This is a genomic window from Burkholderia sp. MSMB1498 (assembly GCF_001526245.1).
Taxonomy (GTDB): Bacteria; Pseudomonadota; Gammaproteobacteria; order Burkholderiales; family Burkholderiaceae; genus Burkholderia; species Burkholderia savannae.
The window spans coordinates 56,098-113,001 of record NZ_LOYJ01000107.1; the positions used below are offsets into that span (position 1 = coordinate 56,098).

47 protein-coding genes, 4 tRNA genes and 1 riboswitch (2 of these 52 cut by a window edge) are annotated in these 56,904 nt (G+C 67.9%); of the genes, 19 read left to right on the forward strand and 32 right to left on the reverse strand.

Annotated features, from left to right (window positions below):
* Window positions 1-2,825: the 3' portion of a DUF927 domain-containing protein gene (locus WS91_RS24415; RefSeq protein ID WP_059584482.1), read on the forward strand. The gene continues 28 nt to the left of window position 1, outside the view; 2,825 of the gene's 2,853 nt are visible here — the last part of the coding sequence; its start codon lies beyond the left edge, outside the window; its stop codon occupies window positions 2,823-2,825.
* Window positions 2,826-2,957: 132 nt separating this feature from the next.
* Here WS91_RS24415 and WS91_RS24420 read toward each other — a convergent pair whose 3' ends face one another.
* The 6 genes from WS91_RS24420 to rph form a co-directional block, all read right to left on the reverse strand.
* Window positions 2,958-3,203 carry a helix-turn-helix domain-containing protein gene (locus tag WS91_RS24420; protein ID WP_059584485.1) on the reverse strand — a complete coding sequence of 82 codons (246 nt, stop codon included), beginning with the start codon at window positions 3,201-3,203 and terminating at the stop codon, window positions 2,958-2,960.
* A 709-nt stretch (window positions 3,204-3,912) separates the two neighbouring features.
* Window positions 3,913-5,142 (reverse strand): tyrosine-type recombinase/integrase, encoded by a 1,230-nt coding sequence (locus tag WS91_RS24425; RefSeq protein ID WP_059584487.1) that lies wholly within the window; start codon window positions 5,140-5,142, stop codon window positions 3,913-3,915.
* 154 nt (window positions 5,143-5,296) lie between these two features.
* A tRNA-Ser gene (locus tag WS91_RS24430) sits at window positions 5,297-5,384 on the reverse strand.
* A gap of 128 nt (window positions 5,385-5,512) precedes the next feature.
* Entirely contained in the window at window positions 5,513-6,730 is a 1,218-nt protein-coding gene (gene hemW / locus WS91_RS24435; RefSeq protein WP_038750963.1) for a radical SAM family heme chaperone HemW, read from the reverse strand.
* The gene (gene rdgB / locus WS91_RS24440) at window positions 6,727-7,353 is read right to left on the reverse strand and encodes an RdgB/HAM1 family non-canonical purine NTP pyrophosphatase (protein WP_038750962.1); all 627 of its coding nucleotides are present in this window, start codon (window positions 7,351-7,353) and stop codon (window positions 6,727-6,729) included. Before rdgB ends, hemW begins: the two co-directional genes overlap by 4 nt.
* Before the next feature lies 1 nt (window position 7,354).
* Window positions 7,355-8,086, reverse strand: coding sequence for a ribonuclease PH (gene rph, locus WS91_RS24445; RefSeq protein WP_038750960.1), 732 nt, complete (start codon window positions 8,084-8,086; stop codon window positions 7,355-7,357).
* 171 nt (window positions 8,087-8,257) lie between these two features.
* Between rph and WS91_RS24450 the strand changes: the two genes are divergently transcribed.
* From WS91_RS24450 to WS91_RS24465, 4 genes are all read left to right on the forward strand, one after another.
* Window positions 8,258-9,181 carry a YicC/YloC family endoribonuclease gene (locus WS91_RS24450; RefSeq protein ID WP_038750959.1) on the forward strand — a complete coding sequence of 308 codons (924 nt, stop codon included), beginning with the start codon at window positions 8,258-8,260 and terminating at the stop codon, window positions 9,179-9,181.
* A gap of 6 nt (window positions 9,182-9,187) precedes the next feature.
* Window positions 9,188-9,871, forward strand: a complete 684-nt coding sequence (gene gmk / locus WS91_RS24455; protein ID WP_038750958.1) for a guanylate kinase — start codon at window positions 9,188-9,190, stop codon at window positions 9,869-9,871.
* Between the two features lie 60 nt (window positions 9,872-9,931).
* Window positions 9,932-10,135: a DNA-directed RNA polymerase subunit omega gene (rpoZ, locus tag WS91_RS24460; protein ID WP_006025620.1), complete on the forward strand. Its 204-nt coding sequence runs from the start codon at window positions 9,932-9,934 to the stop codon at window positions 10,133-10,135.
* Between the two features lie 65 nt (window positions 10,136-10,200).
* Window positions 10,201-12,570 carry a RelA/SpoT family protein gene (locus WS91_RS24465; RefSeq protein ID WP_038750956.1) on the forward strand — a complete coding sequence of 790 codons (2,370 nt, stop codon included), beginning with the start codon at window positions 10,201-10,203 and terminating at the stop codon, window positions 12,568-12,570.
* Between the two features lie 207 nt (window positions 12,571-12,777).
* On the opposite strand, the gene WS91_RS24470 is transcribed toward WS91_RS24465, so the two are convergent.
* Together WS91_RS24470 and WS91_RS24475 are read right to left on the reverse strand one after the other, a co-directional pair.
* Window positions 12,778-12,854 (reverse strand) — tRNA-Arg (locus tag WS91_RS24470).
* 60 nt (window positions 12,855-12,914) lie between these two features.
* A tRNA-Arg gene (locus tag WS91_RS24475) sits at window positions 12,915-12,991 on the reverse strand.
* 115 nt (window positions 12,992-13,106) lie between these two features.
* Here WS91_RS24475 and greB point away from each other — a divergent pair.
* The gene (gene greB, locus WS91_RS24480; protein ID WP_038750955.1) at window positions 13,107-13,670 is read left to right on the forward strand and encodes a transcription elongation factor GreB; all 564 of its coding nucleotides are present in this window, start codon (window positions 13,107-13,109) and stop codon (window positions 13,668-13,670) included.
* A 186-nt stretch (window positions 13,671-13,856) separates the two neighbouring features.
* Here the strand turns inward: greB and WS91_RS24485 are convergent, their stop codons facing one another.
* Window positions 13,857-14,996, reverse strand: coding sequence for a porin (locus WS91_RS24485; protein WP_038750954.1), 1,140 nt, complete (start codon window positions 14,994-14,996; stop codon window positions 13,857-13,859).
* A 517-nt stretch (window positions 14,997-15,513) separates the two neighbouring features.
* Window positions 15,514-15,783: a hypothetical protein gene (locus WS91_RS24490; protein ID WP_038750952.1), complete on the reverse strand. Its 270-nt coding sequence runs from the start codon at window positions 15,781-15,783 to the stop codon at window positions 15,514-15,516.
* 402 nt (window positions 15,784-16,185) lie between these two features.
* Here WS91_RS24490 and WS91_RS24495 point away from each other — a divergent pair, with 402 nt between their 5' ends.
* Window positions 16,186-16,389, forward strand: a complete 204-nt coding sequence (locus WS91_RS24495) for a cold-shock protein (protein WP_004522324.1) — start codon at window positions 16,186-16,188, stop codon at window positions 16,387-16,389.
* Window positions 16,390-16,533: 144 nt separating this feature from the next.
* The gene (locus WS91_RS24500) at window positions 16,534-17,673 is read left to right on the forward strand and encodes an exonuclease domain-containing protein (RefSeq protein WP_059671196.1); all 1,140 of its coding nucleotides are present in this window, start codon (window positions 16,534-16,536) and stop codon (window positions 17,671-17,673) included.
* Here the strand turns inward: WS91_RS24500 and WS91_RS24505 are convergent.
* Window positions 17,670-18,263, reverse strand: coding sequence for a chorismate mutase (locus WS91_RS24505; protein WP_038750947.1), 594 nt, complete (start codon window positions 18,261-18,263; stop codon window positions 17,670-17,672). The two genes, WS91_RS24500 and WS91_RS24505, sit on opposite strands and share 4 nt — an antisense overlap.
* 245 nt (window positions 18,264-18,508) lie before the next feature.
* Window positions 18,509-18,655 (reverse strand): hypothetical protein, encoded by a 147-nt coding sequence (locus tag WS91_RS36975; RefSeq protein ID WP_038750945.1) that lies wholly within the window; start codon window positions 18,653-18,655, stop codon window positions 18,509-18,511.
* A gap of 206 nt (window positions 18,656-18,861) precedes the next feature.
* On the opposite strand from WS91_RS36975, the gene WS91_RS24510 reads away from it, so the two are divergent.
* From WS91_RS24510 to WS91_RS24525, 4 genes are all read left to right on the forward strand, one after another.
* Window positions 18,862-19,245 carry a DUF2946 domain-containing protein gene (locus WS91_RS24510; protein ID WP_059671197.1) on the forward strand — a complete coding sequence of 128 codons (384 nt, stop codon included), beginning with the start codon at window positions 18,862-18,864 and terminating at the stop codon, window positions 19,243-19,245.
* Window positions 19,246-19,393: 148 nt separating this feature from the next.
* Window positions 19,394-21,727: a TonB-dependent receptor gene (locus WS91_RS24515; protein ID WP_059584497.1), complete on the forward strand. Its 2,334-nt coding sequence runs from the start codon at window positions 19,394-19,396 to the stop codon at window positions 21,725-21,727.
* Window positions 21,715-22,986 (forward strand): sialidase family protein, encoded by a 1,272-nt coding sequence (locus tag WS91_RS24520; RefSeq protein WP_059671198.1) that lies wholly within the window; start codon window positions 21,715-21,717, stop codon window positions 22,984-22,986. The genes WS91_RS24515 and WS91_RS24520 overlap by 13 nt, the downstream gene beginning before the upstream one ends.
* Window positions 22,983-23,480, forward strand: a complete 498-nt coding sequence (locus tag WS91_RS24525) for a TlpA family protein disulfide reductase (RefSeq protein ID WP_059644902.1) — start codon at window positions 22,983-22,985, stop codon at window positions 23,478-23,480. Before WS91_RS24520 ends, WS91_RS24525 begins: the two co-directional genes overlap by 4 nt.
* A 252-nt stretch (window positions 23,481-23,732) precedes the next feature.
* Here the strand turns inward: WS91_RS24525 and WS91_RS24530 are convergent, their stop codons facing one another.
* Both WS91_RS24530 and WS91_RS24535 read right to left on the reverse strand, forming a co-directional pair.
* Complete coding sequence (locus WS91_RS24530) at window positions 23,733-23,984, reverse strand: GlsB/YeaQ/YmgE family stress response membrane protein (protein WP_025990481.1); 252 nt, start codon at window positions 23,982-23,984, stop codon at window positions 23,733-23,735.
* 497 nt (window positions 23,985-24,481) lie between these two features.
* The gene (locus WS91_RS24535; RefSeq protein WP_231752086.1) at window positions 24,482-24,775 is read right to left on the reverse strand and encodes a hypothetical protein; all 294 of its coding nucleotides are present in this window, start codon (window positions 24,773-24,775) and stop codon (window positions 24,482-24,484) included.
* A 4-nt stretch (window positions 24,776-24,779) separates the two neighbouring features.
* On the opposite strand from WS91_RS24535, the gene WS91_RS37600 reads away from it, so the two are divergent.
* Together WS91_RS37600 and WS91_RS24540 are read left to right on the forward strand one after the other, a co-directional pair.
* The gene (locus tag WS91_RS37600; protein ID WP_156432473.1) at window positions 24,780-25,010 is read left to right on the forward strand and encodes a hypothetical protein; all 231 of its coding nucleotides are present in this window, start codon (window positions 24,780-24,782) and stop codon (window positions 25,008-25,010) included.
* A gap of 133 nt (window positions 25,011-25,143) precedes the next feature.
* The gene (locus tag WS91_RS24540; RefSeq protein WP_231752087.1) at window positions 25,144-25,578 is read left to right on the forward strand and encodes a hypothetical protein; all 435 of its coding nucleotides are present in this window, start codon (window positions 25,144-25,146) and stop codon (window positions 25,576-25,578) included.
* On the opposite strand, the gene WS91_RS36980 is transcribed toward WS91_RS24540, so the two are convergent.
* The 4 genes from WS91_RS36980 to WS91_RS24560 form a co-directional block, all read right to left on the reverse strand.
* The gene (locus WS91_RS36980) at window positions 25,575-25,775 is read right to left on the reverse strand and encodes a LysR family transcriptional regulator (protein ID WP_197422276.1); all 201 of its coding nucleotides are present in this window, start codon (window positions 25,773-25,775) and stop codon (window positions 25,575-25,577) included. The two genes, WS91_RS24540 and WS91_RS36980, sit on opposite strands and share 4 nt — an antisense overlap.
* A gap of 311 nt (window positions 25,776-26,086) precedes the next feature.
* Window positions 26,087-26,162 (reverse strand) — tRNA-Thr (locus WS91_RS24550).
* Between the two features lie 315 nt (window positions 26,163-26,477).
* Window positions 26,478-27,494, reverse strand: coding sequence for a class 1 fructose-bisphosphatase (locus tag WS91_RS24555; RefSeq protein ID WP_038750939.1), 1,017 nt, complete (start codon window positions 27,492-27,494; stop codon window positions 26,478-26,480).
* 125 nt (window positions 27,495-27,619) lie between these two features.
* Window positions 27,620-28,552, reverse strand: coding sequence for a LysR family transcriptional regulator (locus WS91_RS24560; protein ID WP_038750938.1), 933 nt, complete (start codon window positions 28,550-28,552; stop codon window positions 27,620-27,622).
* 116 nt (window positions 28,553-28,668) lie between these two features.
* On the opposite strand from WS91_RS24560, the gene metE reads away from it, so the two are divergent.
* A complete protein-coding gene (gene metE, locus WS91_RS24565) occupies window positions 28,669-30,963 on the forward strand; it encodes a 5-methyltetrahydropteroyltriglutamate--homocysteine S-methyltransferase (protein WP_038750937.1) in 2,295 nt (764 codons plus the stop codon).
* Between the two features lie 263 nt (window positions 30,964-31,226).
* Here the strand turns inward: metE and pepN are convergent, their stop codons facing one another.
* Complete coding sequence (gene pepN / locus WS91_RS24570; protein WP_059671200.1) at window positions 31,227-33,929, reverse strand: aminopeptidase N; 2,703 nt, start codon at window positions 33,927-33,929, stop codon at window positions 31,227-31,229.
* 218 nt (window positions 33,930-34,147) lie between these two features.
* On the opposite strand from pepN, the gene WS91_RS24575 reads away from it, so the two are divergent.
* Window positions 34,148-34,852: a DUF4136 domain-containing protein gene (locus WS91_RS24575; protein ID WP_038745649.1), complete on the forward strand. Its 705-nt coding sequence runs from the start codon at window positions 34,148-34,150 to the stop codon at window positions 34,850-34,852.
* A gap of 213 nt (window positions 34,853-35,065) precedes the next feature.
* On the opposite strand, the gene WS91_RS24580 is transcribed toward WS91_RS24575, so the two are convergent.
* The 8 genes from WS91_RS24580 to WS91_RS24610 all read right to left on the reverse strand — a co-directional run bounded on the left by WS91_RS24580 (window position 35,066) and on the right by WS91_RS24610 (window position 44,042).
* On the reverse strand, window positions 35,066-35,638 hold the full coding sequence (locus tag WS91_RS24580) for a TMEM165/GDT1 family protein (RefSeq protein ID WP_038745647.1): 573 nt from the start codon (window positions 35,636-35,638) through the stop codon (window positions 35,066-35,068).
* A 76-nt stretch (window positions 35,639-35,714) separates the two neighbouring features.
* A riboswitch (yybP-ykoY riboswitch) is annotated at window positions 35,715-35,851 on the reverse strand.
* A 478-nt stretch (window positions 35,852-36,329) separates the two neighbouring features.
* The gene (guaD, locus tag WS91_RS24585) at window positions 36,330-37,640 is read right to left on the reverse strand and encodes a guanine deaminase (protein WP_059671201.1); all 1,311 of its coding nucleotides are present in this window, start codon (window positions 37,638-37,640) and stop codon (window positions 36,330-36,332) included.
* 25 nt (window positions 37,641-37,665) lie between these two features.
* Window positions 37,666-39,042, reverse strand: a complete 1,377-nt coding sequence (locus WS91_RS24590; protein ID WP_059584515.1) for an NCS2 family permease — start codon at window positions 39,040-39,042, stop codon at window positions 37,666-37,668.
* Window positions 39,043-39,138: 96 nt separating this feature from the next.
* On the reverse strand, window positions 39,139-40,164 hold the full coding sequence (locus tag WS91_RS24595; protein WP_059584517.1) for an adenosine deaminase: 1,026 nt from the start codon (window positions 40,162-40,164) through the stop codon (window positions 39,139-39,141).
* 40 nt (window positions 40,165-40,204) lie between these two features.
* Complete coding sequence (gene xdhC, locus WS91_RS24600; RefSeq protein ID WP_038745669.1) at window positions 40,205-41,236, reverse strand: xanthine dehydrogenase accessory protein XdhC; 1,032 nt, start codon at window positions 41,234-41,236, stop codon at window positions 40,205-40,207.
* A 23-nt stretch (window positions 41,237-41,259) separates the two neighbouring features.
* Window positions 41,260-41,724 (reverse strand): hypothetical protein, encoded by a 465-nt coding sequence (locus WS91_RS36295; protein ID WP_156432476.1) that lies wholly within the window; start codon window positions 41,722-41,724, stop codon window positions 41,260-41,262.
* Window positions 41,725-42,073: 349 nt separating this feature from the next.
* A complete protein-coding gene (locus tag WS91_RS24605; protein WP_038745639.1) occupies window positions 42,074-42,583 on the reverse strand; it encodes a disulfide bond formation protein B in 510 nt (169 codons plus the stop codon).
* 82 nt (window positions 42,584-42,665) lie between these two features.
* Entirely contained in the window at window positions 42,666-44,042 is a 1,377-nt protein-coding gene (locus WS91_RS24610) for an amidase (protein WP_059671212.1), read from the reverse strand.
* Window positions 44,043-44,678: 636 nt separating this feature from the next.
* Here WS91_RS24610 and WS91_RS24625 point away from each other — a divergent pair.
* Window positions 44,679-45,989, forward strand: coding sequence for a gamma-glutamyl-gamma-aminobutyrate hydrolase family protein (locus WS91_RS24625; protein ID WP_038745636.1), 1,311 nt, complete (start codon window positions 44,679-44,681; stop codon window positions 45,987-45,989).
* A 393-nt stretch (window positions 45,990-46,382) separates the two neighbouring features.
* Entirely contained in the window at window positions 46,383-47,678 is a 1,296-nt protein-coding gene (locus WS91_RS24630; RefSeq protein ID WP_038745634.1) for an MFS transporter, read from the forward strand.
* A 416-nt stretch (window positions 47,679-48,094) separates the two neighbouring features.
* On the opposite strand, the gene WS91_RS24635 is transcribed toward WS91_RS24630, so the two are convergent.
* Window positions 48,095-49,939, reverse strand: a complete 1,845-nt coding sequence (locus WS91_RS24635; RefSeq protein WP_059671203.1) for a tetratricopeptide repeat protein — start codon at window positions 49,937-49,939, stop codon at window positions 48,095-48,097.
* Between the two features lie 134 nt (window positions 49,940-50,073).
* On the opposite strand from WS91_RS24635, the gene WS91_RS24640 reads away from it, so the two are divergent.
* Window positions 50,074-51,720, forward strand: a complete 1,647-nt coding sequence (locus WS91_RS24640; protein WP_059584528.1) for an FAD-dependent monooxygenase — start codon at window positions 50,074-50,076, stop codon at window positions 51,718-51,720.
* A gap of 287 nt (window positions 51,721-52,007) precedes the next feature.
* On the opposite strand, the gene WS91_RS24645 is transcribed toward WS91_RS24640, so the two are convergent.
* The 4 genes in view from WS91_RS24645 to WS91_RS24660 are tightly spaced (at most 14 nt apart) and all read right to left on the reverse strand, a layout consistent with a single transcriptional unit that may run on beyond the window.
* On the reverse strand, window positions 52,008-52,274 hold the full coding sequence (locus tag WS91_RS24645) for a formate dehydrogenase subunit delta (RefSeq protein ID WP_038745628.1): 267 nt from the start codon (window positions 52,272-52,274) through the stop codon (window positions 52,008-52,010).
* A 7-nt stretch (window positions 52,275-52,281) separates the two neighbouring features.
* Window positions 52,282-55,254, reverse strand: a complete 2,973-nt coding sequence (gene fdhF, locus WS91_RS24650; RefSeq protein ID WP_038745626.1) for a formate dehydrogenase subunit alpha — start codon at window positions 55,252-55,254, stop codon at window positions 52,282-52,284.
* A gap of 14 nt (window positions 55,255-55,268) precedes the next feature.
* On the reverse strand, window positions 55,269-56,837 hold the full coding sequence (locus WS91_RS24655; RefSeq protein WP_059671204.1) for a formate dehydrogenase beta subunit: 1,569 nt from the start codon (window positions 56,835-56,837) through the stop codon (window positions 55,269-55,271).
* A protein-coding gene (locus tag WS91_RS24660; RefSeq protein ID WP_038745622.1) for an NAD(P)H-dependent oxidoreductase subunit E crosses the window boundary here: on the reverse strand, window positions 56,834-56,904 show its final stretch. It continues 403 nt past the right edge of the window; the window shows 71 of its 474 coding nt (coding positions 404-474); the start codon falls outside the window, past its right edge; the stop codon is at window positions 56,834-56,836. Before WS91_RS24660 ends, WS91_RS24655 begins: the two co-directional genes overlap by 4 nt.

Below are 56,904 nucleotides of genomic sequence, written 5' to 3' on the forward strand. Positions count from 1 at the left end.
CGCTCGGCTATGTTCCGGCCGACGATCGCGACACGTGGCGTCAGGCCGGCATGGCGCTCAAGGCCGAATTTGGCGAAGAGGGTTTCGCCCTCTGGAACGAATGGAGCCAAGGCGCGCAGAACTACCACGCAAGAGACGCCCGCGATGTGTGGAAGTCGTTCAAGGGCGGCAAGATTACCATCAACACGCTGTTCCACCTCGCAAAGCTTGGCGGCTTCGATCCGCGCGCGCATCGCGCCAAGCCGGTCGATCCAGAACAGCGCGAACGGCAGCACGCTGAGCGCGCCGCCCGCGAGGCGGCCGAGCTGGCTGCGTTGACCGAGAAGCAGCAAGCCGCGTCGGCGCTCGCCGAATCGATCTGGTCGGCGGCCGAGCCCGCGCCGACCGATCACCCCTACCTCGTTCGCAAACGCATCCCCGCCGACGCGCTGCGCGTCTATCGCGGCAACCTGAGCATCGGCACGGCCGCATGCGACGGCGCACTCGTCATTCCGGCGCGTGATGCGGACGGCAAGCTGTGGACGCTCGAATTCATCCTGACCGATGGTCAGAAACGCTATCTGCCGAACGGCCGTAAGGCAGGCTGTTTCTCGCTGATCGGCGGCGCGGTATCTTCGGTCTTGCTGATCGGCGAGGGTAACGCCACGTGCGCGACGCTCGCGGCCGCGACGGGCTACCCGGCCGCCGTCGCGTTCGACGCCGGCAACCTGCACGCCGTCGCGACGGCACTGCATGGTCGGTATCCGGACGCGCGCATCGTCGTGTGCGCCGACGACGACCACACGACGAACGGCAATCCGGGAATAGCCAAGGCCCGCGCAACCGCCGAAGCCGTGGGCGGCACGGTGGCCGTTCCCGACTTCGGCCCGAACCGTCCGGCGGCCGGTACGGACTTCAACGATCTGGCTGTACACCTCGGCCCGGATGCGGTAGCCGCTGCCGTGCGCGCAGCGCTCGCCGTAGACGGCTCGCCGGGTTCCAATAAGGGCAAGGCTAGGCCGCCAGCCACGAAGCCCGCCAAGCGCCCGAAAACGGCTCGCGCGCAGGATGGCTCGTGGCGGTTCGAGGTCGACGACGAAGGCGTCTGGTATCACGGCTTTAACAATCAGGGCGATCCGCTGCCGCCGCATTGGATCAGCACGCGCATCGACGTGATCGCGGAGACCCGCAACGAGATGAGCAGCGAATGGGGCTATCTGCTGGAATTCACCGACCGCGACGGCATCCTCAAGCGATGGGCGGTGCCGGCCGGCCTGTTCGCGGGCGACGGCACCGAGCTGCGGCGCATGCTGCTCGATATGGGCGTCAAGCTCGGCGTCACGCAGACCGCCCGCATGCAGATCGCGAACTACATCCAGATGGCGCGGCCCGACGAGCGCGTGCGCTGCGTGCCGCGCGTCGGCTGGCATCACGGCGCGTTCGTGCTGCCCGATCGCGTGATCGGCACGGGCAAGGAGGCGCTGATCTATCAGGCCGATACGCCGATCCAGAGCCAGTTCAAGGAGCGCGGCACGCTCGACGACTGGCGGCGCGAGGTCGCGGCCTACTGCGTCGGCAACAGCCGGCTGCTGTTCTGCATCGCGACCGCCTTTGCGGGTCCGCTGCTGCACTTCTCGGGGCTCCAGTCGGGCGGCTTTCACCTGCTCGGCACGACCTCCAAGGGCAAGTCGACGGGCGGCGTGATCGCTGCGTCCGTGTTCGGCTCGCCGGACTACGTGCGGAGCTGGAAAGCGACCGACAACGCGCTCGAAGCGGTCGCCACGCAGCACAGCGACGCACTGTTGATCCTCGATGAAATCGGGCAGGTCGAGCCGCGCTTGGTCGGCGACGTGATTTACATGCTCGCGAACGAGTCGGGTAAGGCGCGCGCGTCGCGCAACGGGTCGGCCAAGCCAGTCCTGACGTGGCGGCTGCTGTTCCTGTCGAACGGCGAGAAGAGCGTATCCGCGCTGATGGCCGAGGCGAACAAGCCGATGAAGGGCGGCATTGAAGTGCGCTTGCCGGCGATCCCTGCCGAAGTGGGCGACATGGGCGTGGTGGAGGAACTGCACGGCTTCCCGACGCCGGCCGCGTTGATCGAGCATCTAGAGCGGCACGCAGGCAAACACTACGGCACGGCCGGGCCGGCGTTCATCGAGTTCGCATCCGCGCAGGCGGACGAGCTGGCGGAACATCTGCGCAAGCGCGTTGATGAGCTGGTGACGGAATGGGTGCCGGACGGCGCGCATTCGCAGGTCGCGCGTGTCGCGAAACGATTCTGCCTTGTTGCTGTGGCGGGCGAGCTGGCGACCGCGCAAGGCCTGACCGGTTGGCCGGAAGGCGCGTCGGTCGATGCGGCGCGTCGTTGCTTCGAGGGCTGGATGGAGTTGCGCGGCGGCGCGGGCAATTCGGACGAAGCGGAAGCCGTGCGTCAGGTGCTGCACTTCCTCGTCGCGCACGGCGACAATCGTTTCGTGCGGATGAACCGCGCGCAGGACGACCATCGGCCGAACGTGCCGCACCGGGCGGGCTTCAAGCAGCACGTAAAGCGCGACGAGCGCCGCACGGCGATCGCGTCCGATCGCGAGTATTACGCCGAGTTCGGCGACAAGATGAGCATCGACGATGCCGAAAGCGTCGAGACGGAATATCTGATCGAGGCGGCCGTGTTTCGCAAGGACGTGTGCGCCGGCTTCGATCACAAGATGGTCGCCAAGGCGTTGATGAAGCGCGGCGTGCTGATGCCGCGCAGCGACGGCTATCCGTATCGACAGGAGTACATCCCCGGCCACGGGAAATTCATGGTGTACCGCGTTCGTCCGTCGATCTTCACGCTCGAACTGTGAACCGCGCCGCCGCCGTGCGGGAGGGCGGCGGCGGGAATTCCTTTGCGCGCGATTCCACACCCGCGAATCAAAGTTGCTTTGGCAATGCGCACCAGATGGAACCGGGCGGCGCACGCTATGTGTTGCCTGCGCCTACAGGCCGGCGTTACGCAGTAACTCGGAGGGAAGAAGTTGCAATGCGTGCGCAATGCGGACGATATTCATGAAGGTAACGTTTCGTTCACCGCGTTCAATCTTGCCCATGTGCGAGCGGTCGATCTCTGCAAAATCAGCCAACGCCTCTTGCGACATCACCAATTCCTTGCGGCGAGCGCGAATCGCCGCGCCGAGCGACACAAGGTTCCCGTCCTTATCAAGTTTTCCCGAGATTCTTGCCATGCCTTGAATCGTCGCGCTATGGTGCATTCAAGGACACGGTATTTACGGACCATTTTCAGTTCGTCATGTCGCCTAGCTGTCATGTTGAGCTATAGATTGTCCTAAATTTCGATTGGAGCAGCCCCGTAAATCACTGGGCACGAGCCGGGAAAGCCGGTCTCGAATCTTGCTGAATTCGTAACGATCCGGGTTCGTTTATCTCCAGTATCTCCAGCGTTCTCCAAGTCTGTTTGGAGACAATCAAAGCCTTACGCCACAAGGCTTTGCGGCCGATTCTGGCGTTTATCTCCAAATCTCCAGCGTGTTTTGCGCTGAGCGGCTTTGCGGCGGACACCCGAGACAAGCGCAAGCGTAGGCCGGGCGCGGCTCTCCGCGAGTTGGAAACCATCGAAAACGCGTTTCCGCAGGGGGAAGTCGGCGACGCGCTCCCACCCACATTGTTGCGTCCATCGCAAGGGTTCAGCGGCCGGAGTCGCGGGGGGCCCCCATGCCGTCGCCGGCATGCGGGGGCTCACACCCGCGTCCTTTCTCTACTGGTGACGGATATAGGGGGGCCACATAATCATAGCGGGCTAAATCAATTGATCGCGTCACGTCCAGGTCACGCCCGTTTTATCGGTGAGAAACTCACGGAAGGGGGACATATTCATAGCGGCAATGGCGCTCACGACCAACAGGCGCACCGTCGAACGCCCGAGCGGCCAAGCGGTCAGGCTGCGGCCTTGGTTAATGTGGTCGCCACTTCTTGCTCGATGTAGTCGGCCCATGCCTGCATCAGCGTGCGGCGCTTTTCGAACAGGTCGCCGCGCCTGTACGCCGCCTCGGTTTTGTCGCGGATCGCATGCGCAAGCGCCATCTCGACTACCTCGTTCGAAAACGATGTGCTCTCTGCCGCCCAATCCCGGAACGTCGAGCGGAAGCCGTGGACAGTCAGCGTGCCACGCTTCATGCGTTCCAACACTTGCAGCATCGCCATGTTGGACATCGGCCGTCGAGCCCTCATGCCCTCGAACACGACGGGCGAATCCTCCGACGTAGGCAGCGCTTTCAGCAGTGCCAACGCCGCCGCCGACAACGGAACGCGATGCGCTCGCTTGGCCTTCATCCGCTCGGCTGGAACGGTCCAAAGCTGCGCATCCGCGTCGAATTCATCGTGGCGCGCACCGATCACCTCGCCGGTACGCATCGCCGTCAGGATCGTGAATTCCAGCGCACGCGCCGCCGTGCCGACCATGCCGCGCAGTTCTGCGACGAACGCGCCAATTTCCGTGAAGGGAAGGGCGGTGTGATGCTTGGGCTTTTGCACCTTGGTCGGCGCGGCTAGCAGTTGATCGAGATGTCCACTCCAGCGAGCCGGGTTCTCGCCGTCACGCAGGCCACGCACCTTCGCCCAATCCAGCACGTTCTCAATTCGGCCGCGCAGGCGCGATGCGGTCTCATTTTTCGTTAGCCAGATCGGCTCAAGCACTCGACGCACGAGGTCCGTGTCGATGTCGGCCGGGCGCAATGCGCCGATGATGGGATAGGCATAGGTCGCGAGGGTGTTCGTCCACTGTTGCGTGTGCTTCGGATTCACCCATTCCGCACTGCGTGCCTCGATAAACGCCGTGGCGCACTGCTTGAAGTTCAGCGCGCGGGCTGCGTCGATCTTGCGGCGGGCCTTCTCCTGCTTGCGCAGCATCGCAGGATCGTTGCCGCCCTGCACGGCCGCGCGATGCTCGTTCCGTGCCGCTCTTGCGGCCTCTAGCGTGACGCGTGGGTACGGGCCGATCTGTATCAAGCCTTCGCGGCCGTCCGGCTTCATGTACCGGAACTGCCAGTACTTCAATCCGTTGGGCTTGACGAGCAATGCGAGACCGCCGCCATCGCTAAGGCGATAGGCGCGTTCGCGCGGCTTGGCCGCGCGGCATTGCAGATGACGTAGGAGGCTCTCAGGCATTGTCGTTATAGGTCCAAAAAGTACCCGGAAAAGTACCCGGCAAAATTTGGAATTTTACGACTTTTCTTGGATGCTTACGAAAGCTCAGATTGCCCGCAAACCTTTGTCCGGCTTGGCTTTGCGGCATTTATTGAGAGGCGGGGAAAGCGTGTCCTGGCGGAAGCGGTGAGATTCGAACTCACGGACGGTTGCCCGTCGCTGGTTTTCAAGACCAGTGCCTTAAACCACTCGGCCACGCTTCCAAGGCCGTGCATTGTAACCGAAATGGCGCGCGAATCGTCGGCGTCGCCGCGTTCGATTCGCGCGTTTGCGCATCGGCCGCTCGTTCTTCGGCCGAGCGTCGCCTGGGTGCAGATCGAGCGTCAGCCGGTCATTCGTCGCGCAGGAAAAGCGCCTGCAGATCGTTGAGGAAGCGCTGGCCGAGCGGCGTCGGCGCGATGCGCACGTGATCGCGGACGATGAGGCCGCGTCGCTCGGCTTGCGCGAGTGCGGGCTCGATCGCGGCGAGCGACATGCCGGTGCGTTCGGCGAAGCTGTGCACGGGCACGCCTTCGACGAGCCGCAGCGCGTTCAGCATGAACTCGAACGGCAGATCGCGCGGCCCGACTTCGCGTTCCTCCTGCACCGCCGCGCCCGCTTTCGCCTGCTCGATGAATGTCGCCGGATGCTTGTAGCGCGCCTGACGCAGGATTCGGTTCGGAAACGACAGCTTCGTGTGCGCGCCCGCGCCGATGCCGAGATAGTCGCCGAAGCGCCAGTAGTTGAGGTTGTGCTTGCACTGCCGATGCGGCTTCGCGTAAGCGGACACCTCATAGCGCGCGTAGCCCGCCTGCGCGGTGCGCTCGTGCAGCCAGTCCTGCATGTCGGCCGACATGTCGTCGTCCGGCACGGCGGGCGGGAACTTCGCGAAATACGTGTTCGGCTCGAGCGTCAGGTGATAGAGCGACAGATGCGGCGGCGCGAACGACAGCGCGGTTTCGAGATCGGCGCGGCATTCGTCGAGCGTCTGGCTCGGCAACGCGAACATCAGGTCGAGATTGAAATTGTCGAACGTGCGCGCGGCGATCTCGACCGCGGCGCGCGCCTGCGCGGCGTCGTGGATTCGGCCGAGCGCCTTCAGGTGCGCCTCGTCGAAGCTCTGGATGCCGATCGACAGGCGATTCACGCCGCTCGCGCGGAATTGCGCGAACTTCGCCGCCTCGAACGTGCCGGGGTTCGCTTCGAGCGTGATTTCGGCGTCCGCGTCGAGCGGCAGCAGCGCGCGCACGTCGGAAAGCAGCCGGTCGAGGCCCGCCGCCGACAGCAGGCTCGGCGTGCCGCCGCCGATGAACACCGTATGCACCTGGCGTCCCCAGACGAGCGGCAGCGCGTGCTCGAGATCGGCGCGCAGCGCGTCGAGATAGTCGCGCTCGGGCAGCGCGCCGCCGTCCTTCCATTCGTGTGAATTGAAGTCGCAATACGGGCACTTGCGCACGCACCACGGGAAATGCACGTACAGCGCGAGCGGCGGCAGCGACGCGAGCCGGATCTTGCCGGGCGCGGCGAACGTCGCGACGACGCGCGCGCCGTTGGCGGCGGCGTCGCTCATCGAATCTCTCCGAGCCGCGCGACGAGCGCTTTCAGCGCGAGCGCGCGATGACTGACCGCGTTCTTCGCGGCCGGCTCGAGCTCGGCCGCCGTCGCGCCGAGCGCCGGCACGAAGAAGTGCGGATCGTAGCCGAAGCCGTGCGCGCCGCGCGGCGCATCGACGATCTCGCCCGCCCAGCGGCCTTCGGCAACGATCGGCTCCGGATCGTCCGCGTGGCGCACGAGCGCGAGCACGCAGCAGTAGTACGCACGCCGGTCGGCGACGTCGCGCAGTTGCTCGACGAGATACGCGTTGTTCGCCGCGTCGCTCCTCTCGCGGCCGGCGCGCTGCGCGTAGCGCGCCGAGTAGACGCCCGGCGCGCCGAGCAGCGCGGGCACGCACAGGCCGGAATCGTCGGCGACGGCGGGCAGGCCCGTCGCGCGCGACGCATGGCGCGCCTTCGCGAGCGCGTTCTCGACGAACGTCACGTGCGGCTCGTCGGCTTCCGATACGCCGAGCTCACCCTGCGGCACGACAGCGATGCCGGCCGTCGAGAAGAGGGCGGCGAACTCGCGCAGCTTGCCGGGGTTGTTCGACGCGAGGACGATGCGCGAGAGCGCGGCGTCGTTCGATGCGTGCGACATCTCAGGCCTCCAGCGCGGCGCGCTGCAGGCGCACGAGCTCGCCGATGCCGGCTTGCGCGAGGTCGAGGAGCGCGTTCATCTCGGCGCGCGAGAACGGCGCGCCTTCCGCGGTGCCTTGCACCTCGACGAAGCCGCCCGCGCCCGTCATCACCACGTTCATGTCGGTGTCGCACGCGGAATCTTCGTCGTAATCGAGATCGAGCACGGGCTCGCCGCCGAACACGCCGACCGAGATCGCGGCGACGTAGTCGGTGATCGGCGAGCGCGCGATCTTGCCCGCCGCGACGAGCTTCGTCACCGCGTCGTGCGCGGCGACGAACGCGCCCGTGATGCTTGCCGTGCGCGTGCCGCCGTCGGCCTGGATCACGTCGCAGTCGAGGTGCAGCGTGCGCGGGCCGAGTGCGTTCAGATCGAACACCGCGCGCAGCGCGCGGCCGATCAGACGCTGAATTTCCTGCGTGCGGCCCGTCTGCTTGCCGCGCGCGGCTTCGCGGTCGCTGCGCGTGTGCGTCGCGCGCGGCAGCATGCCGTATTCGGCCGTGAGCCAGCCCTGGCCGCGATCGCGCAGGAATTCGGGCACCCGCTCGGCGACGCTCGCCGTGCAGATCACTTTCGTATCGCCGAACTCGACGAGCACCGAGCCTTCCGCGTGCTTCGTGTAGTGGCGCGTGATGCGCACGTCGCGCAGTTGGTCGGCGCGGCGGCCGCTCGGGCGTGGGGAGGAATTCGTCATCGGGGCAATGTGCAGAGGAGAAAGCTGAATTTTACCGCGCGCACGGCGCGTCGGCCCGGCGGGTCCGGCCCGCAAAAATGGGATAATGGCTGTTTCGCGCCCCGCGCCTCGCAAGCGCCGGGCGTCTCGAATCCTCCTGGCCCGCTGGGCCATCAAACGACGGGACGAACGATGATCTACAGCATGACGGGCTACGCGAGCGCGACGCGCGATCTCACGACGGCCTCCGGCAACGGCGGCACGAGCGTATCGGTCGAACTGCGGACTGTGAATTCGCGGTTCCTCGACCTCAATTTCCGGATGCCGGACGATGTGCGCGCGTGCGAGCCGGCGCTGCGCGAGATGCTGATGAACAAGCTGTCGCGCGGCAAGGTCGACGTTCGCATCAATTTGCAGCGCGGCGACCAGAACGTGAACGCGGGCGCGCTGAACCACGCGGCGCTCAGCCAGCTCGCCGAGCTCGAGCGCGCGGTGCTCGACGCGTTTCCGGGCGTCGGCCGCCTGCGCTCGGGCGAGATCCTGCGCTGGCCCGGCGTGCTTGCCGAGAGCGGCGTGTCCGCCGAGGCGCTGCGCGAGGCGGTGCTCGCATGCGGCAAGGAAGCGATCGGCGAGCTCGTCGTCGTGCGCTCGCGCGAGGGCGCGCAGCTCGCGGCGATGCTGCTCGCGAACGTCGCGGAGATGGAGGCGATCGTCGCGCGCATCGCGCCGCTCGTGCCGGAGCTGATCGCGAAGCACCAGCAGAAGATCGTCGAGCGGCTGCAGGAGGCGCTCGGCATCGCGGCGCCGGTAGGCAGCGCGCCCATCGCTTCGCGCGAGGAGGCGGCCGAGCGCATTCGTCAGGAAGTGACGATGTACGGCATCCGCATCGACATCGCCGAGGAGCTGTCGCGCCTCACCGCGCATCTGAACGAGACGCGCCACGTGATCGAGAAGGGCGGCCGCGTCGGCAAGCGTCTCGATTTCATGATGCAGGAGCTGAACCGCGAGGCGAACACGCTTGGCTCGAAGGCGGCGGCGAAGGAGCTCGCCGATGCGTCGATGGCGCTCAAGCTGCTGATCGAGCAGATGCGCGAGCAAGTGCAAAACCTGGAGTAACGCAACATGACCGATTCGAACCGCGACGGCGCGGCAGCGCATTCACTGCACGTCGGCGTCTATCCCGGCAATCTCTTCATGGTCGTCGCGCCGTCGGGCGCGGGCAAGTCGACACTCGTCAACGCGCTCTTGTCGAAGGATTCGGAGATTTGCCTGTCGATTTCGTACACGACGCGCAAGGCGCGCCCCGGCGAGCAGGACGGCCAGCATTACCACTTCACGACGGTCGAGGATTTCCGCGAGCGTCACGCGCGCCACGAGTTTCTCGAGAGCGCCGAAGTGCACGGCAACTACTACGGCACGTCCCGCGTCTGGATTGAAGAGCAGATGAAGAACGGCCACGACGTGCTGCTCGAAATCGACTGGCAGGGCGCGCAGCAGGTGAAGAAACAGTTCCGCAACGCGGTCGGCATCTTCATTCTGCCGCCGTCGCTCGCCGCGCTCGAGGAGCGCCTGAAAAAGCGCGGGCAGGACGAGCCGAACGTGATCACGCGGCGCCTGCTCGCGGCGGGCAGTGAGATCGCGCACGCCGCGGAAGCGGAGTACGTCGTCATCAACGAAACCTTCGAGCACGCGCTTGCCGAGCTCGAGTGCATCGTCGCCGCGACGCGCCTGCGCTTCACGTCGCAATATGCGCGGCACACCGAACTTTTCGTCGAGCTCGGCATTCATCTGCCGCACGCGGAGTGACGGCGGCGAACGAGGCACATAAGGTAGAATAAGGAACATATTCAGAAGGAACGACCCAACATGGCTCGCATAACCGTTGAAGACTGCCTGAAGCAGATTCCGAACCGCTTCGAACTGGCACTCGCCGCCACTTATCGCGCGCGGCAGCTCGCGCAAGGCCATACGCCGAAGATCGAAAGCCGCGACAAGCCGACGGTCGTCGCGCTGCGCGAGATCGCGGCCGGTCAGGTCGGTGTCGAAATGCTGAAGAAAGTGCCCGTTTAAGGCACACTCGGTTTCTTCAGCCATGTAGTCCACGCGCAACCGACGAGCGAACCCAGGAGGCGAAAATGAGCACCACACCATCGTCCGCCTCCTCGGGGGCCGGGCACGCCGAGGCCACCGCACCGTCCCCCGCGCGTCAATATATCGACGCGGTCCTCGAACAGTCGTTTCGCCATCTGTTCGGGCCGACCGCGACGCCGGAGCAGCCGCGCAAGCACGGCGTCGTTTCCATCGCGAAGCTGACGGCCGCGCTTGCCGATTACCTCAGTCCTGAGGAAATCAAAGAGGTCAAGGCGGCGTTCCACTTCAGCGACGAAGCCCACCTCGGCCAGTATCGCCAGAGCGGCGAACCCTACATCACCCATCCCGTCGCCGTCGCGGAAATCTGCGCCGGCTGGAAGCTCGACGCCCAGGCGATCATGGCGGCGCTCTTGCACGACGTGATGGAAGACCAGGGCGTGACGAAGAGCGAGCTCGCCGAGCGCTTCGGCCCCAAGGTCGCGGAGCTGGTCGACGGGCTGTCGAAGCTCGACAAGATGGAGTTCAGGAGCCGCGAGGAAGCGCAGGCGGAAAACTTCCGCAAGATGCTGCTCGCGATGGCGCGCGACGTGCGCGTGATCCTCGTGAAGCTTGCCGACCGCCTGCACAACATGCGCACGCTCGGCGCGGTGCCGATGGAAAAGCGCCGCCGCGTCGCGCGCGAGACGCTCGACATCTACGCACCGATCGCGCACCGCCTCGGCCTGAACAACACGTATCGCGAGCTGCAGGACATGAGCTTCGCGAACTTCAATCCGCATCGCTACGCGACGCTCGAAAAGGCGGTGAAGGCCGCGCGCGGCAATCGCCGCGAAGTGATCAGCAAGATCCTCGAGTCGGTGCAGCGCGCGATGGCGGACGCGAAGATCGACGCCGAGATCACCGGCCGCGAAAAGACGATCTTCAGCATCTACAAGAAGATGCGCGACAAGCAGCTGTCGTTCTCGCAGGTGCTCGACGTGTACGGCTTCCGGATCGTCGTCGAGCATCCGCTCGACTGCTACACGTGCATCGGCGTGCTGCACGCGCTCTACAAGCCGGTGCCGGGCAAGTTCAAGGATTACATCGCGATTCCGAAGGTCAACGGCTATCAGTCGCTGCACACGACGCTCGTCGGCCCGTTCGGCGCGCCGATCGAGTTCCAGGTGCGCACGCGCAAGATGCACGAGATCGCGGAGGCGGGCGTGGCCGCGCACTGGCTGTACAAGAACGGCGGCGCGGATCTGAACGACGTGCAAAAGCGCGCGCATCAATGGCTCAAGTCGCTTCTCGACATCCAGAGCGAGGCGGGCGATTCGAGCGAATTTCTCGAGCACGTGAAGATCGACCTGTTCCCGGACGCGGTCTACGTGTTCACGCCGAAGTCGAAGATCATGGCGCTGCCGCGCGGCGCGACCGCGCTCGATTTCGCATACTCGATCCACAGCGATCTCGGCAACCAGTGCGTCGCCGTGAAGATCAACAACGAACTGCTGCCGCTGCGCACCGAGCTCAAGAGCGGCGACATCGTCGAGGTGATCACCGCGCCGTACTCGAAGCCGAACCCTGCGTGGCTCGGCTTCGTGCGCACCGGCAAGGCGCGCTCGGCGATCCGGCATTATCTGAAGACGATGCGCCTGAACGAGTCGGTGCAACTCGGTGAGCGCCTCGTCGACCAGAGCCTGAAGGGCTACGGGCTCGCGCTCGCGGACGTCGCGCCCGAGGTGTGGGAAAAGCTCGTGCAGTGGACGGGCAACAAGAGCCGTCAGGAGATCTTCGCGGACATCGGTCTCGGCCGCCGAGTGGCCGCCGTGATGGCGAAGCGAATCGAAGTGCTGATGAGCGGGCGCGATGCGGACGACGATCTGCCGCGCGCCGAGCGTCACGCGGCCAACCACGCGCCGCCCGTCGTGATCACCGGCACGGAGGGGATGTCGGTGCAGCTGTCCGCGTGCTGCCGGCCGATTCCGGGCGACGACATCATGGGCTACATCGGCATCGGGCTCGGGATGGCGATTCATACGACGGCCTGCCGCGTCGCGCAGCGCATTCACCGGCGCGATCCGGGCCGCTGGATCGACGTCGCATGGGCGCCGCAGCCGGGCCGCCTGTTCGACGTCGCGGTGAAGGCGCTCGTGAAGAACACGAAGGGTATTTTCGCGCGCGTCGCGGCGGACATCACGTCGGCCGACGCGAACATCGTCCATATCGCGATGGACGAGGATCTGACGCACGAATCGACGGTGTTGCGCTTCGTGATCCAGGTGAGCGATCGCGTGCATCTCGCGAACGTGATGCGCCGCGTTCGCACGAATCCGGACGTGATGCGGATCATGCGCGAGCGCTCGAACGACGACGTCGTGCATGCGCGCCACGACGGCGGGATGCGGATCGATCGCGAGCGGCAGGATTACTAGCGTGCGGATGGCGCCCGGCGCGGGCGCAGGCAAGCGCGGCATCGGCGGCCTTCGGGCCGCCGTTTTCGTTTGGAGCGCGGCGCGGCGACGAGAGGCGCAGGAAAGGGCGGTGGGCGCGGGCTTTCAGTGCCGGCCGTGCGGAGCGGCGGGGCGCATCCATCCGCGCGCAAAAACAAAGGGCCTTCCCGGAGGAAGGCCCTTCAAAAATGGCGCGGCTGGCAGGATTCGAACCCACGACCCCTTGGTTCGTAGCCAAGTACTCTATCCAACTGAGCTACAGCCGCACGCAAAGCGGTACAACTTTGAACTGAGAGGGCCTTCTCGCGAGAAGGCCCTTGAAAAAATGGCGCGGCTGGCAGGATTCGAACCCACGACCCCTTGGTTCGTAGCCAAGTACTCTATCCAACTGAGCTACAGCCGCACGCAGAAGTGGGATTATAGCAAACAAATTTAAAAAGGGAAGCCTTTCTCCACGATTTATCAGATAAGGCTGTTCGTGTAACCTTACAGCATCCGATAGTCGCTTAAATTGCATCATGAACAAGGCGTTTGTGAAGGAGTCGGACGGAGACGACGACGACCTCGACCACGCGCAGGCCGCGATTCCGCCCGGCGCGAAGAACTACATCACGCCGGCGGGCCACAAGCGCCTGCGCGACGAGTTGCTGCATCTGATCGACGAAGCGCGCCCCGAGGTGGTGAAGCTCGTGTCGTGGGCGGCATCGAACGGCGATCGCTCGGAGAACGGCGACTACATCTATGGCAAGCGGCGTCTACGCGAAATCGACCGCCGCATCCGCTTTCTGACGAAGCGTCTCGATCTTGCCGAAGTCGTCGACGCGAGCCGCCAGGAGAACGCGGATCAGGTGTTCTTCGGCGCGACCGTCGATTACGCGACGCAGGACGGCGCCGAGCATACGGTGACGATCGTCGGCGTCGACGAGGTCGATCTGGATCGCGGGCACGTGAGCTGGATCTCGCCCGTCGCGCGTGCGCTGCTGAAGGCGCGCGTCGGCGACACGGTCACGCTGGTGACGCCCGTGGGGCCGGAGCCGATCGACGTGCTCGACGTTCGCTACCCGGCGCCGGGCGCGGCGTGAGTCATGAGGGGAGAGCGCGTTGCTCTTCTCGCACGCCGGCCGCGAGCAATGCATCCGCGGCTCGCGAGCCGCGCAGACATGCCGCCGACATCGCGCGCACTCGGGCGAAGCAGCTCCGTGCCCATCCGATCGATCATAAAAAAAGTGCCCCGAAAGGGGCGCTTTTGATCGGGCCCGAAGGACCGGTTAGAAGCGGTGACGCAGGCCGGCCGTGACGGCGACCTGTTTTTCGCTCGACGACATGCCGCCGATGCCGTTGATGTATGCGCCGAGGCCCGTGCCGTCGCTGTTGACCTTCTGATACACGCCTTGCAGGTACACGTCCGTGCGCTTCGACAACGCGTAGGCCGTCTGCAGGTTGAACTGGTTCCAGCCCGGGTGATGGTTCTCGATGAAGCCCGCGGTGTACGTGTACGAGCCCGAGACCGTCCAGGCCGGCGTGAACGCGTAGCGCGCGTTCACTTCATAGTTGTTGAAGCGCATGAACGTGCCGTCGAGCGCGATGCCGCTCGAGAGGCCCGATGCGCTCGCGCCGATCGCCGTTGCGCGATTGACGCGCGATTGCGTGAACACGAAGCCAGCCGTCGCAGGACCGTACGTGTAGTTCAAGCCGCCGCCGAACACGCGCTGGCGCTTGCCGACGAACGTGTTGTCGAGTGCGACCGCGCCCGATGCGTTCGACACCGTCGGGCCGAAGTCGTTGTTCAGTTGCAGGTAGCCGGCGCCGACGTTGAAGCCCGCGTAGCTGTACGACACGCCCGCGCTATAGGCGCGGTTGTTCGTGAACTCGTTGCTGTTCGAGAAGCCGTACAACGCGCCGAACTTCAGGCCGGCCCAGTTCACGCTCGTGTACTTGACGGCGTTGTTGATCCGGAACGAATTGTTCAGGTTGTCGTTGTCGAACGGGTGCGCGAACTGCGTGCCGCCGAATTGCGTGCCCGTCAGCGACAGCGGCCCGAGGTAGTCGACGACGCTGTCGTATTGACGGCCGAGCGTCAGCGTGCCGTATTGCTCGTGCGACAGGCCGACGAACGCCTGGCGGCCGAACTCGCGACCGTTCTGCTTCAGCGTGCCGTTATTGATGCCGAAGCCGTTTTCCAACACGAAAATCGCTTTGAGGCCGCCGCCGAGATCTTCGGCACCGCGCAGGCCCCAGCGGCTGCCGTTGACCGAGCCGGTGGATTGCGACCACGCGCTGTGGCCGCCTTGGTTATTCGTGTAGGTGATGCCGGCGTCGATCAGGCCGTACAGCGTCACGCTGCTTTGCGCATGGGCGGCCGTCGCGAAGACGCCAGAGAGAGCGGCAACGATGAGGGTCTTTTTCATTGGGTTTATCTCCGTCCGAAACAGGGTGGATAACGATATCTGACCTGTTCTTCGATGTTCCCGGCGGCTGCTGCGAGAAACCGAGCCGGGGCATGTCTCGGGCGCATACCGCCGCCCGTCATCACAAGCTATCCGCAGTGTAAAAGAGCGTTGCCGAAAGCCGATGAATCCGGATTAAGAAATAATGTATTTGCTTTTCAGCAATAATTGGCGTGGCGGCGGAAACCCTTGCGGGGCAAGGCTTTGGGCTGGATTGGGCAAATATTTTTCCGCTCCCGAACCTTCGGCGGCGTTGCGCGACAGCGACAATCGGTGGAGAGCCGGCCGAGGTGCATCCCGCATGCGCGCGATTATTGACACTTCGGCAATAGAGGTTTGTGGGGAGTACGATTAATGAAAGGGAGTCAACTCGTTATACTGAGGTTTCTGCTTACCAAAGCAGTCTTTTTCGTTGACGGAAAAGATCTCCAAACCTTTGTCAGCGCGACTCTCCGGTCGCGCTTTTTTTTGCCCGCTCCTATTGTTCATACCAGCGCCTGCGGCGCCTGGGCGGAGGCGACGCGTCGGTCGGCTCTTCCTGCGCGGGCAGGACGGGCTGCGCCCAGTCTTCCATCACGTAGTGACGCGCATCGAGCGGCGATGCAAGCAGGTTCTGCCAATGATCGCCATGCCACGTCGCATCGAATTCGCTCGCGAACATCGTGGGCGCCGCCGGCGCGCGGCCCGTCGAATTGTTGCGGCGCGCAATGCCGAGCCGGTGTGCGAAGCGTTTGATGCCGTTCAGCATGACAGTCTCCCGCGCCCTACGGGGCGACGCTCAGCATTGCAAAGGTTCTTGCGCACCGCAACCCGGACAAATACTAAGCCTCGTCAATTCGCTCGATCGCGGTAGATTTTTCTTTTGCGGATTTTAATAGTCAGCTACCCCGGTAATAATGACAGGTGTTGTTGCGGTTAATTAATTTCTCGCTCCTAGTGTACCGATTCCAGTTGTATTCTTATCAAATCGTATAAGCGGTCATCAAAAATTTTCTTGACTGAATTGGATTCTCCCATTTATAAAAGCACCACCAAGCTTGCAGTGCTTCCCGCACGTCGAAAGAAGGGGGTAGAGGAAGCGTCGGAGCTTTGTGTGACGGTATAAGGGCGTAGCCCGTGTTTTATTTTTATTTAGTGGGGAACTAGGAATATGGATACCGGTATCGTGAAATGGTTTAACGATGCTAAGGGCTTCGGCTTTATTACGTCGGACAATGGCGGCGAAGATTTGTTTGCCCATTTCTCCGAAATCAGGATGGAGGGCTTCAAGACCCTTAAGGAGAATCAGCGTGTGTCGTTCGAAGTGAAAACCGGCCCGAAGGGCAAGCAGGCCGCGAATATTCAGGCGCTTTGAACGCCTGAAACGCGCCGAGGGCCGTGCAAACCCCCGCCTAGGCGGGGGTTTTGATTTCTTGGGCGAGTAGAATAGGGACTGCTAGCGCCGGGGCCGCCCCCGCGTCCGTCCGACAACACACGAAGTGCCGTTCGTCCGCCATCCATGTCCGTCTCGCCGCTGCTCCACCCTGCGATCGACACGCCGCTCGCGTTCGTCGATCTCGAAACCACCGGCGGTTCGGCCGTCGAGCATCGCATCACCGAAATCGGCGTCGTCGCCGTGCATGCGAATCACGTGTCGACCTGGACGACGCTCGTCGATCCGCGGCAGCCGATTCCAGCGTTCATCCAGCAACTCACGGGCATCACCGACGCCATGGTGCGCGGCGCGCCCACGTTCGCCGACATCGCATCCGCATTGTTCGAGCGGCTCGACGGCAAGCTCTTCATTGCACACAACGCCAGCTTCGACCGCGGGTTCCTGCGCGCGGAATTCGAGCGCGCGGGCTTCGCGTTTAATCCCGACGTGCTTTGCACGGTGCGGTTGTCGCGCGCGCTTTTCCCGCGCGAGTCGCGTCACGGGCTCGACGCGCTGATCGAGCGGCACGCGCTCACGCCTTCGGCGCGCCACCGGGCGCTCGCCGACGCGGATCTCATCTGGCAGTTCTGGCAAACATTGCACGACGCGATTCCGGCCGATCAGTTGCGCGAGCAAATCGCGCGCACGACGCGCCGTTTCCGGCTCGCGGGCACGTTGACGGAGGCGCATCTGGAGCGCGCGCCGGCCGGCTGCGGCGTGTATGCGCTCTTCGGCGACGACGATGTGCCGCTCTACGTCGGCCGCAGCGTTCGGGTCCGGCAGAGGCTGCGCGCGCTGTTGACGGGGGAGCGGCGCTCGTCGAAGGAAATGCGGCTTGCGCAGCTGGTTAGGCGGGTCGAGTGGCGCGAGACAGGCGGCGAGCTCGGCGCGCTGCTGGCCGAGGCGGACTGGATTGCGTCGCTCGCGCCTTCGTTCAACCGGCGGCCGGACCGAAGCGCCGCGGGCGACGCGGGCTGGCCGTTCGACGGGCCGGTCGCGTTCGAGGAGCGCGGCGAGTCGAGCGTCTTTCATGTGGTTGACGGTTGGCGCTACGTCGGTGCCGTGGCGTCGATCGAGCAGGCCGCGGCGCTCGCGGCCGAAGCGCGCGAGGCGGGCGGACGCGACGCGGAGGCGGCGCCCGCGGTGCGCCGCATTCTGCGAACGCATCTTGCGCGCGGGCTGCAACCGATCCCGCTCGCGGGCGCCGCGTCCGCTGCCGCCTAGCCGACGGCGCTTGCGCCGCCCGCCGTGCAGACGTGAGACAGCGCGGTGCCGAGCGCGTCCTTCTGGCCCGAATCGTAGCGCGTCAGCGTTTTCCAGTTCGCGATGCTGCGTGCGAGACGCGACGGGCAATCCTGCGCGTCCCGCAGTGGCGCGACGCGCGCGAGCGCAGCGATCAGCGACTGAGTCAGCCGGTCGAGCTGCGGCCGCGTGCTCGTCGCGAGATCGGGCGCGGGGCCTTCGGGGCCATGCGTCGCGCGCCACGTCGCGAAGAGCGCGTTCTGCACCTGCTTGCTCGCGGTGATCTGGTCGTCGAAAAAAGTGCGGGCGTAAGCGGGATCGACGCCGCTCGCCGTCGCGCGCTTTTCGACGTCGGCCAGCAGCGCCGCTTCGCGCGGCGGGTCCGAAATCGGCTTCTTGTTGATCCACTTCCATTGAGCGACGGGCTCGGCGAGCGCGAGGCGCTGCGACGCGAGCGCGACGAGGTTCGTGAGCGCGGTGTCGTCGCCGTCGGCGGCGGCGACGCGAGGCGCGGTCAGCACGGCGAGGCCGAGCGCGGCGGCAGCCAGGCTTGCACAAAGAGATGGTTTCATGGCGAAAAACGACAATGCCGGCTTGCGGGAGCCGAGTGGTGGAAAAAACAGAAGAATAAGCGAAGACGTTGCGCAGCGACGCGGCGCAAGCGAGGGATCAGCGGACGCAGCAGCCTCGACCCGGCTGGCCGTTGCGGCCCGGGTTCGGTATGGGTTGCCGAGACGAGAAGGCGGCGGTGCGCAAGGAAGCGTTCGCGAGCACGCGACGATTCACCGGCACGGATGCGCCGTCGGGCCGTGCACGGTTACTTCGGCGTGCACAGCTTGTGCTGCTCGTCGAAAAACGCGCGCACATGTTCGGGCAGCTCGGCGAGAAACTCGACGGCCACGGGCTCGGGGTCCGGGCTCATCACCTTCTCGGGAGGCGGAATGCGGGTTGGCCTTTCGTCCATGTTCTCTCTCCTTGGGTAAGGGAATTATCGAACGCCAGCTTTGCTTTGTGCCAGTGTTCAATCGTTAGATTTTGTCTCTGTTGCTTAAACGGTACATGCATTTGCGTTGATTTGCGGCAATGCGCGTTTCCGAACGGATGCGCATCGTTCGAAGCGCAGCCGCAAACTGACTTGTTATACTGCGCGCCTCTTTTTCCCGAGCTGCGATGAAACGTTCGACGCGATGGATGAGCCTCGTCTGGCTGGCGCTGGTACTCAACGTACTGTCGCCCGTCATCGGCTACGCGCGCGCCGCCTCGAATGCGGCCGACGCGCCGTTCGCGCTCGAGTTGTGCAGCGCAGCGGGCGCGAAGCGCATCGTCGGCGCGGGCGAGACGCGCAAGGACGACGGCGCGCTCGCGCACGTCGCTCATTGCGTCTACTGTCCCGGCTTCGCCGCGAACGTCGCGCTCGGTTCGAGCGCGCCCGCGTTGCCGCACTTCGTTCGTGCGTTCGCGTATGCGAGCCGCGTCGAGCGGCCCGCCGTCTTCTTCCGCCGCGGCGTGCGCATCGCGCAGCCGCGCGCCCCGCCTGAAACCGTTCCGGTCTGATCTCAGCAGCCCGCTCGCGCGTCGCCACGCGTGAGCGCCGTCGCGCGCGCGACGTCGGGCGTCACGTCCGTTCTTCTGCGAAGGCGGGCGCGGCGTGCGTTCGCATGCGCGGCGATCCGCCGACCACGTTTTCAGGATTTGCTTCTCCATGTCTCATGCTCTTGCCGCGCTCGCCGCGCGCAGGCGGCTCGCGGCCGCCTGCGCCGCGGCGCTCGCCTGGCCGGCCGCTCATGCGGCGCCGACGGGCGCCGCCCCTGCCGATTCAACGTCCGACGCCGCCGCCGCGACGACGGCATCCGGGAAAACCTTGAATGTCGTCACCGTGACCGCGCAGCGCCCCGCATTCGCGCCCGACACGCCCGGCGTCGTCGAGTCGCTCACGCGCGATCAGATCGATTCGCACGTCAACGTGACGACCGAAGACGCGCTCAAGTACGCGCCGAATCTGATGGTGCGCCGCCGCTACATCGGCGATCGCAACTCCGTGTTCGCCGGCCGCGATTTCAACGAGCTGCAGAGCGCGCGCGGGCTCGTCTATGCCGACGGCCTTCTGCTGTCCAATCTGCTCGGTTCGAGCTATTCGTATCCGCCGCGCTGGTCGCTGATCCAGCCCGACGACATCGCGCGCGTCGACGTGCTGTACGGCCCGTTTTCCGCGCTCTATCCGGGCAACGCGATCGGCTCGACCGTGCAGATCACGACGCGCAAGCCGGAGCGGCTCGAGGCGTCGGTGTCGACGCAGTTCTTCACGCAGCGTTACCGTGACGGCTACGGCTTCGCCGACAGCTTCGGCGGCAATCACCAGACCGCGCGGCTCGCCGACCGGATCGGACGTTTCTGGTATGCGCTGTCGCTCGACCGGCTCGAGAACGACAGTCAGCCGATGCAGTACGCGAGCCCGAACGCCGCGTACGATCCGAAGCTCGGCGCGCCGGTGCCGGTGACGGGCGCGGCCTCCGACGTCGGCCCGAACGGCCGGCCGCGGACGATCGTCGGCGCGCAGACGATCGAGCGCACCGAGCAGCTCAACGAGACGCTGCGCTTCGGCTACGCGTTCACCGACCACGTCGACGCGACGGTCACGCTCGGGCATTGGGAGAACCACTACCGCCAGCACGGCGACACGTTCCTGCGCGATGCGGCGGGCAACCCGGTGTACGGCGGCAACGTGTCGTTCGGCGGGCGCAGCTACACGGTGTCGCCGACCGCATTCGCGCCGCAGAACGGCGACCAGGAGAATTGGCTGTACGGGCTCGGGCTCGACGCGCGGCTTGCGTCCGGCTGGAAGCTGTCGGCGAGCGCTTCCGCATACGACGTGTCGCGCGACGTGTTGCGCAGCGCGTCGAGCGCACCGCCCGGCGCGTGGGACGGCGGGCCCGGCACGGTGTTCCATGGCGACGGCACGGGCTGGCGCACCGTCGATCTGCGCGCGGAATCGCCCGATGTGCGCGGGCATCGCTTCTCGTTCGGCTATCACTTCGACACGTATTTCCTGCGCAACGCGACCTACAACACGGCCGACTGGCGGAACGCGGCGCCGACGACGCTCGCGAACAGCTATCGCGGCAACACGCGCACGCAGGCGCTGTACGCGCAGGACGCGTGGCGTTTCGCGCCCGGCTGGCTCGCGACGCTCGGCCTGCGCTACGAGCGCTGGGACGCGTACGGCGGCGAGCTCGGCAATGCGGGCGCGACGCTCGGTTATGCGGATCGCGGCGCGACCGCGCTGTCGCCGAAGCTCGCGCTCGAATGGCAGCCCGCGGACGCGTGGCGCTTGCGGCTGTCGTTCGCGACGGGCACGCGCTTTCCGACCGTCGCCGAGCTGTTTCAAGGAACGATCTCGAACAACGCGATCGTCAACAACAACCCGAACCTGCAGCCGGAAAAGGCGATCGACTGGGATTTCACGGCCGAGCGCGACGTCGGCTTCGGCGTCGTGCGCGCGAGCGTGTTCCAGAGCGACCTGCGCAATTCGATCTACAGCCAGACGACGGTCGCAGGCGCTTCGACGTACACGAACATCTCGAACGTCGGGCGCGTGCGCGTGCGCGGCGTCGAACTCGCGTTCTCGGGGCAGGACGTCGGGATCAAGGGGCTCGACGTCGACGCGAACGTCTCCGCGACGAACGCGCAGACGCTCGCCGACGCGGCGAATCCGAGCTACGTCGGCGCGCGCTGGCCGAGAGTTCCGCGCATGCGCGCGAACCTGCTCGCGTCGTACCGCTTCGACGAGCACTGGATGACGAGCGTCGGCGTGCGCTATTCGGGGCGCCAATTCAGCACGCTCGACAACAGCGACGTGAACCCGAACGTGTACGGCGGCACCAGCTCGTATACGGTCGTCGATCTCAAGGCGCGCTACCGTTTCGATCGCCACTGGCTTGCGTCGTTCGGCATCGACAACGTGACCGATCGCCGCTACTACGTGTTCCACCCGTATCCGGGCCGCACCTTCTATGGAGAGTTGAAATGGTCGCTTTGAAGCATGGGCCGGCAGGCGTCGCGCTGCTCGCGCTCGCCTGCGGTGCGCTCGCGCACGACGCGCGGCCGGCTGCGGTGGCGTCCGCGCCGCATGCCGCTCACATGGCAATGGACTCGGCAACTGCCGGCGCCGCGCAGAAAGCGCCGCTCGCGACGGGCGCCGCGTTCGATGCGCGTCATCGGCTGTGGGTCGCGTGGGTCGAGGGACAGCACGTCGTCGTCGCGCATTCGGACGACGCGGGGCGCACGCTGTCCGCGCCCGCGACGGTCAATGCGCTGCCCGAGCCGGTCTACACGAGCGCCGAGAACCGGCCGAAGCTTGCCGCGAGCCCGGACGGGCGTGCGGTCTACGTCACGTGGTCGATGCCGCTCGATGCGCCGTACACCGGAATGGTGCGCTTCTCGCGCTCGCTCGACGGCGGCGCGACGTGGTCCGTGCCCGTCACCGTGCATCGCGACCGGCAGGCGATCACGCATCGCTTCGACATGCTGACGGTCGATCCGCAAGGCCGCGTCTTCGTCGCGTGGATCGACAAGCGCGACCTTCTCGCCGCGCAGCGCTCAGGGCGAGCGTATGACGGGGCGGCGATCTACTACGCGGTGTCGGCCGACGGCGGCGCGACCTTCGCGCCGGAGCGCAAGGTGACGGACCACACGTGCGAATGCTGCCGGATCGCGATGGCGACCGATCCCGACGGGCGCGTGCAGGCCGCGTGGCGCAACGTGTTTCCCGGCCAGATTCGTGACCACGCGATCGCGGTGCTGCCGGTGTCGGCGGATCGCGCGGTCGAGCCCGTGCGCGCGACGTTCTCGAACTGGCATGTCGAAGCGTGTCCGGATCACGGACCGGCGCTCGCGATCACGAACGATGGCGTGCGGCATCTCGCGTGGTTCGGCGTCGTCGACGGCAGGGCCGATGTGTTCTATTCGCGGCTCGATGCGGGCGGCGCGCCGCTCGGCACGCCGTTCGCGTTCGGCGACGATCCGGCGACACCGAACGAGCAGGCGTCGCATGCGGTGATCGTCGCGCCGCGCGACGCGATTTGGCTCGCATGGAAGGCGTTCGACGGCGACACGATGCGCATCAAGTTGCGCCGCTCCGACGACGGCGGCGCGCACTGGAGCGCGCCGCGCACGATCGCGCAGACGTCCGGCGCGAGCGACAATCCGCAATTGCTGACTGATCGCGGGCGCGTCTATCTGTCATGGCGCACGCGCAACGACGGCTACCGGCTGATCGACGTGGAGGGGCAACGATGAAGCGCAGGATGCTCATGCTCGCTGCGCTCGCGATCGCGGCGTCGAGCATCGCGGGCGAATTGCAACCGCCGCAATCGCCGCAGCCGCTGCGCGCGGCGGATGTCGCGTCGCTCTATGCGAGCGGGCGCGGCGCGCCGCTCGTCGTCGAAGTCTGGTCGCTCGACTGTGGCTACTGCCGCGAGAACGCCGCGCATCTCGTCGAATGGCAGCGGCGCCATCCGCAGGTGCGGATCGCGCTCGTCGCGCTCGATTCGCTCGACGAGCACGCGCCGCAGCTCGCCGGCGCGTTCGCGCAGATGAAGCTGCCCCCGAACGTCATGCAATATGCGAACGCCGAGCCGATGCCGGAAAGGTTGCGCGTGGCGCTCGATTCGGGCTGGCGCGGGGAGCTGCCGCGCACGCTGTGGATCGACGCGGACGGCATGCGCCGCGCGAAGAGCGGTCTGCTCGCGCCGGCCGTGCTCGATGCGTGGCTGCAACGTCGGGAGCCCTGACGATCGGCGCGCGGCGCATGCCGTCGCCGGCAAGCGGGCGCTGCGTCCGCTTTGCCGGCGGCGCGCATCGCGCAACATCGCGCCGCGTGTCGTGTTCGAGCGTGCATGTGCGGTGCGATGGCGAGCGAATGCCTTTCGCGCGAAACGAGGGGATTGGACGATCGGGAATGCGAAGAAGCGGCGGGTGGCCGCGAGACGGGAAATGCGGCGCAAGCGCCCGGCGGCCGCGCGGCGTGCCGGGCGAAGCAGGCGTCAGGCTCGTTTGAATAGCCGGATCACGAACAGCAGAATGACGGCGCCGATGACGGCGACGATGATCGAACTGATGAAGCCGCCGCCGATGTGAATACCGAGAATGCCGGCGAGCCAGCCGCCGATGACGGCACCGACGATGCCGACGATGATGTCCACGAGCAGCCCGAAGCCGCCGCCCTTCACGAGCAGGCCGGCGAGCCAGCCCGCGATTGCGCCGATGATGAGCCACATAATCAAGCCATGAGCCATGGTGGTTCTCTCCTTTGTTAATTCCCACGAATGAACCGACGTCGGGCGCTGCCTGTGACGTGACGCGGATCGCACGCCGATCCCGGAGCGTCGCCCCCCGCAATTTACTTCAATAGACGGGTCAGGATCGTTAAGTAATGTTACGCATCTCGTCCGAATTGACCAAATATTTTTTGTCGGACGGGCGCCGGTACGTGCATTGAAATAAAAGCGTAAGAAAAATCCGCGCGCGATTCTTTTGCGGTGATTCGGCCGCGGCGGCGAACGTCGCGCATGCGGCGCCGCAGCGAATGCCGAGTCGTTCGCGATGCGAAAGTTTCCACGGTAGGCGGCGACGAACCGGCGCACCGTGCGGTGCGCCACCGTTCACGGCGGCAGAACGCACGCGTGCGCGTTTCGTTCGGTTGAAACGGGTTCGGCGCCGCAACGCCGACGCGATACGCTTCGTTGCGCGACGCCTCGGCCGGCGCGTCGGATTCAGTCGGTTTCAGCCGGTCTCAAGCGAGCGGAAAGGCGGCGAAGAGCGGCGTGTCCTCCGCGGACGCGGAGAATGCCGTCAGATGCGGATGAGCGGTTTCGTCGACGATGGCCGGCAACATCATGCGCGTGAACCGCCATGCGATCGCGACCGTCGCGCCCGCTTGCGCGAGCCGGTTGTCGCGCTCGGTGATAGGCGTCCACGGCAACGACGCATCGAGTGCATCTGCGGCCGGCAACTGGTTGCGGACGTGCGCGAGCCGCGCCTGCACGGCGGCCGCGACTCGCGGATGCCGATGCCCGGTGTCGAGCACGGCGATGCCGCTCGTGAAGTCGAAATATGCGTTGCCGTCGACGTCTTATAAGCGTTCGCTGCGCGCGCTCGACGTGGATCGGGTGGACCTGGCCAACGCCGCGGGCAACGGCGGCGGCGCGGCGGCCATTCCACGCTTCGTTCGGGGAACTTATCGTCACGCTCCTGAATGGCTGAGCGAAAGAGGGCGGGCGGCGCGCGTTTCTCGGCGAGCTCGGGTGCCGCCGCCCGCGTGAGATCCGTATCCGCGCGCGCCAAGTGCGCGACGAGTGTCGACCCGCGCGGGCGATGATCAGTTCTCCTGACACGATCGCCGCCGGCCGCTCGATCGGCGCGTGCTACGGCGACGCGAGCGCGCACGCGAAGGCGTTGTTCGAGCGCATCGGAACGCGAGTCGTCGAGCTGGGCGGCGAAGCGCCATTCGACGCGCTCACGGCCCTTGGCCCGTGTCTGCCTATTGCGCTCGCGTATTGCGATGCGGCCGGGTATCGCGGTGTGCGTCGACGATGTGTTCGAATGCGCGGCCGCGTGCGGGCTCGGCGACTGGCGCGGCGTTCTCGATTGGGCGCAGCATGTGGCCGGGTGCTGAGCGTGAGCGAGACGCAGACTTGCCTGAGCCGCGCGGCGACGCCGGCCGGCATCACCGAGGCGATTCTCCGCGCGCCGTCGTTGCGCAAGCGTCTGCCGGACGCACTGCGCGAAGGCGTTCGCCACGGCGCCGCGATGGCGCGGCACTGGCGGGTTGGATCACGAGGAGGCGCATGCACGCAGGACTTGAAGAAAAACCGGATCGTCACCCGTTAGAGGCTGCTCGCCTCGCGGTCGAACGGCTTCACGCCGAGCTCGTCCTCGAGCATCTTGATCTGTCGACTCACGGCGCCCACCGTGACGTGCGGATGATGCGCGGCTTCGGTGAGGCTGTAGCCGCGCGCGGACACGTCGAACGTGCGCAACGCCGACAGCGACGGGAGCTTCGACGTGTCTTGCGGATCGGGGCGCACGGGCCGGCTCAATCTGATTGACGCGGAAACGGGACAGCGTATTTCGCAACGAGTTCGAAATGACTTCATCACGGTTTCGGGCGCGGCCTGGACGCGGGGCAGTGGGCGATTCGCTCGACGTGCGCATTCGATGGCGGCGCGGCGCGACGAAAAGGGCTTCTCGATGCACGCGCGCGCCGACATGTGCCGCATGCGTCTCGCAAGCGACGCTGCGGCGAATGTCGCGATGCGCGCCGTCACGCAAGACGCGAGCGCGACGCCGGAAAGCGAAAAGGGCCGCGACGCTTTCGCATCGCAGCCCTTGAATCTGTTGGTGCCGGAGATAGGAGTCGAACCTACGACCTTCGCATTACGAATGCGCTGCTCTACCAACTGAGCTACACCGGCAACAGAGAAACGAAATTATATGGAGCTACCGGCACGCTGGCAAGAGGATTTGGCAAAAAATTGTGGAGAATGCTTATTGGTGCCGGTAACTGCTTGATTCATCGGGATTCCCGTCGATCGATTCACCGCTTTGCGCAGGCATTCGATGGCCTCGCATCGATCGAAACGCGAGCTCGCACCATGACGGCTCCATGCGAGCTCGCGTTTCTCGTGCTCCGGTCGACCGGAGCACGCCCGCAACGGGCGGGCATCGCGTTCGCCGCGTCGAATGCGAACGAGCGGGGCGCGCTCGGCCGGCGCTCGCGCGACGTCGCGTTACGACTGGGCTTCCTGGTGGTAGCGCGAGACGCGCTCGACCTCGTTCTTCGAGCCGAGAATCACCGGCACGCGCTGGTGCAAGCCGGTCGGCTGCACGTCGAGGATGCGCTGCAGGCCCGTCGTCGCCGCGCCGCCCGCCTGCTCGACGATGAACGACATCGGGTTCGCCTCGTACATCAGGCGCAGCTTGCCCGGGCGATCCGGCGTGCGCTTGTCGGCCGGGTACATGAAGATGCCGCCGCGATTCAGAATCCGGTGCACGTCGGCGACCATCGACGCGATCCAGCGCATGTTGAAATTCTCGCCGCGCGGGCCCTCGGCGCCGGCGTTCAGCTCGTCGACGTAGCGCTTCACCGGGTCGTACCAGTGGCGCGCGTTCGACGCGTTGATCGCGTATTCGCGCGTGTCTTCCGGAATCCGCAGGTTGCTTTGCGTGAGCACCCACGAGCCGACTTCGCGGTCGAGCGTGAAGCAGTTCACGCCGTTGCCCGTCGTCAGCACGAACACGGTCTGCGGGCCGTACACCGCATAGCCCGCCGCGACCTGCTCGGTGCCCGGCTGCAGGAACGACTGCTCGGTTGCCAGCTGGCCGTCCGGGCAGCGCAGCACCGAGAAGATCGTGCCGATCGACACGTTCACGTCGATATTCGACGAGCCGTCGAGCGGATCGAACACGAGCAGGTACTCGCCGCGCGGATAGTTCGCGGGGATCGGAAAGAATGTTTCCATTTCCTCCGACGCCATCGCCGCGAGATTGCCGCCCCATTCGTTCGCGTCGAGCAGGATCTCGTTCGACAGGATGTCGAGCTTCTTCTGCACCTCGCCCTGCACGTTCTCGCTGCCGGCCGTGCCGAGCGCATCGCCCAACGCGCCCTTGCTGACGTTGTAGCTGATCGCCTTGCACGCGCGCGCGACCACTTCGATCAACAGGCGCAGGTCGGCGGGGAGGTTGTTGGTCTCACGCTGCTGCTCGATCAGATACTTGGAAAGCGTGGTGCGTCGGGAAATGGACATGGGGAACTCCGAGAGGCTGACGAATGCGTTGGATGTTGGGATAGGAATAGGCTCGATTTTACCCGTGGCGACCTGCCGCAGACGGTTTTTCGGCGAAAGCGGGTCGGAACGGCGCGCCGCGCCGCTTACAGCAGCTCGATCTCGGGCAGCGACGTTGCGCTCGTCTCGCGCATCGTCGCGACGAAGTCGGCCGCGTACGGGCGCGTCGAGAACGCGGGCAGCGTCGCCGCGTAGAGCTCGCCCGACAGCGTCGAGCCGTCGGCGCGCAGCACCGCTCGCGCGCTCACGTAGCGCTTGTCGAGGTAAGTCGCGACCGCCCACAGCGGCAGCGCCGCGACGCCGCGGCGGCTCGCGACGAGCTGCAGGATCGCGACCGTCAGCTCCGACGTGCGCCGCTTCGGCTCGATGCCGGCGGGCTTGAGCACTTGCCGGACGATGTCGAGCATTTCGTCGGGCACCGGATACGTGATGAGCGTCTCGTCGCGGAAATCGTCCGCGCACAGCGACGGCTTCTGCGCGAGCGCGTGGTCGTTGCCGACGAGCCCGACGATCTGGAAGCGAAAGAGCGGGTGATGGTCGACGGCTTCGTCGGCGTCGGCCTCGGCGACGATCGCGAGATCCGCGCGGTCCTGATGCAGGAGGCCGATCGGGTCCGCGTGAAAGCCCGACACGATGTCGAGCTCGACTTCCGGCCAGCGCTGCCGGAACGCATCCATCGCGGGCATCAGCCAGTCGAAGCAGGTGTGGCACTCGACCGCGATCCGCAGCGTGCCGCCCGTGCCGAGCGCGAGACGCGCGATGTCGCGCTCGGCTTCCTCGATCGCGGGCACGACCTCGCCGGCGAGCGCGAGCAGGCGCTTGCCGGCCGCGGTGAACGTGAGCGGCGCGGATTTGCGCACGAACAGCGGCAGCCCGAAGTGCGTCTCGAGCGCCTTCAACTGGTGCGACAGCGCCGATTGCGTGAGGCACAGAACCTGCGCGGCGCGCGACAGGTTGCCGGTGTCGCGCAGCGCCGCGAGCGTCTGCAGATGCCGGAATTCGAGCGGTGAGCGGATCATCGAGAAGCGCCTGGCTGGTTACTATGTTGAAAAGAATTCATGATATTCGGCAAAAACTTTCGTTTGAGTAATGATAGGGCAAATCCGATACTGCCGGTCACTTCTGGAGGATCGAGATGACCACCGCACACATCCTGGGTTTTCCGCGCATCGGCGCGCAACGCGAGCTGAAGTTCGCCCTCGAACGCTATTGGCGCGAAGGCGCGTCGGCCGACGCCGAGCACGCGCTCGTCGAGACCGGCCGTGCGCTGCGCGCCGCGCACTGGCAGGCGCAGCGCGCGGCCGGGCTCGACTGCGTGACGGCCGGCGACTTCGCGTGGTACGACCACGTGTTGACGACGCTCGCGCACGTCGGCGGCCTGCCGTTGCGGTTCGGCTTCGACGCGCGCGCGCTCACGCTCGCCGACTACTTCGCGGCGGCGCGCGGCAACGCCGCGCAGCCGGCGATGGAAATGACGAAGTGGTTCGACACGAACTATCACTATCTCGTGCCCGAGTACTCGCCCGCGACGACGTTCGGGCCGGGCGTCGAGTGGCTTTTCGACGAAGTGCGCGAAGCGCGCGCGCTCGGCCATCGCGCGAAGGCGGCGCTCGTCGGCCCGCTCACGCTGCTGTGGCTCGGCAAAGCGCGCGACGGGCTCGCCGATCGCCTCGAGCTGTTGCCGCGCCTCGTGCCCGCGTATCGGTCGCTGCTCGCGCGATTGAAGCAAGCGGGCGTGGACTGGGTGCAGATCGACGAGCCGATCTTCGCGCTCGATCTGCCCGCCGCGTGGCGCGACGCCGCGCAGCCTGTCTACGAAGCGCTCGCGCCCGACGCGCCGAAGCTGCTCGTCGCGACTTACTTCGACGACGCGAGCGAGCACGCGGCGCTCCTGAAGGCGTTGCCCGTCGCGGGGCTGCACATCGACCTCGTGCGCGGCGACGCGCAGCTCGACGCGTTCGTCGCGGGCTATCCGGCCGACAAGGTGCTGTCGTGCGGGATCGTCGACGGCCGCAACGTGTGGCGCAATGATCTCGATCGCTCGCTAGCGCGGCTCGCGCCGGTGCGCGATGCGCTCGGCGAACGGCTGTGGGTCGCGACGAGCTGCTCGCTGCTGCACGCGCCCGTCGACCTCGCGCACGAGCCGAAGCTCGACGACGAGCTGAAGGCGTGGCTCGCGTTCGCGGTGCAGAAGACGCGCGAGGTCGCGGCGCTGCGCGACGCGCTCGTGAAGGGACGCGCGGCGGTCGCGGCGGAGTTCGACGATGCGGCGGCGGCCGCGAACGCGCGACGTACGTCGGCGCGCATTCACAACCCGCTCGTCAAGCGTCGCGTCGCGGCGCTGACCGATGCCGACGCACGCCGCGCGGGCGCCTACCCGGCGCGCGCGGCCACGCAGCACGCGCGTTTCGATCTGCCGCCGCTGCCGACGACGACGATCGGCTCGTTCCCGCAGACGCCGGAAATCCGCCGCGCGCGTGCGGCGCTCAAGCAGGGCGTGCTCGATCATCTCGGCTACCTGGAGGCGATGCGCGAGCAGGTGCGCATCGCGATCGACAAGCAGCTCGCGTACGGGCTCGACGTGCTCGTGCACGGCGAGGCGGAGCGCAACGACATGGTCGAGTACTTCGGCGAGCTGCTGTGGGGCTTCGCGATCACGAGCAACGGCTGGGTGCAGAGCTACGGCTCGCGGTGCGTGAAGCCGCCGCTCATCTATGGCGACGTCTATTTGCCGGAGCCGATGACGGTGGGCTGGGCGTCGTACGCGCAGAGCCTGACGGCGAAGCCGGTGAAGGGCATGCTGACGGGGCCCGTCACGATGCTGCAATGGTCGTTCGTGCGCGACGACCAGCCGCGCGCGACGACCGCGCTGCAGATCGCGCTCGCGCTGCGCCAGGAGACGCTCGATCTCGAGAAGGCCGGCATCGGAATGATCCAGATCGACGAGCCGGCGCTGCGCGAAGGGCTGCCGCTGAAGGCGCGCGATCGCGCCGCGTATCTCGCCTGGGCGGTGCGCGCGTTCAAGGTCGCGTCGTCGGGCGTCGCGGACGCGACGCAGATCCACACGCACATGTGCTATTCGGAATTCGGCGACATCCTGCCGTCGATCGCCGCGCTCGACGCCGACGTGATCTCGATCGAGACGACCCGCTCGAACATGGAGCTGCTCGACGCGTTCGAGACGTTCGCGTATCCGAACGAGATCGGGCCGGGCGTCTACGACATCCATTCGCCGCGCGTGCCCGACGCGGACGAGATCGAGCGGCTCATCCTGCTCGCGCTCGAGCGGATTCCAGCGGAGCGCCTGTGGGTGAATCCGGACTGCGGGCTGAAGACGCGGGAGTGGCGGCAGGTCGACGCGGCGCTCGCCGCGATGGTCGAGGCGGCGAAGCGCGTGCGGGAGACGGTCGCGCAGGCGGCGCTCGCGTGATGTGACGCGGCGGCGCGTGACGGCCGGGCGCGGCATGCGGCGCGCGCGTGTGTTTTGCGTCGGCGGGTGCGCGCATCGCTCGCGCGGGCCGCGCGACTCGACTCGATTCGATTCGACTCGATTCGATTGACTTCGGCTTCGGCTTCGATTCGCGCAGCCGATCGGGCGGTCGTCCGCTCGCTCGATAAAAAAGCCGGCATCGCAACACGCGATGCCGGCTTTTTCGTCCGCGGCCGCCGGGAAACGGGCGGCCGCAACCGCCGTCAGGCGAGCGCCTTCTCGACGATCTCCCGCACGTCGCGCGACTGCGCGTTCGCGGCGACACGCTCGAGCGCGTCGCGCATCTTGTCGCGCAGCGCCGGCGTGAAGCGGCGCCAGAGCTCGAGCGCGCGCGCGAGCCGCGCGGCGACCTGCGGATTGAGCGCGTCGAGCGCGAGCACCTGGTCGGCCCAGAACGCGTAGCCCGAACCGTCGGCCGCGTGGAACTGCGCCGGATTCGCCGAACAGAAGCCGAAGATCAGCGAGCGCGCGCGGTTCGGATTCTTCAGGTTGAACGCCGGATGCGCGAGCAGCTTGCGCACGACGTCGAGCGTCGGATGCTCGGGCGCGCCGCGCCGCGTCGCCTGCATCGAGAACCACTTGTCGATCACGAGCGCTTCCTTCTCGAAGCGGCGGTAGAAATCGTCGAGCGCGCGATCGGCGGCGCGCGCGGCGTCGGCCGAGCCGGCGGCCGCCGACAGCAGCGCGACGAGCGCGGCCGAGCGGTCGGTCATGTTGTTCGCGGCGTCGTATTGCGCGTTCGCGAGACGGACCGCGTCGGCCGGCTCGTCGAGCTCGGCGAGGTACGCGAGCGCGAGGTTCTTCAGCGCGCGGCGGCCGGAGTCGTCGGGCGTCGGCGCATACGCGCCCGGCGTCTGGTGGCGCTCGTGCACCGCGAGCCACTCGTCGCGCAGCGCGGTCGCGAGCTGGCGCCGCACGAACTGGCGCGCGCGATGGACGGCGGCCGGATCGGCTTGCGTCATCTGGTCGGCGAGATAGGCCTCCGACGGCAGCGTGAGCGCGAGCTCGCGGAACGCGGGCGACAGCGTGTCGTCCGTCAGCACGCGCTTGAACGCGGCGACGAACGCGTCGTCGAGCGCGAGCGGCTGCTGCGCGGCCGCGCGCGCGGCAAGCGTGAGCAGCGCGCGCGTCGCGAGGCGCTGGCCCGCTTCCCAGCGGTTGAACGGATCGCTGTCGTGCGCGAGCAGGAACGCGAGCTCCTCGTCGCGGTAGTCGTATTCGACGATCACGGGCGCCGAGAAATTGCGCAGCAGCGACGGCAGCGGCGCTTCGTCGACGTCGACGAACGTGAACGTCGTTTCCGTGTCGGTCAGTTCGAGCACGCGCGTCGTGCCCGACGCGGCCGTCTCGCCTTCGAGCCGCAGCGGCAGGTCGCGGCCGTCGGCGCCGATCAGGCCGATCGCGAACGGAATCAGCAGCGGCCCGTTCTGCGTGTCGCGCGCGGCGGGCGCGGCTTCGCCGTAGCCTTGCCGCAGCGTCACCGAATAGCGCTTCGCGGCGGCGTCGTACGCGGTGCGGACCGTCACGCGCGGCGTGCCCGCCTGGCTATACCAGCGCTCGAACTGCGCGAGGTCGCGGCCGTTCGCGTCGGCCAGCGCGTGCCGGAAGTCGTCGCAGGTGACCGCCTGGCCGTCGTGGCGCTGGAAGTACAGATCCATTCCCTTGCGAAAACCGTCGCGGCCGAACAGCGTCTGATACATCCGCACGACTTCCGCGCCTTTCTCGTAGACGGTCATCGTGTAGAAGTTGTTGATCTCGACGTAGCTCTCGGGCCGCACCGGGTGCGCCATCGGGCCCGCATCCTCGGCGAACTGGAGCTGGCGCAGCACGCGCACGTCCTCGATCCGCTTGACCGCGCGCGCCGCGGCATGCTCGCCGTCGCCCGCCGACATGTCGGCCGAGAACTCCTGGTCGCGGAACACGGTGAGGCCTTCCTTCAGGCTCAACTGGAACCAGTCGCGGCAGGTCACGCGGTTGCCGGTCCAGTTGTGGAAATACTCGTGGCCGACGACCGATTCGATGTTCGCGAAGTCGACGTCGGTCGCCGTTTCCGGATTCGCGAGCACGTACTTCGTGTTGAAGATGTTGAGCCCCTTGTTTTCCATCGCGCCCATGTTGAAGTCGCCGACGGCGACGATCATGAAACGGTCGAGATCGAGCTCGAGGCCGAAGCGCTTTTCGTCCCAGCGGATCGAATGGATCAGCGAATCCATCGCGTGGCGGGTCTTGTCGAGATCGTGCGGCTCGACCCACACCTGCAGCAGCTTTTCCTTGCCGCTGCCCGAGGTGATCTTTTCCTCGAGCTTGACGAGCTTGCCCGCGACGAGCGCGAACAGATAGCTCGGCTTCTTGAACGGGTCTTCCCATTTCGCGAAGTGGCGGCCGCCCGGCAGCCCGCCGGAATCGACGAGGTTGCCGTTCGACAGCAGCACCGGGTACGCGGCCTCGTCCGCGCGCAGCGTGACCGTGTACGACGCCATCACGTCGGGACGGTCGACGAAGTAGGTGATGCGGCGAAAGCCTTCCGCCTCGCACTGCGTGAAGAAATTGCCGCTCGACACGTACAGGCCGGACAGCGTCGTGTTCGATTCGGGCGCGCACGCGTTCTCGATCGTGAGCTCGAACGCGTCGGGCACGTTCTCGACGGTGAGGCCGTGCTCGTGCGCGCGCACGGCGTCGTACGGCCTGCCGTCGAGCCGCGCGCCGACGAACTCGAGCGCTTCGCCTATCAGCTCGAAGTGCGGCGCGGGCGCGGCGTCCGGGTTGCGACGCACGCGCATCGTGTTCTTGACGATCGTGCGCGCTGGCTCGAGATCGAATTCGAGCGCGACGGCGTCGATCAGGAACGCAGGCGGCGTGTAGTCGCTGCGGCGGATCACGGCGGATGGAGCGGCGGTATCGGACATGTCGATCGTGGGCTTAAGAAAGTAGGGGGCGCGCCGATCGGGCGGCGCGGCGGCAGGAGCCCATTGTACAAAGCCTTTGCGCGCGGTGCGCGGGGCGAACTTTTCGGCGCGCCGAACGGTCTTCGTATTATCGGCGCGGTGCCCGCGCGGGCGGCGTATGATCCGGTCATCGCGACGCCCGGCCGGCCCGCGCGACGCCATCGATCAAGAGGACGAACATGAAACGCAATCCCATCATCCGCGGCGCGGCATGGCTCGCGGGTGCCCTGATCGTGCTGCTGTCCGGCTGCACGTCCTACGTCACGACGCAGGTCACGGCGTTCTCGAACTGGAGCGGCAGCGACGCGACGCGCACCTACGCGTTCGCCCGGACCGCCGAGCAGCAGAATAGCCTCGAGCAGTCGACTTACGAGCAGATCGTCGGCAACGAGCTGTCGGCCTACGCATTCACCCGCGCGCCGGAGAAGGCCGCGCGCTATCTCGTCGGGCTCGCGTACGGCATCAAGAGCGATTGGGTGTCGGTGCCGCAGCCCGTCTACTACGACCCGTGGTTCGGCCCCGGCCCGTACTGGCGCGGCGGCCCGTGGGGGCCGTTCGGTCCGTGGGGACCGTTTCCGGCGGGCTACGTGAATCAGAGCTACCAGATCTTCCAGCGTTCGCTCGAAATCCGGATCACCGAGCGCGCGACGGGCAAGGAGGTCTATAACGTCGCCGCGCGCAACGCGGGCGAAGGCTCGTCGCTGCTGCAGGCGATGCCGTATCTCGCCCGCGCGGCGCTCGCCGATTTCCCGCTCGGCAACGGCACCGTGCGCACGGTGCGGCTGCCCGTCGACAAGAACGGCGCGCCCGCGCCGATGCCGTCGAACGAGCGCGCGGTGCCGGCCGCGCCCGCATCCGGCGCCGCCGCGGCGCCGGCGCGTTGAGAGGCGGCCTGGCGTCGAGGCAGGTCGGCGGAGCGGGAAGCCGGTGGTCTGGGCGGCCGGTGAAGCGGCCGGGCCGGTCGAAGAAGCGGCATATCGGCGAAGCGGGCGCCGGGCCGGCGGACAACGGGCCGCTGCCTTCGCCGCGAGCCGCGGCCGTGCGCGGTGGGGCTGCGCCCACGAATGGTCCGTCTGCCTGATGCGGTTTTCGCGCCGTCAGGCGCCGCCGCGAACGAACGCGAGCGCGCCGAGCACGACGAACAGCACGGCCGCGATGGCATGGACGAGCTTCGTCGGCAGCCGGTGCGCGAAGCGGTCGCCGAGCAGGATCGCCGGCACGTTCGCGAGCATCATCCCGAACGTCGTGCCGGCGACGACGCCGACGTAATCCTGGAAGCGCGCGGCGAGCGCGACGGTCGCGATCTGCGTCTTGTCGCCCATTTCGGCAAGGAAGAACGCGACGAACGTCGCGCCGAACACGCCGAGACGCGAGCGGTTCGCGTTCGCCTCGGCGGCGTCGAGCTTGTCCGGCACGAGAATCCACAAGCCCATCCCGATGAACGAAATCGCGAGCGCCCAGCGCATCACCGACGGCGTCAGATACACGCCGAGCCACTCGCCGAGCGCGCCGGCGAACGCGTGATTGATCAGGGTCGCGGCGAGGACGCCGGCGATGATCGGCAGCGGCTTGCGGTAGCGGGCGGCGAGGACGAGAGAGAGCAACTGGGTCTTGTCGCCGATTTCGGCGAGGGCGACGGCGCCCGTCGAGATTAGGAAGGCTTGAGTCACGGAATGAATATCCCAGGGCCTGGTTGAACGCGAGCGACGATTCGCCGCGCGCCGGGCCCATCTGCGGCGTGCGGTGAACCATCGGTCTCGCCAGGCCTTGCGGGCTGCGTCCGCCATGGCCGCGACGGCCAAGTCTGTTGACGGACGCCTCCGTCACGAGCGCGCCGGGCGGCGTCGGCTCGAGCGGAGCGGCTACTCCCCAATGAGGAGCGGATTCTAGCACGCCTTTTTTGCACGAAGGGAAGGATTGTTGCGTCGCGTTGCGTCGCGTCGCGTCGCGTCGCGTCGCGTGGAGCGAAGCGATGCGGGCAATCGATGTGGCGGGGATGCCGCCCGCACCGGCGCAGGCGGGCACGGCGGGCGGGGGCGGGCGCTGCGGGTTGCGGAGGACGGGCGGGGAAGCGTCGGGTTTCGGTCGAGTCCAATTTGAATCGGGTCGAATCGGGTCGAATGGGGGAATCGGCGCGCCAGGGCGCGCGAGCGCGGTGCAGGCGCGGGCGCGGCAGCGAGCACGCGCCGCGTGTGTCGGCGATTCGACTCGTGCCGGCGTCTTTGCCGTCGCGACTGCTGCACCGCAGCGTCGCGCGCGGTCGTCGGTCGTGATTCGCACGTCAGTCGATGCGTGTCGCTTCAGCGGGGGGGCGCGGCGTGTTCCGCCGCCGAACGGTCGCCTGCCTGCGTGCTCGGCCGCTCAGCTCGCGTCGGCGCCGTCGCGCCGATGCACGCAGCGCCCTGCCGCGTACGTGCGATAGACGGCGCGATCGTCGCCGAGCAGCGCGAGCGCGAACAGCAGCTCTTCGAGCGATTCCGCGCGCGCGGTGCGGCGCGCGAGCAGCGGCGTCGCGGCCGGATCGAGCACGACGAAGTCGGCCTCCGTGCGCGGCGCGAGCGTGCCGATCGTGTCCGCCAGCTCGAGCGCGTGCGCCGCGCCCGCCGTCGCGAGCCAGAACATGCGCGTCGCGCTCAGGTGATGGCCGGTCATTCGTGCGATCTTGTGCGCCTCGTTCATCGTCTGCAGCATCGAGAACGACGTGCCGCCGCCGACGTCGGTCGCGAGCGTGACGGCCATCCGCTGCGCATTCGCGCGATCGAAATCGAACAGGCCGCTGCCGAGGAACAGGTTCGACGTCGGGCAGTGCGCGGCGATCGCGCCCGTTTCCGCGAAGCGCCGGCGATCGTCGTCGTCGAGATGAATGCAGTGGCCGTAGACCGCGCGGCGGCGCAGCAGGCCGTAGTGATCGTAGACGTCGAGATAGCTGCGCCGCTCGGGGAACAGCTCGGCCGCCCAGCGGATTTCGTCGAGGTTCTCGGCGACGTGGCTCTGGATGAACACGTCCGGATGAAGCTTCGCGAGCGCGCCGCACGCTTCGAGCTGCTCGTGCGTCGACGTCGGCGCGAAGCGCGGCGTGAGCGCGTACAGCTGCCGGCCGCGGCCGTGCCAGCGCGCGATCAGCTCGGCGCTGTCGTCGTAGCCCGATTGCGCGGTGTCGCGCAGGAACTCGGGGCAGTGGCGGTCCATCAGCACCTTGCCCGCGACCATCCGCAAACCGCGCGCGTCGCTTGCGTCGAAGAACGCATCGGCCGACTGCTTGTGCACGGTGCAGTAGACGAGCGCCGTCGTCGTGCCGCACGCGAGCAGCGTGTCGAGGAAGAAGTCCGAGACGTCGCGCGCGTGCGCGGGATCGGCGAAACGCCGCTCGGTCGGGAACGTGTAGCGGTCGAGCCATGGCAGCAGGCCCGGCGCCGGCGACGCGATCATTTCGGTCTGCGGATAATGAACGTGCGTGTCGATGAAGCCGGGCACGATCAGCTTGTCGCGCATCTCGACGAGCGTCGCGCCGGGCGCGAGCCGCGGCGCGAGCGCCGCATGCGCGCCGGCCGCGACGACGCGCCCGTCGTCGACGATCACGAGGCCGTCTTCGTCGTACGCGGCCGCATCGTCCGATTGCGCGGGATCGCCGTCGAATCGCAGGAGGCGCGCGCGGAAAGCGGTTTGAGTCATCGTTGGGAATCCGTATCGATTGAAGTCAGAGCTGTGCGACGAGAAGCACCGACAGCGCGGCGACCACCCACATCGCCGGCTTTACTTCGTGGCGGCGGCCCGTGAAGAGCTTCAGCACGACGAACGCGAGGAAGCCGTACGCGATGCCTTCGGTGATCGAGTACGTGAGCGGGATCAGAATCATCGCGAGGAACGCGGGGATCGCCTCGTCGAAGCGATGCCATTCGATCTTCGTGATCGATTCCATCATGAACACGCCGACGAGCACGAGCGCGGGCGCCGTCGCGATCGCGGGCACGAGCGAGAGCAGCGGCGACAGGAACAGGAACGGCACGAAGCACAGGCCCGCGACCACCGCGACGAGCCCCGTGCGGCCGCCCGCCGAGATGCCCGCCGCAGATTCGATGTACGCGTTCGCGGGGCTCGTGCCGAGCGGCGCGGATACGACGGCCGAGAACGCGTCGACGATCATCGACTGGCGAATGTTGCGCGGATTGCCGTCGCGGTCGCGCAGGTTGCCCGCTTCCGAAATCGCCATGAACGTGGACAGCGCGTCGAAGAACGCGGTGAACAGCATCACGAAGATGAACGGCCAGTAAGCGAATTTCAGCGAGCCGAGCAGATCGAGCTGGCCGATCGCCGAGAAGTCCGGCGCAGCGACGAAGCCGTTCCAGTTGACGAGCGTCTTCACCGCGATCGCGGCGGGCCAGTACGCGCTGCCGTCGCCCCACACGCGGCCGATCGGGATCGCGAGCAGCGTGGTCGCGACGATGCCGAGCATGAGCGCGCCCGTCACGCGGCGCACGACGAGCACGGTCGTGATCGCGAGGCCGGCGAGGAACGTGACGATCACCGGATTGAGCGACGTCGCATGGACGATCGTCACCGGATCGCCGACGATGAACTTCGCGTTCACGAGCCCGATCAGGCTGATGAACAGGCCGATTCCGCACGACACCGCGTGCCGCAGGTTGGCCGGAATCGCGTCGACGACGAGCTTGCGCGCGTTGAACGCGGCGAGCGTCGCGAACAGCACGCCCGCCCAGAACACGCAGCCGAGCGCGGTTTGCCACGGCATTTTGCCGCCGTGGACCATCACGAACGTGAAGAGCGCGTTCATGCCCATGCCGGGCGCGACGAGCACCGGGTTGCGCGCGTAGAGTCCCATCGCGCAGCTGCCGAGGAAGCTGACGATCACGGTTGCCGTGAGCGCGGCCGAAAACGGCACGCCCGCCTGCGACAGGATGCCGGGATTCACGACGATGATGTACATCGCCGTCAGGAACGTCGTCACGCCGGCGACGATCTCGGTGCGCAGCCGCGAGCCGGACTCGCGAATGCCGAAGCGGCGCTCAAGCGCCGAGCGCTTCGCGGGCGCGGCGGTGCCTTGATAGAGGTCCATCGTTAAGCTCTCCTCAGAGTCTCGTGTCGAGCGCATCGCGTCACGACGCGCGCGCTTTCGCGCGCCCCGCATGCAGCGCGCGCGTCGTTTCGGCCGTCAGGCCGCGTGCCAGTGCGCGTCGAGCTTCGCGATCAGCGCCGCGCGTTCGTCGGCGCTCACGAACGACGCGTCGAAGCCGTTCTTGATCACCGTGTAGACGTCGGCATCGCCAAGCTGCAGCGCGTCGACGGTCGCGAAGTAGTTTGCGTTGACGTAGCCGCCGAAATACGCGGGATCGTCGGAGTTGATCGTCACCGCGACGCCGCGGTCGAGCAGATCCTTCAGCGTGTGCTTCGTCAGGTCGTCGAACACGCAGAGCTTCAGGTTCGACAGCGGGCAGACGGTGAGCGCGATCTTCTCGTTCGCGAGACGTGCGACGAGCGCCGCGTCTTCCGCGCTGCGCACGCCGTGATCGACGCGATCCACCTTCAGCACGTCGAGCGCTTGCGTCACGTAGTCGGGCGGGCCTTCCTCGCCCGCGTGCGCGACGAGCTTCAGGCCCCGCTCACGCGCCTTCTCGAACACGCGCGCGAACTTCGACGGCGGATTGCCGCGCTCGGACGAATCGAGGCCGACGCCCACGAGGCGCTGCGCGTAGCGATCGAAGAGGGGCAGCGCCGCTTCGAATGTCGCGAGCGCGTCCTCCTCGGACAGATGACGCAGGAAACACAGGATCAGCTTGCTCGAGAAGCCGCGCTTTTGCGCATCGGCGAGCGCGCGCTCGATGCCCGCGACGACGGTCTCGATCGGCACGCCGCGCTCGGTGTGCGTCTGCGGATCGAAGAAGATCTCCGCGTGCGCGACGTGATCGGCGAGCGCGCGCTCGACGTACGCGGCCGTCATGTCGTAGAAATCCTGCTCGGTGAGGAGCACGCTCGCGCCCGCGTAGTAGATGTCGAGGAACGACTGCAGATCGCTGAACGCGTAGGCGGCGCGCAGCGCGTCGATCGAGTCGTATGCGAGCTTCACGCCGTTGCGTTGCGCGAGCTTGAAGATCAGCTCGGGCTCGAGCGAGCCTTCGATGTGGATGTGCAGCTCCGCTTTCGGCGCGCGGGCGATCTTGTCTTGGAATGTCGGGGTCATCGTGGTGTCTGTATCGTAACCTGGTTTGAATGACGGCGGCTCAGCATGCGCGCGCGCCGGGCGGCGAAGGCGATGCGGCCGGATGCTCGTTCGCGCGGCGCGCGTCGACGGTCTGCAGGATCTGCGCGGCGACGGCGATCGCGATCGCCTCGGGCGCCTTGTCGACGATGCCGGGCACGCCGATCGGGCACTGCATCCGCGCGATCTGCAACGGGTCGATGCCGCGCGCGGCGAGCCGGTGCTCGAACTGCATCCGCTTCGTGCGCGAGCCGATCATGCCGAAGTACGCGTAGTCGCCGCGCGCGAGGATGCGGTGCGCGAGCTCGAGATCGCGGGCGTGATTGTGCGTCATCACGACGAAGTACGCACCGGGCTCGGCTTCGTCGATCGCTTCGTCGGGCGCGTCGTTCGCGTCAAGCGACAGGTTGCGGATGCCCGCGAGCGCATCGGGCGGCGGGAACTGCGCGTCGCGCTCGTCGACCCAGCGGACGTGGCAGGGCAGCGTGCCGAGCACGCGCACGAGCGCCGCGCCGACGTGCCCGGCGCCGAACAGCACGACCGAAAACGCGCGCGGCGCGATCGTCTCGGTCAATAGCGGCGCGCCGCTCATTTCCCACAGCAGGCAGTCGGGGCGCGCGGCGCCCGGCTCGGGCTCGCTCAGCATCACCGCGTCGGGGTCGGGGCCGAACGACACGCTGCGCACGGTCGGCGCGCCCGCCGCCGTGCGCTTGGCGAGCGACGTGACCCAGCCGAGATCGGCGATGTCGAGCCGCTCGAATGCGAGCACGACCGCGCCGCCGCAGCATTGGCCGAGGCTCGGGCCGAGCGCGAGCCGTTCGAGCCGTCGCGCATGCGGCGTGTGCGCGCCTTCCTTCAGCAGCTGTCGGGCGATCTCGATCGCCTTCCACTCGAGATGGCCGCCGCCGATCGTGTGGCGTGCGGCTTCGCGCGTGACGAGCATCTTCGTGCCCGCGTCGCGCGGCGCGGAGCCGTCGACGCGCGCCACCGTCACGAGGACGGCCGCGTCGCCGCGGGCGAGCAGGTGCTGCAGGTCGGTGAGCCAGGTTTCCATCCGGCGCTTCTCCTGATCCTGAGTCAGACCGCGACGGCCGGCCGGGCGGCTGCTGCCGTGCGATTCGCGCGGCGCGTGCGGGCGAGAGCGGTCGCGTCGGGATGCGTCGTGCGCGGCGCTCGCCGGGGCGCGGTGGCAGCCGCGGCGCGCGCGCGCTTGGCGTCTCGGCGCGACGAACGCGTGATCGCGGCGCTCGTCCGCGACGTGCTGCACGTGAAGCTCGCGCAGCCGGCTCGATCGCCGTGGCCGGAGGCAATGCGGCCGAAGACGACGAGGGACACGCCGCGGACGCGGCAACGGCGAGCGGCGGCGCGCATCGGCTGCGCGTCGCGACGGCGCGCGGCGGACGGGCGGACTCGCGGCGAACCGGCGCGGCGCGCGCCGTCGTCAGGCCGGGCGCCTCGCGCCTTGATGCGCGGGGCGGCGCGGACAGGGCCGCGGCGGGAAATGCGGATGGTTTGCGTTGTCATGGCGAATCCACGGGACATTGCGGATCAGGCGCGCGTTACGCAGGGTCGAGAGGCTCCCGCCTCGCGCACGTAGATCGCCATCCGGAAACGAAGATAGCACCGCAAAAAAATGGCGGCATGGCCTGGCAATGATGCGGGCTATTCGGCGGCGATCATGATGCACGTAGGATTCGCGCGCCCGTCCGAAGTTGCCGGGCGGCGGGAAACCATTGCCCCGCGCGGGTCGCGGCGGGGCGGGACGCGGATGCGGCGCCGCCGGCGCGCGTCGGCTCCCGGGCCGCCGCGCTCGGGAAAACGAGCAGCGGCCGAGCAGCGGCGGCGCGGAGCGATCTATCGCGATCCCCATGCGCCGCCGCGCCGACGCAGGTCAGCGCAGCCGGCCGCGGTGGCGCAGCAGGCTCACGGCGACGGGCACGACGATCAGCACGAATGCGATCAGCGCCCAGCCGGGCAGCAGGATGCCGAAGATCGGCGGATAGACGGTCTCGCACAGCCCGGCGACCTTGAACACGCCCGGCAGCCAGTGCGCAGGCGGCAGGCTGTCGACGATCGGCTGCAGCGCGTCGAAGCCGCAACTGAAGCCTGGGTTCAGTTGCACGTACAAATGGCGTGCGGCGGTGCCGACGCCCGCGGCGGCCGACAGCACGATGAGCGCCTCGGTCACCACGATGCCCGCGCCGCTCGTCATGCCCGCGCCGATGAACGCGAACAACGCGATCAGCACGAAGAAATAGCGCTGGATGATGCAAAGCGGGCACGGATCTTCGTTTTTCACGTACTGCAGATAAAGCGCGCCGGCCAGAAGCGCGAGGCACACGAGGCCGAGCAGCACGAGCAGGCGCCGTTCGCGGCGCAGCGAGAGCATCAGGTTGTTCATCGAAACGGGATTCCTTCGAGCGGTCAGGAAAATGAATCGTCGGATTTTAACGCGAACGCCGCGCCGTCTTCGGGCGGCGGCGTCAGCGGATCGTCGCGAGCACCGCTTCGACCGCCTGGCCGATCGCGAGCAGCGCGTCGTCGCGATGCGGCGCGGCGGCGAGCATCAGGCCGACGGGCGCCGTGTCGCGCGGATGGCACGGCAGCGACAGCGCGCAGGCGTCGAGAAAGTTGAACGCGCTCGGGTTGCGCAGCACGAGTGCGTTCGTGCGCGCGAACGCGTCGTCGTCACGCTCGAGCTCGTCGATGCGCGGCGGCGCGACGGGCACCGTCGGCGCGACGAGCGCGTCGAAACGCTGCCACACGGTGCGCGCCGCTTCGCCGATGAGCGCCGCGCGCGCGGCGACGAGATCGAGATAATCGGTGGCGCTCGCCGGCTCGCCCTTCAGGATGCGCGCGAGCACGCGCGGATCGTACGCGTCGCGGTGGCGGGCGATGAGCGGGCGATGCCACGCGTACGCCTCGATCGACGAAAAGCCGATGCGATTGATGTCGGGCAGCGTGTCGAGCGGCGCGAAGCGCGCTTCCGACACGATCGCGCCCGCGGCTTCCAGGTGCTTGAGCGCCGTGTCGAGCGACGCCGCGACGTGCGCGTCGACGCCGTCCGTCACGTAGTTCGTCAGCACGCCGAGCCGCACGCCTTCGAGCGGCCGCGCGGCGCTCACGTGCGGCTCGAGGCCCGCGAGGACCCGGTCGACGAGCGCGCAGCACGCAACCGACACGCCGATCGGGCCGAACGAATCGAGCGTCGCCGACAGCGGCACGCCGCCTTGCCTCGGAATCCGGCTCGCGGTCGGCTTGAAGCCCGTCAGTCCGCAGAGCGCGGCGGGTATCCGGATCGAGCCGCCCGTGTCAGTCGCGAGCGCGACGGCGGCCATGCCGTCCGCAACCGACGCGGCCGCGCCCGACGACGAGCCGCCCGCGATCCGCTCGTCGCCGGGCACGCCGCGCCGGTACGGCGAGCGCGGCGTGCCGTAGTGCGGATTCAGGCCCAGGCCGGAGAACGCGAACTCGCTCATGTTCGTGCGGCCGACGAGCACGGCGCCCGCGCGCTTCAGGCGGGCGACGGCGATCGCGTCGGCGGTCGCGGGGGGCGCATCGGCGAGCACGCGCGATCCCGCGCGCGTGACCTGCCCCGCGATGTCGAACAGATCCTTCACCGACACCGGAATGCCCGCGAGCGGCGACAGCACGGTGCCCGCGGCGCGCAGGCGATCGTGCGCGTCGGCGGTCGCGCGCGCGCCTTGCGCATCGACCTCGGTGAACGCGACCGCGCCCTGTCCCGCCGGATCGGCGATCCGTTCGAGCGCGGCTTCGACGAGCGCGCGGCTGGTCGTCGTGCCGGCGGCGAGATCGGCGGCGAGCCGGGCGAGCGGCGGGAAGGGGGCGAAAGTGGTCATGGCGGTATCGGGCTCGATCGGGTTGGCGACGCGCCGCGCGAAGCGCGCTCGGCACGACACGTCACGCCACGGCACGTCGCGTCGCGAAGCCGCGCGTGCGGCGTGCGACGCTCGGGTTCGCGCATTGTAGAACAGCGTTGCGGCGCGGGGTTGTGTCCGGCGGCTCGCCGCTTCGCGTGCGCGGCTCGCGTCGGCCGACGCACAGGATGCCGATTCGCCGCGCGGCGGCGAATCGGATCGCAGCGGTGGCGTTCGGGCGTGCGGACATGCGGCCGTTGCGATATCCGAACGACGTTTGCGGTCGACTGCAGGTTCGTGTGAGGTTTATTCGCGTGCGCTGTCAGCCGATGCGAGATTGCATGCGAGCCGCGCATGAAGTCAGGGGGGCGAAGCGCCTGGGCGGCGCATCGCGATGCAGTTTGCCGACGCGCGCTCTATGCGCGCTCGACGCGCACGCGCGCCGTTTCGCACGCCGAATCATGCGCGTCGTCGCGCGATTGCAACGTGCGTCGGCGTGAATTCGACACAACATTGCAACAATATTGACGAAACGCTGTCGGTTTGCCGCCGATCGTGTACTGAAGCATAATGAATTCTCGTTGATTCTCCGCGTGACCGACGCGCCAGACCTTCGTCATGAGCGAAAACACGTCCGCAAGAGCCGAGCAGTCCGGTTCTGCCTCTTCTTCCGTTGCGACGTCTTCCGGCCACGCCGGCGCGGCATCGTCTTCCGTTTCCGACAATCCGTCCGTGGGCGCGACCGTTCACGTCGGCGCGTTCGCCGCGCAGATCGCGGCCGCGCAGGACGTCGGCGACCCCGGCTCGGCGCCGACCGATACGATTGCCGAGCCCGGTGCGCCCGGCGTCGGCCCGGGCGGCCCGGGCGCGCGCCCAGCCGCCGCGTCGGCCGGTTCATCGGCCGGTTCATCCGCCGCCGCGCCGCCGGGCGCGACGGCCGCCGGCGCGGCTTCCGCCGCGAGGGCAGGCTCGCCGCCGCCCGGCTTCGGCGCGCCGCCCGATTTCGAGGCGTCGCGCCCGCCGCCCGCGAGCGCCGCGCCGCCTGCGCCGCCCGCGTACCTGAAACAGAGCGATACGCCGTGGTCGGTGTTCGGCCGGATCATCGCCGCGCGGGCGCGCCGGCTGTTCGACCGCGCCGGCCAGCGGATCACGCAACGCACGCTGCGCATCGGCGTGTCGGCGCGGATCTTCCATCCGGAGCCGGGCGCGCCGGGGCTGCGCGGCAAGACGCTGCAATATCTGGAGGAATCGATCGCGCACTGGGTGATGTCGCGCGACGTGCTCGTGTTTATGATTCCGACCGTCGGCCATCAGGGGATGCTGCACCCGAGCAACATCCGGCTGCGCGACTACGCGAAGCATCTCGACGGGCTGCTGCTGCAAGGCGGCGCCGACGTGTCGCCGCAGACGTACGCGGCTTCCGACGCGTATTCCGAGTGGCCCGGCGACCGCGTGCGCGACATGTACGAGCTCGAGCTGCTGCACGAGTTCATCGAGTCGGGCAAGCCGGTGCTCGGCGTGTGCCGCGGCTGCCAGCTGATCAACGTCGCGTTCGGCGGCTCGCTCTATCAGGACATCGCGACCGACGTGCCGACGGCGGGCGCGCACGTGAGCGAGCACTACGACCAGCACCGGCACGCGATCCGCTTCCCGGACGGCTCGACGCTCGCGAACATGTTCCCCGGCCGCCGCGAGGCGATCGTCAACTCGATCCACCATCAGGCGATTCGCGATATCGGCCGCGATCTGAACATCGAGGCGGTGTCGGCGGAAGACGGGATCATCGAGGGAATTCGTTATCGCCGCGCGCCGTTCGTCGTCGGCGTTCAGTGGCACCCGGAGTTTCATCGCGCGGGCGGCCCGGAGCTGCTCGACTGCACGCCGCTTCTCGACACGTTCCTGCGCGCGGCGCGCGAGACGCGGCTGTAGCCGATCGGCGCGCGACATCCTCGGCGCGAGACGACATGACGGGCCGCACGCGGGTGCGGCCCGTCGTTCGTTCGGCATCCGGAGCGTCGAAGCGTCGGAGTGTCGGAGTGTCGGAGAGCGGCGGTGCGGCCGCGTGATTCTCGCGGCGCGACGCCGCATCGCTCACACGATAATCGCGGGAAATCCCGGAGTATTCGTCAGTTTTCAAAGTCCTTTCGAACGACTTCGCAAGTGACGCATCGACGCATCCCGCCGCCGTTCGCAGTAAGATGGCAGGCGCCGTGCAGCGCATCATCGATCTGCACCGCCCCCGGCGCGCCGGGGCAAGAAACACGATGTGATACGCGCCGCGCGCCGCTCGATCGGCCGCGGCGCAGCCTTATCGAGAGAGACATGTCTACAGCGTCCCCCGCAATACAGCAGGAATCCAAGGCCAGGACCGTGTTCCGCGTCGTCAGCGGCAACTTCTTGGAGATGTACGACTTCATGGTCTACGGCTACTACGCGTCAGCGATCGCCAAGACCTACTTCCCGAACGGCAACGCGTTCGCGTCGCTGATGCTGTCGCTGTCGGTGTTCGGCGCGGGCTTTCTGATGCGCCCCGTCGGCGCGATCGTGCTCGGTGCCTACATCGACCATCACGGCCGCCGCAAGGGCCTCATCCTGACGCTCGCGCTGATGGCGCTCGGCACGCTGACCGTCGCGACGATTCCGGGCTACGCGACGATCGGCGTGCTCGCGCCGATTCTCGTGCTGCTCGGGCGGCTGTTGCAGGGCTTTTCGGCGGGCGTCGAGCTGGGCGGCGTGTCGGTGTACCTGTCCGAGATCGCGACGAAGGGCAACAAGGGCTTCTACACGTCGTGGCAGTCCGGCAGCCAGCAGGTGGCCGTCGTGTTCGCCGCGTTCGTCGGCGTGCTGCTGAACCGCGCGCTGCCCGTCGAGCAGATGACGGCGTGGGGCTGGCGCATCCCGTTCCTGATCGGCTGCCTGATCGTGCCGTTCCTGTTCCTGATCCGCCGTTCGCTGAAGGAGACCGACGAGTTTCTCGCGAAGCGCCGCCGCCCGAGCATGGGCGAGATCATGAAGTCGATGCTCGAGAACTGGGGCGTCGTGCTCGCGGGCATGGGGATGGTCATCATGACGACGGTGTCGTTCTACATGATCACCGCGTATACGCCGACGTTCGGCAAGGAAGTGCTGCATCTGTCGGCGATCGACGCGCTTGTCGTGACCGTTTGCGTCGGGCTGTCGAACCTCGTCTGGCTGCCGCTGTCGGGCGCGCTGTCCGACCGGATCGGCCGTCGTCCGGTGCTGATCGCGTTCACCGCGCTCACGATCCTCACCGCGTATCCGGTGATGCAGTGGCTCGTCGGTTCGCCGTCGTTCCTGCGGCTGCTGACGGCCGAACTGTGGCTGTCGTTCCTGTACGGTTCGTACAACGGCGCGATGGTCGTCGCGCTGACCGAAGTGATGCCGGCCGACGTGCGCACCGCGGGCTTCTCGCTCGCGTATAGCCTCGCGACGACGATCGGCGGCTTCACGCCGGCGATCTCGACGCTGCTGATCCACGAGACCGGCAACAAGGCGGCGCCGGGCCTCTGGCTAGGCCTCGCGGCGATCTGCGGGCTGATCGCGACGCTCGTGCTGTACCGGTCGCCGGAAGCGCGCAATCAGTACAAGACGGCTTGAGCGAACGTGCGGCCCGGCGCGAGCGGGCCGCGATGGACGAAGCGGAAAACGGAGCGCCTAGCGCTCCGTTTTTTTGTTTGGGCGAAGCGATTTGCGGCGGCGGAGCGTGGCGGCGGCGAGGATCGTTGTCGCGAGCCGTGGCGGTATGCGGGCGCGGCATCGACAATATTGCGGCACGAAGGCACGAAGGCACGAAGGCACGAAGGCACGAAGGCACGAAGGCACGAAGGCACGAAGGCACGAAGGCACGAAGGCTCAAAGGCTCAAAGGCGAGAAGGCGAGAAGGCGAGAAGGCGAGAAGGCGAGAAGGGCGCGAATTCCACCCATAACGGCGCGGCGCGCCCTGCACGAGCGACGATTCGCGGATACGACGCTCGAACGGCCGAAGGCGGTCCCGCACGAATGCGCGCGAGCCGTCACCCGCGCGCGATCTCGGCCGCGACCGTCGCGACCACATCGTCCCAGCGTCCCGGCTGCGATTGCCGGACGAGCCGCGCATGCGGATACCACGGACTATCGTCGCCCGTGCTCCAGCGCCAGTCGGCGGCGACGGGCAGCATCAGCCACAGCGGCTTGCCGAGCGCGCCCGCCAGGTGCGCGAGCGCGGTGTCGATCGACACGACGCCGTCGAGCCGATCGACGAGTGCAGCCGTCGCCGCGAAATCGGTCAAGCCATCGAGGCGGTGGATGCGCGCCGCATGCGGATGCACGTCGAGCGCCGCGCGCTCGGCGTCCGACAGCGCCGGCTGCAGCACGATCCAGTCGACGCCGGCGAGCGCGAAGAGCGGCGCGAGCGTGTCGAGCGGTACCGCGCGGTTTTCCTGCACCTGAGCGCTGCCGGACCACGCGAGCCCGAGCTTGCGCTTCGCGTGTCCGCCGAGCGAGCCGCGGAAGCGGCGGCGCGCGGCATCCGGCACGTCGAGATACGGCGTGCGGGACGGGATCGCGTCGTATTCGAGGCCGAGCGCGAACGGCAGGCTGAGGAGCGGACAGACGAGATCGGCCACGGGCATGCGCGCCGTATCGGTCGGCACGACGCTCACGCGCCAGCGCGCGGCCATTGTCTCGACGAGCGGCAGCAGCGCCGGCTGGACCTGCAGGATCAGCCGCGCGCAGCGCTCGCGCGCGAGCGGAACGAGCCGCACGAACTGCAGCGTGTCGCCGAAACCCTGTTCGGCGCGCACGAGCAGCGTGCGGCCTTCGATCGGCTCGCCTTGCCAGCGCGGCAGCGGCCCGAGGGGCGCCGCGCCCGGCAGCGCATGCCGCGCTTCATACGCGGGCAGGCCGCGCGCGAAGTCGCGCAGCGTGAGCAGCGTGACCGCGCGATGCATTTGCGCGAGCGCATGCGCGGGATCGAGCCGCAGCGCCTGGTCGAATGCGCGCAGCGCCATCTCGTGCGCGCCGAGCGCGTGGTGCGCGGTGCCGAGATTGAGCCACGCGAGCACGAACGACGGATCGAGTCCGACCGCGCGCTCGTAATGCGGCAGCGCGTCGCGATGGCGGCCGAGCGCCGCGAGCGCGTTCGCGAGCCCGAACAGCGCGAGCGGAAAGCGCGGCTGCAGCGCGAGCGCGGATTCGAACGCGGGCAGCGCCTGCGCATGCCGGCCGATCGCATCGAGCGCGTTGCCGAGATTGAAATGCGCGGCGACGAAGCGCGGCTCGGCGGCGAGCGCCGCGCGAAAATGCGAGATCGCTTCGTCGGTGTTTCCGAGCGCGGCGAGCGCCATCCCGAGGTTGTTGTGCGCGCCCGCGTGGCCGGGACGCAACTCGAGCGCGCGGCGAAACGCCGCGAGCGCGTCGTCGTGCCGGCCGAGCGCGTTGAGCGCGTTGCCGAGGTTGTTGTGGATCGATGCGTCGCCGGGCGTGAGCGCGAGCGCGCGCTCGAACGCGTCGACCGCGTCATCGTGACGCTCCTGCGCCGCATACGCGTTGCCGAGGTTGTAGTGCGCGAGCGGGAACGTCGGCGCGAGCGTGAGCGCGTTGCGAAAGCGCTCGATCGCGTCGTCGAGGCGACCGAGCGCCTTGAACGCATTGCCGAGGTTCAGTTGCAGCGCGGCGTCGTCCGGACGCAACTCGACCGCGCGGCCGACGAGATCGGCCGCTTCTTCGTGCCGGCCCTGCTGATGGCGCAGCACGCCGAACAGGTGCAGCGCATCGGCGTCGGCGGGGTTGGCCGCGAGCGCCGCCCGATAGCCGTGTTCGGCGACGTCGAGCCGGCCTGCGCGGTGTGCGGCGAATGCGCGGTCGAAAGCGGATTCCATGACGCGAGACAAACGGGAAACCTCGCATTTTCCCACACCTCGGACGGCGCCCGCCGATTCGGGGGCGCGCCGCGCTATGGATGCGGCGAGGCGGCGGGCGTAGACTGCGGATGTTGCGTATCGACGAGGTCTTTATGGCAGTCGTTCCGCTCGCCACTCCTCCCGTCCTGATCGTCGGCGCCGGGCCGACCGGGCTTGCCGCCGCGCTCTGCCTCGCCCGCGCCCGCGTGCCGGTGCGGATCGTCGACAAGGCGGCGCAGCCCGCGCGCTTTTCACGCGCGATCGGCATCCAGGCCAGAACGCTCGAGCTCCTCGAGCAGCAGCGCGTCGTCGAACGGTTCGTCGAGCTCGGGCATCGCGCGCGTGTCGCGATCCTGTACTCGGGCGGGCAGCGTATCGCCGAGCTCGATTTCGATCCGTTGCAAACGCGCTATCCGTACCTGCTGTTTCTCGACCAGACCGTCACCGAGCGGCTCTTGGCCGAGCATCTCGCGACGTTCGGCGTCGAAGTCGAGCGCGGCGTGACGCTCACGCACTGCACCGATCCGGACGGCGCGCTCGATGTCCGCCTGCGCCACGGCGACGGCCGCGAGGAGAGCCTGCAGCCGTCGTACGTCGTGGCCGCCGACGGCGCGCACAGCACCGTTCGGCATCTGCTCGACGTCGAATTCGTCGGGCATGCGTTCGAGCAGACGTTCATGCTCGCCGATCTCGATGTCGACGCCGACTGGCCGGACGACGAGATTCATTTGTTCACGACGGGCGACGGCATCGCCGGATTGTTTCCGATGGGAAACGGGCGCTACCGGCTCGTCGCGGATCGACCGCCGCGCAACGGCGCGCTCGACGACGAGCACGGGCCGTCGCTCGAACTGTGTCGCGAGATCGTGCGCGCGCGCGTGATGCCCGAGCTGAAGATCGGCGATCTCGCGTGGTCGTCGTATTTTCATCTGCACAGCCGGATGGTCGCGCAACTGCGCCGCGGGCGCGTGTTCTTCGCGGGCGACGCGGCGCACGTGCACAGCCCGGCGGGCGCGCAGGGGATGAACACGGGCATCCAGGAGGCGTTCAATCTCGGCTGGAAGCTTGCGCGGGTGCTGGCCGGCAACGCGCCCGAGCGGCTGCTCGACACGTATCACGACGAGCGCCATCCGATCGAGCGCGACGTGCTGCGGCAGACGAGCTTCGCGACGCAGGTCGTCGAGGCGGGGCGCGGGCCGCTCAGGCTGCTGCGCGAGCACGTCGTGCCGATTCTCGCGTCGTTCGGGCCGCTGCGGGATGCGGCGCGCCGCACGGTCAGCGAGCTTGCGATCCAGTACCGGAAGAGCCCGCTCACGCTCGAGCGCGTGCTCGACGGCGGGCCGCGCGCCGGGGAACGCGCGCCGGATGCGCTCGTGCAAGTGCTCGACGGGCCGCTCGGCAAGGCGCCCGGCGTCGCGCGCCTCTTCGATCTGCACGATCCCGCGCATTTCACGCTGCTCGTGCTCGAGCCGCGCTCGGCCGTCGACGACACGCTGCCGTCGGACCCCGGCGAGGACGGCCGCACGCTTGCCGGCGCGCTCGAGCGGATCATGCCGGGCGCGGTGCGCTGCTGGCGCCTGACGGACGCGCAAGGCGAGGGCGCGCCGCTGCTGAGCGATGCGTACGGGGGCGCGCGGCCGGCGTTCTATCTGCTGCGGCCGGACGGCTATGTCGCCGCGCGCGGTCGCCCGGCGACCGATGCGAGCGCGTTGCTGCACCATTGCGAGACGTGGTTTTCGGGGATGCGGCTCGAGACTTGAGGGCGACGGCGTGCTCGACGCAAGCGCCAGGCGCGCGGTCGCGCGACGAGCGGCGCCGCCGTCTCGCCGTCTTGCCTTGCGGTTGTCGCGTCTTTGAAGCGGGCGAGCGTTGCGTCGTCGCGATGCGGCGTCAACGCGAACGCGGCGATGGGGGCGGCGTGCGCGAAGCGTCAGCGCCGATCCGCGCGATGCGGCGTCTGTCCGCACGCGATGCTGCGAGCAGCGAGCGCGCGTCGTTCGCGCGGCACGGCGGCGTCGCGCGCGTCGCGACGCGCGCCTGCGGCCGCCTATGCGGCGCGCGGCGTTTCGGGCGCGGGCGCCGGTTCGAGCGATGCGCGGTGCCTGTCGATCGCCTCGCGAACGATCGGCGCGACGCTTGTCGCGGCCTCGTCGTTCGGATCGTCGAGCGCCGCGAGGAGCGCGCGCCGCATCCGCGGCTCCCAGAAGCGCCGGATGTGATCGGCGACGCCCGCGACCGCCTCGTCGTGATCGGGCATCGACGCGAAGAACGCGCCGATCTGGTTGGCCATGTCGATCAGGTGTCGGCTTTCCATGTCGACCTCACTTGCCCGTTGCCGTCGCCGTTGCGCTCGACGTCGCCGGCGCGCTCGCCGTCGTGCGCCGCTCGAGCAGCGCGAGCTGCTCCGCGCGAAAGCGCGTGTACGCGCGCTGCCACTCGGACGGCTGCGCGACGGGCGCGACCTGCACCGCCGTCACCTTGTATTCCGGGCAGTTGGTCGCCCAGTCCGAGCTATCGGTGGTGATCACGTTCGCGCCGGATTCGGGGAAGTGGAACGTCGTGTAGACGACGCCCGGCTGCATCCGCTCGGTCACGAGCGCGCGCAGCACCGTCTGCCCCGCGCGCGATTCGACGCCGACCCAGTCGCCCGACCTGATTCCGCGATCGTTCGCATCGTGCGGATGGATCTCGAGCCGGTCCTCGTCGTGCCAGCGCACGTTCTCCGTGCGGCGCGTCTGCGCGCCGACGTTGTACTGCGACAGAATCCGGCCCGTCGTCAGGATGAGCGGGTAGCGCGGCGTGACCTTCTCCGGCGACGCGATGTACTGCGTGATCATGAACTTGCCCTTGCCGCGCACGAAGTGATCGACGTGCATCGTCGGCGTGCCTTCGGGCGCCGCGTCGTTGCAGGGCCACTGCACGCTGCCGAGCTCGTCGAGCAGCGCGTACGACACGCCTGCGAACGTCGGCGTGAGGCGCGCGATCTCGTCCATGATCTCGGACGGATGCGCGTAGCGCATCTCGTAGCCGAGCGCGCGCGACAGCATCAGCGTCACCTCCCAGTCCGCATAGCCGGAAAGCGGCTTCATCGCGCGGCGCACGCGCGAGATCCGGCGCTCGGCGTTCGTGAACGTGCCGTCCTTCTCGAGGAAGGTCGCGCCCGGCAGGAACACGTGCGCGTACTTCGCGGTTTCGTTCAGGAAGATGTCTTGCACGACGAGGCATTCGAGCGACGACAGCGCGGCCGCGACGTGCTGCGTGTTCGGGTCCGACTGGACGATGTCCTCGCCCTGGCAGTAGAGGCCCTTGAAGCTGCCGTCGAGCGCCGCGTCGAACATGTTCGGGATGCGCAGGCCGGGTTCCGGCTGCAGCGTCGTCGACCAGGCCTCGTCGAAGAGCGCACGCACCGCGGCGTCGCCGATGTGCCGGTAGCCGGGCAGTTCGTGCGGGAACGAGCCCATGTCGCACGAGCCCTGCACGTTGTTCTGTCCGCGCAGCGGGTTCACGCCCGCGCCCTCGATGCCGAGGTTGCCCGTCGCCATCGCGAGATTCGCGATGCCCATCACCATCGTCGAGCCCTGCGCATGCTCGGTCACGCCGAGCCCGTAGAAGATCGCGGCGCGCCCGCCCGTCGCATACAGGCGCGCGGCGGCGCGCACGGCGTCGGCCGGCACGCCCGTGATGCAGGCCGTCGCCTCGGGCGAATGCTCGGGCCGCGCGGCGAACGCGCGCCACACGTCGAACGCGTGCGGCTCGCAGCGTTCGGCGACAAACGCCTCGTCGACGAGCCCTTCGGTGACGATCACGTGCGCGAGCGCGTTGACGAGTGCGACGTTCGTGCCGGGGCGCAGTTGCAGATGATGGACGGCCTTCACGTGCGGGCCGTCGACGAGATCGATCCTGCGCGGATCGATGACGATCAGCTTCGCGCCCTCGCGCACGCGGCGCTTGAGCCGCGAGCCGAACACCGGATGGCCGTCGGTCGGATTCGCGCCGATCACGACGATCACGTCGGCCGAGCCGACTGACGCGAACGTCTGCGTGCCCGCCGATTCGCCGAGCGTGACTTTGAGCCCGTAGCCCGTCGGCGAGTGGCACACACGCGCGCAGGTGTCGACGTTGTTGTTGCCGAACGCCGCGCGCACGAGCTTCTGCACGAGATAGGTTTCTTCGTTCGTGCAGCGCGACGACGTGATGCCGCCGATCGAATCGCGGCCGTGCTTGTCCTGGATGCGGCGGAACTGCGCGGCCGCATGGCCGATCGCTTCGTCCCAGCTCACTTCGCGCCACGCATCGGTGATCTTCTCGCGGATCATCGGTTTCGTGATGCGGTCCTTGTGCGTCGCGTAGCCCCATGCGAAGCGGCCTTTCACGCACGCATGGCCTTCGTTCGCCTGGCCGTTCTTGTGCGGCGTCATCCGCACGACCTGGTCGCCCTTCATCTCCGCCTTCAGCGAGCAGCCGACGCCGCAATACGCGCAGGTCGTGACGACCGCGTGCTCGGGCTGACCGAGCAGCGCGACGCTCTTCTCGACGAGCGTCGCGGTGGGGCACGCGGCGACGCACGCGCCGCACGATACGCACTCCGAATCCATGAACGCGTCGCCCGCGCTCGCCGCGACGCGCGATTCGAAGCCGCGCGCGGCGATCGTCAGCGCGAACGTGCCTTGCGTCTCCTCGCATGCGCGCACGCAGCGGTTGCAGACGATGCACTTCGACGGGTCGTAGCTGAAGTACGGATTCGACTCGTCCTTCGCGTCGCGCAGATGGTTCTTGCCGTCGAAGCCGTAGCGCACCTCGCGCAGCCCGACTGCGCCCGCCATGTCCTGCAGCTCGCAGTCGCCGTTCGCCGCGCACGTCAGGCAGTCGAGCGGGTGATCGGAGATGTAGAGCTCCATCACGTTGCGGCGCAGGTCCTGCAGGCGATCGCTTTGCGTGCGCACCTTCATGCCGGCTTCGACGGGCGTCGTGCACGACGCCGGATAGCCGCGCCGGCCCTCGATCTCGACGAGGCACAGGCGGCACGAGCCGAACGGCTCGAGCGAATCGGTCGCGCAGAGCTTCGGCACGTTGATGCCGGCCTCGATCGCCGCGCGCATCACCGACGTGCCGGCCGGCACCGTCACCGTGCGGCCGTCGATGTCGAGCGTGACGTCGGTATCGGCGCGGCGCGCCGGCGTGCCGTAGTCGGTGTCGTCGAACGGATCGGCGCGGCGCGCCTGCGCCGCGCTCTTGCACGCGCACTGACCGGAGCCGCAGCCTTGCCGGGGCGAATCGAAAGCGGAAGAGGTCATTGGGACTCCTGCTGTCAGGCCGCGGCCGGCGCAGCGTTTTTCGCGCGCGCGGCGAGGCCGAAATCTTCGGGGAAGTGATCGAGCGCGGACAGCACCGGGTACGGCGTCATGCCGCCCATCGCGCAGAGCGAGCCCGCCGTCATCGTGTCGCAGAGCTCGCGCAGCAGGCGCACCTGCTTTTCCGACGTGTCGCCCGCGCGGATCTTCGCGATCGTCTCGACGCCGCGCGTCGAGCCGATCCGGCACGGCGTGCACTTGCCGCACGATTCGAGCGCGCAGAAGTGCATCGCGTATTCGGCGAGCGCGGCGAGGTTCGACGTGTCGTCGTGCAGCACGATGCCGCCATGTCCGACGACGGCGCCGACGGCCGCATACGCCTCGTAGTCGAGCGGGATGTCCCATTGACTGTCGGGCAGGTAGGTGCCGAGCGGGCCGCCGACCTGCGCGGCGCGCGCCGGGCGCCCGCTCGCGGTGCCGCCGCCGAAGTCGAACAGCAGCTCGCGCAGCGTGACGCCGAACGCGAGCTCGACGAGCCCGCCGCGCTTCACGTTGCCCGCGAGCTGGAACGGCAGCGTGCCGCGCGAGCGGCCCATCCCGTAGTCGCGGTAGAACGCCGCGCCGCGCGCGAAGATGATCGGCGCGGTCGCGAGCGTGATCACGTTGTTGATGACGGTCGGTTGTCCGAAGAGTCCCGCGAGCGCGGGCAGCGGCGGCTTCGCGCGCACGACGCCGCGCTTGCCTTCGAGCGATTCGAGGAGCGCCGTTTCCTCGCCGCACACGTACGCGCCCGCGCCTTTCGCGACGTGCAGCTCGAACGCGTGCGTGGTGCCGAGCACGCTCGCGCCGAGCCAGCCGGCGGTACGCGCGCGGGCGATCGCTTCGCCCAACGCCGCGATCGCGTGCGGATATTCGCTGCGCACGTAGATGTAGCCGATCGTCGCGCCCGTCGCGACGCCCGCGATGATCATCCCTTCGATCAGGCAGTACGGATCGCTTTCCATGATGAGGCGATCGGAGAACGTGCCGGAGTCGCCTTCGTCCGCGTTGCAGACGACGTATTTCTGCGCGGCCGCGGCTTCGCGCACGGTCCGCCATTTGACGCCCGCCGGAAATGCGGCGCCGCCGCGTCCGCGCAGGCCCGATTCGACGAGCGTCTCGCAGGCGGCGGCGCCGTCGAGCGCGAGCGCATTCTTCAGGCCTTCGAGCCCGCCGTGCGCGACGTAGTCGTCGATCGACAACGGATCGGTGATGCCGATTCGCGCGAACGTGAGCCGCTGCTGGCGCTTCAGGTACGGCATTTCGTCGACGATGCCGACGCGCGCCGGGTGTTCGCCGCCGTCGAGCCAGCCGGCGTCGAAGAGCGCGGGGACGTCGGCCGCCGTGAGGTTCGCGTAGCCGACGCGGCCCGCGGCCGTGCCGATCTCGACGAGCGGCTCGAGCCACAGGAGCCCGCGCGAGCCGTTGCGCACGAGCTCGATCGCGGTGCCGCGCGCGGCCGCCTCGGCCTCGATCGCGCGGGCGAGCGCGTCTGCGCCGACCGCGAGCGCCGCGGAATCGCGCGGCACGTAGATGCGCGTGCTCATGCGGGCTCCTTCGCGCGGACGGCCGCGTCGAAGAGCGCGTCGAAGCGCGCGGGCGACATCTTCGCGT

Excerpts from the sequence above, each read along its gene's own strand:
- WS91_RS24555 (WP_038750939.1), bottom strand. The coding sequence starts at position 27,494 with ATGTCCATTTCCCGACGCACCACGCTTTCCAAGTATCTGATCGAGCAG.
- fdhF (WP_038745626.1), bottom strand. The coding sequence starts at position 55,254 with ATGACCTCTTCCGCTTTCGATTCGCCCCGGCAAGGCTGCGGCTCCGGT.
- WS91_RS24495 (WP_004522324.1), top strand. The coding sequence starts at position 16,186 with ATGGATACCGGTATCGTGAAATGGTTTAACGATGCTAAGGGCTTCGGC.
- WS91_RS24610 (WP_059671212.1), bottom strand. The coding sequence starts at position 44,042 with ATGACCACTTTCGCCCCCTTCCCGCCGCTCGCCCGGCTCGCCGCCGAT.
- WS91_RS24505 (WP_038750947.1), bottom strand. The coding sequence starts at position 18,263 with ATGAAACCATCTCTTTGTGCAAGCCTGGCTGCCGCCGCGCTCGGCCTC.
- WS91_RS24630 (WP_038745634.1), top strand. The coding sequence starts at position 46,383 with ATGTCTACAGCGTCCCCCGCAATACAGCAGGAATCCAAGGCCAGGACC.
- WS91_RS24590 (WP_059584515.1), bottom strand. The coding sequence starts at position 39,042 with ATGGACCTCTATCAAGGCACCGCCGCGCCCGCGAAGCGCTCGGCGCTT.
- WS91_RS24605 (WP_038745639.1), bottom strand. The coding sequence starts at position 42,583 with ATGAACAACCTGATGCTCTCGCTGCGCCGCGAACGGCGCCTGCTCGTG.
- rph (WP_038750960.1), bottom strand. The coding sequence starts at position 8,086 with ATGACGAATTCCTCCCCACGCCCGAGCGGCCGCCGCGCCGACCAACTG.
- metE (WP_038750937.1), top strand. The coding sequence starts at position 28,669 with ATGACCACCGCACACATCCTGGGTTTTCCGCGCATCGGCGCGCAACGC.
- WS91_RS24425 (WP_059584487.1), bottom strand. The coding sequence starts at position 5,142 with ATGCCTGAGAGCCTCCTACGTCATCTGCAATGCCGCGCGGCCAAGCCG.
- guaD (WP_059671201.1), bottom strand. The coding sequence starts at position 37,640 with ATGACTCAAACCGCTTTCCGCGCGCGCCTCCTGCGATTCGACGGCGAT.
- WS91_RS24490 (WP_038750952.1), bottom strand. The coding sequence starts at position 15,783 with ATGCTGAACGGCATCAAACGCTTCGCACACCGGCTCGGCATTGCGCGC.
- WS91_RS24510 (WP_059671197.1), top strand. The coding sequence starts at position 18,862 with ATGAAACGTTCGACGCGATGGATGAGCCTCGTCTGGCTGGCGCTGGTA.
- WS91_RS24465 (WP_038750956.1), top strand. The coding sequence starts at position 10,201 with ATGAGCACCACACCATCGTCCGCCTCCTCGGGGGCCGGGCACGCCGAG.
- WS91_RS24450 (WP_038750959.1), top strand. The coding sequence starts at position 8,258 with ATGATCTACAGCATGACGGGCTACGCGAGCGCGACGCGCGATCTCACG.
- WS91_RS37600 (WP_156432473.1), top strand. The coding sequence starts at position 24,780 with ATGCCGCTCGTGAAGTCGAAATATGCGTTGCCGTCGACGTCTTATAAG.
- WS91_RS24520 (WP_059671198.1), top strand. The coding sequence starts at position 21,715 with ATGGTCGCTTTGAAGCATGGGCCGGCAGGCGTCGCGCTGCTCGCGCTC.
- pepN (WP_059671200.1), bottom strand. The coding sequence starts at position 33,929 with ATGTCCGATACCGCCGCTCCATCCGCCGTGATCCGCCGCAGCGACTAC.
- WS91_RS24655 (WP_059671204.1), bottom strand. The coding sequence starts at position 56,837 with ATGAGCACGCGCATCTACGTGCCGCGCGATTCCGCGGCGCTCGCGGTC.
- WS91_RS24595 (WP_059584517.1), bottom strand. The coding sequence starts at position 40,164 with ATGACCCCGACATTCCAAGACAAGATCGCCCGCGCGCCGAAAGCGGAG.
- xdhC (WP_038745669.1), bottom strand. The coding sequence starts at position 41,236 with ATGGAAACCTGGCTCACCGACCTGCAGCACCTGCTCGCCCGCGGCGAC.
- WS91_RS24575 (WP_038745649.1), top strand. The coding sequence starts at position 34,148 with ATGAAACGCAATCCCATCATCCGCGGCGCGGCATGGCTCGCGGGTGCC.
- gmk (WP_038750958.1), top strand. The coding sequence starts at position 9,188 with ATGACCGATTCGAACCGCGACGGCGCGGCAGCGCATTCACTGCACGTC.
- WS91_RS24420 (WP_059584485.1), bottom strand. The coding sequence starts at position 3,203 with ATGGCAAGAATCTCGGGAAAACTTGATAAGGACGGGAACCTTGTGTCG.
- rdgB (WP_038750962.1), bottom strand. The coding sequence starts at position 7,353 with ATGTCGCACGCATCGAACGACGCCGCGCTCTCGCGCATCGTCCTCGCG.
- WS91_RS24485 (WP_038750954.1), bottom strand. The coding sequence starts at position 14,996 with ATGAAAAAGACCCTCATCGTTGCCGCTCTCTCTGGCGTCTTCGCGACG.
- WS91_RS24635 (WP_059671203.1), bottom strand. The coding sequence starts at position 49,939 with ATGGAATCCGCTTTCGACCGCGCATTCGCCGCACACCGCGCAGGCCGG.
- greB (WP_038750955.1), top strand. The coding sequence starts at position 13,107 with ATGAACAAGGCGTTTGTGAAGGAGTCGGACGGAGACGACGACGACCTC.
- WS91_RS36295 (WP_156432476.1), bottom strand. The coding sequence starts at position 41,724 with ATGTCCCGTGGATTCGCCATGACAACGCAAACCATCCGCATTTCCCGC.
- WS91_RS24525 (WP_059644902.1), top strand. The coding sequence starts at position 22,983 with ATGAAGCGCAGGATGCTCATGCTCGCTGCGCTCGCGATCGCGGCGTCG.
- WS91_RS24530 (WP_025990481.1), bottom strand. The coding sequence starts at position 23,984 with ATGGCTCATGGCTTGATTATGTGGCTCATCATCGGCGCAATCGCGGGC.
- WS91_RS24645 (WP_038745628.1), bottom strand. The coding sequence starts at position 52,274 with ATGGAAAGCCGACACCTGATCGACATGGCCAACCAGATCGGCGCGTTC.
- rpoZ (WP_006025620.1), top strand. The coding sequence starts at position 9,932 with ATGGCTCGCATAACCGTTGAAGACTGCCTGAAGCAGATTCCGAACCGC.
- WS91_RS24500 (WP_059671196.1), top strand. The coding sequence starts at position 16,534 with ATGTCCGTCTCGCCGCTGCTCCACCCTGCGATCGACACGCCGCTCGCG.
- hemW (WP_038750963.1), bottom strand. The coding sequence starts at position 6,730 with ATGAGCGACGCCGCCGCCAACGGCGCGCGCGTCGTCGCGACGTTCGCC.
- WS91_RS36975 (WP_038750945.1), bottom strand. The coding sequence starts at position 18,655 with ATGGACGAAAGGCCAACCCGCATTCCGCCTCCCGAGAAGGTGATGAGC.
- WS91_RS24625 (WP_038745636.1), top strand. The coding sequence starts at position 44,679 with ATGAGCGAAAACACGTCCGCAAGAGCCGAGCAGTCCGGTTCTGCCTCT.
- WS91_RS24640 (WP_059584528.1), top strand. The coding sequence starts at position 50,074 with ATGGCAGTCGTTCCGCTCGCCACTCCTCCCGTCCTGATCGTCGGCGCC.
- WS91_RS24515 (WP_059584497.1), top strand. The coding sequence starts at position 19,394 with ATGTCTCATGCTCTTGCCGCGCTCGCCGCGCGCAGGCGGCTCGCGGCC.
- WS91_RS24560 (WP_038750938.1), bottom strand. The coding sequence starts at position 28,552 with ATGATCCGCTCACCGCTCGAATTCCGGCATCTGCAGACGCTCGCGGCG.